This window comes from Rahnella sp. BIGb0236, from assembly GCF_004364755.1.
In the GTDB taxonomy this organism is placed as follows: Bacteria; Pseudomonadota; Gammaproteobacteria; order Enterobacterales; family Enterobacteriaceae; genus Rahnella; species Rahnella victoriana.
This window is the reverse complement of the sequence record NZ_SOAO01000010.1, coordinates 1-56557: the sequence shown is the minus strand read 5'-3', so window position 1 is coordinate 56557 and position 56557 is coordinate 1. Positions and strand designations below refer to the sequence as shown.

At 53.4% G+C, this 56557-nt stretch carries 57 protein-coding genes and 2 pseudogenes (1 of these 59 cut by a window edge); 34 read left to right on the top strand and 25 right to left on the bottom strand.

The features are described from left to right. Window positions 1-1019: the 5' portion of an APC family permease gene (locus EDF78_RS18460; protein WP_232770193.1), read on the bottom strand. The gene continues 565 nt to the left of window position 1, outside the view; only the first 1019 of its 1584 coding nucleotides appear in the window; it begins with the start codon at window positions 1017-1019; its stop codon lies beyond the left edge, outside the window. 428 nt (window positions 1020-1447) lie between these two features. On the opposite strand from EDF78_RS18460, the gene EDF78_RS18455 reads away from it, so the two are divergent. From EDF78_RS18455 to EDF78_RS18445, 3 genes are all read left to right on the top strand, one after another. Beyond that, on the top strand, window positions 1448-2908 hold the full coding sequence (locus EDF78_RS18455) for an NAD-dependent succinate-semialdehyde dehydrogenase (protein ID WP_133823624.1): 1461 nt from the start codon (window positions 1448-1450) through the stop codon (window positions 2906-2908). A 77-nt stretch (window positions 2909-2985) separates the two neighbouring features. Further along, complete coding sequence (locus tag EDF78_RS18450; protein ID WP_119823074.1) at window positions 2986-3435, top strand: ribonuclease domain-containing protein; 450 nt, start codon at window positions 2986-2988, stop codon at window positions 3433-3435. A 5-nt stretch (window positions 3436-3440) separates the two neighbouring features. Continuing rightward, complete coding sequence (locus EDF78_RS18445; RefSeq protein WP_133823623.1) at window positions 3441-3734, top strand: barstar family protein; 294 nt, start codon at window positions 3441-3443, stop codon at window positions 3732-3734. 37 nt (window positions 3735-3771) lie between these two features. On the opposite strand, the gene yjgA is transcribed toward EDF78_RS18445, so the two are convergent. After that, on the bottom strand, window positions 3772-4323 hold the full coding sequence (yjgA, locus tag EDF78_RS18440; RefSeq protein WP_015698912.1) for a ribosome biogenesis factor YjgA: 552 nt from the start codon (window positions 4321-4323) through the stop codon (window positions 3772-3774). Between the two features lie 227 nt (window positions 4324-4550). On the opposite strand from yjgA, the gene pmbA reads away from it, so the two are divergent. Together pmbA and cybC are read left to right on the top strand one after the other, a co-directional pair. Then, window positions 4551-5891, top strand: a complete 1341-nt coding sequence (pmbA, locus tag EDF78_RS18435) for a metalloprotease PmbA (RefSeq protein ID WP_095924404.1) — start codon at window positions 4551-4553, stop codon at window positions 5889-5891. A gap of 159 nt (window positions 5892-6050) precedes the next feature. Next, on the top strand, window positions 6051-6437 hold the full coding sequence (gene cybC / locus EDF78_RS18430; protein WP_133823622.1) for a cytochrome b562: 387 nt from the start codon (window positions 6051-6053) through the stop codon (window positions 6435-6437). A 273-nt stretch (window positions 6438-6710) separates the two neighbouring features. Here cybC and rnk read toward each other — a convergent pair whose 3' ends face one another. Further along, the gene (gene rnk, locus EDF78_RS18425) at window positions 6711-7121 is read right to left on the bottom strand and encodes a nucleoside diphosphate kinase regulator (protein ID WP_095924406.1); all 411 of its coding nucleotides are present in this window, start codon (window positions 7119-7121) and stop codon (window positions 6711-6713) included. Between the two features lie 399 nt (window positions 7122-7520). On the opposite strand from rnk, the gene EDF78_RS18420 reads away from it, so the two are divergent. The 10 genes from EDF78_RS18420 to EDF78_RS18375 all read left to right on the top strand — a co-directional run bounded on the left by EDF78_RS18420 (window position 7521) and on the right by EDF78_RS18375 (window position 16372). After that, complete coding sequence (locus EDF78_RS18420) at window positions 7521-7871, top strand: PRD domain-containing protein (protein ID WP_133823621.1); 351 nt, start codon at window positions 7521-7523, stop codon at window positions 7869-7871. A gap of 46 nt (window positions 7872-7917) precedes the next feature. After that, window positions 7918-8283 (top strand): SFCGS family glycine-rich protein, encoded by a 366-nt coding sequence (locus tag EDF78_RS18415; protein ID WP_013577270.1) that lies wholly within the window; start codon window positions 7918-7920, stop codon window positions 8281-8283. Continuing rightward, window positions 8283-8582 carry a DUF4312 family protein gene (locus EDF78_RS18410; protein WP_013577269.1) on the top strand — a complete coding sequence of 100 codons (300 nt, stop codon included), beginning with the start codon at window positions 8283-8285 and terminating at the stop codon, window positions 8580-8582. The genes EDF78_RS18415 and EDF78_RS18410 overlap by 1 nt, the downstream gene beginning before the upstream one ends. A gap of 32 nt (window positions 8583-8614) precedes the next feature. Continuing rightward, a complete protein-coding gene (locus EDF78_RS18405) occupies window positions 8615-9391 on the top strand; it encodes a DUF4311 domain-containing protein (protein WP_013577268.1) in 777 nt (258 codons plus the stop codon). 13 nt (window positions 9392-9404) lie between these two features. Further along, window positions 9405-10052: a DUF4310 family protein gene (locus EDF78_RS18400; RefSeq protein WP_047605604.1), complete on the top strand. Its 648-nt coding sequence runs from the start codon at window positions 9405-9407 to the stop codon at window positions 10050-10052. A gap of 69 nt (window positions 10053-10121) precedes the next feature. Continuing rightward, window positions 10122-11255 carry an amidohydrolase/deacetylase family metallohydrolase gene (locus tag EDF78_RS18395; RefSeq protein WP_133823620.1) on the top strand — a complete coding sequence of 378 codons (1134 nt, stop codon included), beginning with the start codon at window positions 10122-10124 and terminating at the stop codon, window positions 11253-11255. Next, entirely contained in the window at window positions 11245-12372 is a 1128-nt protein-coding gene (locus EDF78_RS18390) for a DgaE family pyridoxal phosphate-dependent ammonia lyase (RefSeq protein WP_133823619.1), read from the top strand. Before EDF78_RS18395 ends, EDF78_RS18390 begins: the two co-directional genes overlap by 11 nt. Next, window positions 12369-13109, top strand: a complete 741-nt coding sequence (locus tag EDF78_RS18385; RefSeq protein WP_119822415.1) for a KDGP aldolase family protein — start codon at window positions 12369-12371, stop codon at window positions 13107-13109. The genes EDF78_RS18390 and EDF78_RS18385 overlap by 4 nt, the downstream gene beginning before the upstream one ends. Window positions 13110-13231: 122 nt before the next feature. Further along, the gene (locus tag EDF78_RS18380; protein ID WP_133823618.1) at window positions 13232-14440 is read left to right on the top strand and encodes a lactonase family protein; all 1209 of its coding nucleotides are present in this window, start codon (window positions 13232-13234) and stop codon (window positions 14438-14440) included. 12 nt (window positions 14441-14452) lie between these two features. Continuing rightward, a complete protein-coding gene (locus tag EDF78_RS18375; protein ID WP_166654474.1) occupies window positions 14453-16372 on the top strand; it encodes a PRD domain-containing protein in 1920 nt (639 codons plus the stop codon). A gap of 86 nt (window positions 16373-16458) precedes the next feature. Here EDF78_RS18375 and npr read toward each other — a convergent pair whose 3' ends face one another. From npr to EDF78_RS18320, 11 genes are all read right to left on the bottom strand, one after another. Next, window positions 16459-16731 carry a PTS phosphocarrier protein NPr gene (gene npr / locus EDF78_RS18370; RefSeq protein WP_056776243.1) on the bottom strand — a complete coding sequence of 91 codons (273 nt, stop codon included), beginning with the start codon at window positions 16729-16731 and terminating at the stop codon, window positions 16459-16461. Next, a complete protein-coding gene (rapZ, locus tag EDF78_RS18365) occupies window positions 16728-17579 on the bottom strand; it encodes an RNase adapter RapZ (protein WP_095925264.1) in 852 nt (283 codons plus the stop codon). Before rapZ ends, npr begins: the two co-directional genes overlap by 4 nt. A 66-nt stretch (window positions 17580-17645) precedes the next feature. Further along, window positions 17646-18128 (bottom strand): PTS IIA-like nitrogen regulatory protein PtsN, encoded by a 483-nt coding sequence (ptsN, locus tag EDF78_RS18360; protein WP_173362074.1) that lies wholly within the window; start codon window positions 18126-18128, stop codon window positions 17646-17648. Window positions 18129-18226: 98 nt separating this feature from the next. Then, window positions 18227-18514: a ribosome hibernation promoting factor gene (gene hpf, locus EDF78_RS18355; RefSeq protein WP_013577259.1), complete on the bottom strand. Its 288-nt coding sequence runs from the start codon at window positions 18512-18514 to the stop codon at window positions 18227-18229. A gap of 23 nt (window positions 18515-18537) precedes the next feature. Further along, entirely contained in the window at window positions 18538-19971 is a 1434-nt protein-coding gene (gene rpoN / locus EDF78_RS18350) for an RNA polymerase factor sigma-54 (RefSeq protein WP_119822417.1), read from the bottom strand. A 101-nt stretch (window positions 19972-20072) separates the two neighbouring features. Then, window positions 20073-20798: an LPS export ABC transporter ATP-binding protein gene (gene lptB, locus EDF78_RS18345; RefSeq protein ID WP_095924414.1), complete on the bottom strand. Its 726-nt coding sequence runs from the start codon at window positions 20796-20798 to the stop codon at window positions 20073-20075. Window positions 20799-20804: 6 nt separating this feature from the next. Then, window positions 20805-21362, bottom strand: coding sequence for a lipopolysaccharide ABC transporter substrate-binding protein LptA (gene lptA, locus EDF78_RS18340; protein WP_095924415.1), 558 nt, complete (start codon window positions 21360-21362; stop codon window positions 20805-20807). Then, on the bottom strand, window positions 21340-21909 hold the full coding sequence (lptC, locus tag EDF78_RS18335; protein WP_133823617.1) for an LPS export ABC transporter periplasmic protein LptC: 570 nt from the start codon (window positions 21907-21909) through the stop codon (window positions 21340-21342). The genes lptA and lptC overlap by 23 nt, the downstream gene beginning before the upstream one ends. Next, window positions 21906-22472, bottom strand: a complete 567-nt coding sequence (kdsC, locus tag EDF78_RS18330; protein ID WP_095924417.1) for a 3-deoxy-manno-octulosonate-8-phosphatase KdsC — start codon at window positions 22470-22472, stop codon at window positions 21906-21908. The genes lptC and kdsC overlap by 4 nt, the downstream gene beginning before the upstream one ends. A 16-nt stretch (window positions 22473-22488) precedes the next feature. Beyond that, window positions 22489-23475, bottom strand: coding sequence for an arabinose-5-phosphate isomerase KdsD (gene kdsD, locus EDF78_RS18325; RefSeq protein WP_095924418.1), 987 nt, complete (start codon window positions 23473-23475; stop codon window positions 22489-22491). Window positions 23476-23494: 19 nt separating this feature from the next. Then, window positions 23495-24472: a calcium/sodium antiporter gene (locus EDF78_RS18320; RefSeq protein WP_095924419.1), complete on the bottom strand. Its 978-nt coding sequence runs from the start codon at window positions 24470-24472 to the stop codon at window positions 23495-23497. Between the two features lie 310 nt (window positions 24473-24782). Here EDF78_RS18320 and mlaF point away from each other — a divergent pair, with 310 nt between their 5' ends. The 7 genes from mlaF to murA all read left to right on the top strand — a co-directional run bounded on the left by mlaF (window position 24783) and on the right by murA (window position 29685). Continuing rightward, window positions 24783-25586, top strand: a complete 804-nt coding sequence (mlaF, locus tag EDF78_RS18315; RefSeq protein ID WP_095924420.1) for a phospholipid ABC transporter ATP-binding protein MlaF — start codon at window positions 24783-24785, stop codon at window positions 25584-25586. A gap of 15 nt (window positions 25587-25601) precedes the next feature. Continuing rightward, window positions 25602-26384, top strand: coding sequence for a lipid asymmetry maintenance ABC transporter permease subunit MlaE (gene mlaE / locus EDF78_RS18310; RefSeq protein ID WP_095924421.1), 783 nt, complete (start codon window positions 25602-25604; stop codon window positions 26382-26384). A gap of 3 nt (window positions 26385-26387) precedes the next feature. Beyond that, a complete protein-coding gene (gene mlaD / locus EDF78_RS18305) occupies window positions 26388-26948 on the top strand; it encodes an outer membrane lipid asymmetry maintenance protein MlaD (RefSeq protein ID WP_095924422.1) in 561 nt (186 codons plus the stop codon). A gap of 41 nt (window positions 26949-26989) precedes the next feature. After that, a complete protein-coding gene (mlaC, locus tag EDF78_RS18300) occupies window positions 26990-27625 on the top strand; it encodes a phospholipid-binding protein MlaC (protein WP_095924423.1) in 636 nt (211 codons plus the stop codon). Then, window positions 27622-27936 carry a lipid asymmetry maintenance protein MlaB gene (gene mlaB / locus EDF78_RS18295; protein WP_095924424.1) on the top strand — a complete coding sequence of 105 codons (315 nt, stop codon included), beginning with the start codon at window positions 27622-27624 and terminating at the stop codon, window positions 27934-27936. Before mlaC ends, mlaB begins: the two co-directional genes overlap by 4 nt. A 167-nt stretch (window positions 27937-28103) precedes the next feature. Continuing rightward, window positions 28104-28358: a BolA family iron metabolism protein IbaG gene (gene ibaG / locus EDF78_RS18290; RefSeq protein ID WP_013577246.1), complete on the top strand. Its 255-nt coding sequence runs from the start codon at window positions 28104-28106 to the stop codon at window positions 28356-28358. 67 nt (window positions 28359-28425) lie between these two features. Further along, window positions 28426-29685: a UDP-N-acetylglucosamine 1-carboxyvinyltransferase gene (murA, locus tag EDF78_RS18285; RefSeq protein ID WP_095924425.1), complete on the top strand. Its 1260-nt coding sequence runs from the start codon at window positions 28426-28428 to the stop codon at window positions 29683-29685. Window positions 29686-29762: 77 nt separating this feature from the next. Here murA and degS read toward each other — a convergent pair whose 3' ends face one another. The 3 genes from degS to zapG all read right to left on the bottom strand — a co-directional run bounded on the left by degS (window position 29763) and on the right by zapG (window position 32840). Continuing rightward, complete coding sequence (gene degS, locus EDF78_RS18280; RefSeq protein WP_095924426.1) at window positions 29763-30830, bottom strand: outer membrane-stress sensor serine endopeptidase DegS; 1068 nt, start codon at window positions 30828-30830, stop codon at window positions 29763-29765. Between the two features lie 87 nt (window positions 30831-30917). Next, entirely contained in the window at window positions 30918-32285 is a 1368-nt protein-coding gene (gene degQ, locus EDF78_RS18275; protein ID WP_095924427.1) for a serine endoprotease DegQ, read from the bottom strand. A gap of 153 nt (window positions 32286-32438) precedes the next feature. Then, complete coding sequence (gene zapG / locus EDF78_RS18270) at window positions 32439-32840, bottom strand: Z-ring associated protein ZapG (protein ID WP_013577242.1); 402 nt, start codon at window positions 32838-32840, stop codon at window positions 32439-32441. A 285-nt stretch (window positions 32841-33125) separates the two neighbouring features. Between zapG and zapE the strand changes: the two genes are divergently transcribed. The 10 genes from zapE to EDF78_RS18215 all read left to right on the top strand — a co-directional run bounded on the left by zapE (window position 33126) and on the right by EDF78_RS18215 (window position 42083). Continuing rightward, a complete protein-coding gene (zapE, locus tag EDF78_RS18265) occupies window positions 33126-34262 on the top strand; it encodes a cell division protein ZapE (RefSeq protein WP_095925265.1) in 1137 nt (378 codons plus the stop codon). A gap of 319 nt (window positions 34263-34581) precedes the next feature. Further along, window positions 34582-35010, top strand: a complete 429-nt coding sequence (rplM, locus tag EDF78_RS18255) for a 50S ribosomal protein L13 (protein WP_013577239.1) — start codon at window positions 34582-34584, stop codon at window positions 35008-35010. 16 nt (window positions 35011-35026) lie between these two features. Next, window positions 35027-35419, top strand: a complete 393-nt coding sequence (rpsI, locus tag EDF78_RS18250; RefSeq protein WP_013577238.1) for a 30S ribosomal protein S9 — start codon at window positions 35027-35029, stop codon at window positions 35417-35419. A gap of 333 nt (window positions 35420-35752) precedes the next feature. Further along, window positions 35753-36394 carry a stringent starvation protein SspA gene (gene sspA / locus EDF78_RS18245; RefSeq protein WP_095924428.1) on the top strand — a complete coding sequence of 214 codons (642 nt, stop codon included), beginning with the start codon at window positions 35753-35755 and terminating at the stop codon, window positions 36392-36394. A 3-nt stretch (window positions 36395-36397) separates the two neighbouring features. Next, a complete protein-coding gene (gene sspB, locus EDF78_RS18240; protein WP_013577236.1) occupies window positions 36398-36892 on the top strand; it encodes a ClpXP protease specificity-enhancing factor in 495 nt (164 codons plus the stop codon). 165 nt (window positions 36893-37057) lie between these two features. Beyond that, a complete protein-coding gene (locus EDF78_RS18235; RefSeq protein ID WP_119822420.1) occupies window positions 37058-37840 on the top strand; it encodes a transcriptional regulator NanR in 783 nt (260 codons plus the stop codon). A gap of 181 nt (window positions 37841-38021) precedes the next feature. After that, window positions 38022-38921, top strand: coding sequence for an N-acetylneuraminate lyase (gene nanA / locus EDF78_RS18230; protein WP_095924431.1), 900 nt, complete (start codon window positions 38022-38024; stop codon window positions 38919-38921). 88 nt (window positions 38922-39009) lie between these two features. Further along, entirely contained in the window at window positions 39010-40503 is a 1494-nt protein-coding gene (locus EDF78_RS18225; RefSeq protein ID WP_133823616.1) for an MFS transporter, read from the top strand. Between the two features lie 18 nt (window positions 40504-40521). Beyond that, window positions 40522-41211, top strand: coding sequence for an N-acetylmannosamine-6-phosphate 2-epimerase (locus EDF78_RS18220; RefSeq protein ID WP_133823615.1), 690 nt, complete (start codon window positions 40522-40524; stop codon window positions 41209-41211). Then, window positions 41208-42083, top strand: coding sequence for an N-acetylmannosamine kinase (locus tag EDF78_RS18215; RefSeq protein WP_119822422.1), 876 nt, complete (start codon window positions 41208-41210; stop codon window positions 42081-42083). Before EDF78_RS18220 ends, EDF78_RS18215 begins: the two co-directional genes overlap by 4 nt. A gap of 65 nt (window positions 42084-42148) precedes the next feature. On the opposite strand, the gene EDF78_RS18210 is transcribed toward EDF78_RS18215, so the two are convergent. Together EDF78_RS18210 and gltB are read right to left on the bottom strand one after the other, a co-directional pair. Beyond that, window positions 42149-43567 carry a glutamate synthase small subunit gene (locus tag EDF78_RS18210; protein ID WP_133823614.1) on the bottom strand — a complete coding sequence of 473 codons (1419 nt, stop codon included), beginning with the start codon at window positions 43565-43567 and terminating at the stop codon, window positions 42149-42151. Window positions 43568-43576: 9 nt separating this feature from the next. Beyond that, a complete protein-coding gene (gltB, locus tag EDF78_RS18205; protein WP_095924436.1) occupies window positions 43577-48034 on the bottom strand; it encodes a glutamate synthase large subunit in 4458 nt (1485 codons plus the stop codon). Window positions 48035-48906: 872 nt separating this feature from the next. Between gltB and arcB the strand changes: the two genes are divergently transcribed. Then, window positions 48907-51246 (top strand): aerobic respiration two-component sensor histidine kinase ArcB, encoded by a 2340-nt coding sequence (arcB, locus tag EDF78_RS18200; protein ID WP_095924437.1) that lies wholly within the window; start codon window positions 48907-48909, stop codon window positions 51244-51246. Window positions 51247-51530: 284 nt separating this feature from the next. Here the strand turns inward: arcB and EDF78_RS18195 are convergent, their stop codons facing one another. Further along, window positions 51531-51752 (bottom strand): hypothetical protein, encoded by a 222-nt coding sequence (locus EDF78_RS18195; RefSeq protein ID WP_123902748.1) that lies wholly within the window; start codon window positions 51750-51752, stop codon window positions 51531-51533. A 390-nt stretch (window positions 51753-52142) separates the two neighbouring features. Here EDF78_RS18195 and mtgA point away from each other — a divergent pair, with 390 nt between their 5' ends. Then, window positions 52143-52865 (top strand): monofunctional biosynthetic peptidoglycan transglycosylase, encoded by a 723-nt coding sequence (gene mtgA / locus EDF78_RS18190; RefSeq protein ID WP_095924438.1) that lies wholly within the window; start codon window positions 52143-52145, stop codon window positions 52863-52865. A 212-nt stretch (window positions 52866-53077) separates the two neighbouring features. On the opposite strand, the gene EDF78_RS18185 is transcribed toward mtgA, so the two are convergent. From EDF78_RS18185 to EDF78_RS18165, 5 genes and pseudogenes are all read right to left on the bottom strand, one after another. Then, on the bottom strand, window positions 53078-54043 hold the full coding sequence (locus EDF78_RS18185) for a tetratricopeptide repeat protein (protein ID WP_133823613.1): 966 nt from the start codon (window positions 54041-54043) through the stop codon (window positions 53078-53080). 418 nt (window positions 54044-54461) lie between these two features. Next, window positions 54462-54677 (bottom strand): annotated as a pseudogene (locus EDF78_RS26010) (RHS repeat-associated core domain-containing protein); the annotation flags it as partial. Window positions 54678-54719: 42 nt separating this feature from the next. After that, window positions 54720-55112: a DUF3887 domain-containing protein gene (locus tag EDF78_RS18175; RefSeq protein ID WP_166654473.1), complete on the bottom strand. Its 393-nt coding sequence runs from the start codon at window positions 55110-55112 to the stop codon at window positions 54720-54722. Window positions 55113-55195: 83 nt separating this feature from the next. After that, window positions 55196-55915: pseudogene (locus EDF78_RS18170) on the bottom strand (RHS repeat-associated core domain-containing protein); the annotation flags it as partial. 68 nt (window positions 55916-55983) lie between these two features. Beyond that, the gene (locus EDF78_RS18165) at window positions 55984-56511 is read right to left on the bottom strand and encodes a hypothetical protein (RefSeq protein ID WP_133823611.1); all 528 of its coding nucleotides are present in this window, start codon (window positions 56509-56511) and stop codon (window positions 55984-55986) included. Between the last annotated feature and the right edge of the window lie 46 nt (window positions 56512-56557).

Here is a 56557-nt window from a genome sequence, read left to right as displayed (position 1 = left end):
AGCCAGAGTGCGCCGCGCGGTACGCCGGATTTCGGATCGACTTTGGCGAAAATCGAGAACAGATGGCCGTTCTTCGCCCAGGCAAACAGCACGCGGGAAGCCCCGGCGAGATAGATATTCCCGGTCCCTGCCGGAGAAATGACGGCGTCGATCAGGATCAGGTTAATCAGCCACGTAATGCCCAGACTGCGCGCCAGATCGGCATACGGCGACTGGAAGATCGTTTTCAGCCCGACCCAGCCATGTGCGCTGAGGATGTCGGCGGGCACTGCGCCCATAAAGGCGAACTGCAACAGAATGTAGATCACGAAGCTGATGCCAATGGCCAGCATGATGGCGATCGGGATATTGCGCTGCGGGTTTTTCGCCTCGCTGGCGAAATCCACCGCCTGACGGAAACCGAGATACGCAAACACAATGCCAGCGCCGGTCAGCGACGAGAAGATACCGTGCACGCCGCCCGGTGCGGTGCCCGGTACGCTCAGGTTACCGCCGTGGAAATAGCCGAACAGCGTCACAATTACCATCAGCGGGACGATGAATTTGAAAGTCGTAATAATGGTATTGATGCGCCCGAAGAAACTGACGCTCCAGTAGTTCAGCAGGAAGAAACCCACCAGCAGAACGATTTGCATCACAAAGCCGAGGCCGGTCGGGCTGCCGTCGGTCTGGCCCAGCGCGGGCCACCAGTACATCGCATACTGACGCACGGCTTCCACTTCCACGCCAGCAGTACTGGTGTACGCCAGCAGCGAACTCACGCCGATAACAAAACCCACCACATTACCGTGCGTGTAATTCGGATAGCGGACAAAACCCCCGGCACGCGGAATGGCGGCGGCAAGCTCGGCGAACACCAGCCCAATCAGCAGCACCATCACTGCGCCGAGCAGCCACGCCCAGCCGGTTAATCCGCCCGCATAGCCGGAACTGGTGAGTGCCGCATAAAGCCATCCGGAACCGATCATGGAGCCGACACCAAGTAATGTCAGATCCACCAGTCCTAATTTCTTTTTCAACGTCCCCTGAGTCATAGGATCCTCTTTAGGGTTGAAGAGTTGGGAAGACGGCAGAAACCTTCACTGCCAAAAAGGGAATTTGCACCGGCGCAGGAATTGCGCGGTCGGAAGGTATTGAGCAGGAACCATGCCAGTCATGTGATTTGCATCACATTCTTTCCCTGACGGCGGAAATCACACTCTGCTTATGGTTTGCATGCTATCTGATGGCGCAAAAAGACACCGGGAAGGTCACGCCATGCACCTGCGGGGTGCAGCTGACGCCTCATGGTTATGCGGAGGTTTTGGCTAATCTCAGCAGAAAAGCCTGGTGTAACTGAATATTACAAGCACAGAACGCTAAATGTCCTGTGCCTTCGCCTTCCTTTTTAGAGTCTATACTTACTGCCATATCCCGTGTTGAACGGCATAAATCAGGAGGATCCCCTATGTCTGCCCAATTAGAAAAACTGTCCGCGCATCCTTTATTCAAGACCGGCTACTTTGCCGGGGGTAAATGGCATGAGGCCAGAGAAACGTTTGATGTGCTGAATCCGGCCACCGGCGAGGTGGTGGCTAAAGTGGCAAAAGCCGGTAAAGCAGAGACGGAAGCTGCGGTGAAGGCGGCCAGCGACGCGTTCCCTGAATGGCGCAAAACCACGGCAAAAGCCCGTTCTGAAATTCTGCATCGCTGGTATGAGCTGATGCTGGAAAACAAACAATTCCTCGGCGAGCTGATGGTGGCCGAACAGGGCAAGCCGCTGAAAGAGGCGCTGGGCGAAGTCGATTACGCCGCCAGCTATCTGCAATGGTTCAGCGAAGAAGCCAAACGCGCCAACGGCGAAATCATCCCTCCGGCCAAAGCCGGCTCGCGCATTCTGGCGACCCGCGAACCGGTCGGTGTTGTCGCGGCAATCACGCCGTGGAATTTCCCGCTGGCGATGCTGACCCGCAAACTGGGTCCGGCGCTGGCGGCAGGCTGTACCGGCCTGATCAAACCGGCCAGCAACACGCCGTTGTCGGCCTTTGCCTTGTTGCAACTGGCGCAGGACGCCGGTGTACCGGACGGCGTGATCAACGGCGTGGCCGGGGATACGGCGGCGATCAGCGACGTGATCATGGCGAGCGACGCGGTGCGCAAAGTCTCCTTTACCGGCTCGACCGCCATCGGTAAAACGCTGGTGCGTAACAGCGCCGACACCATGAAAAAAGTGTCGATGGAACTGGGCGGCAACGCGCCGTACATCGTGTTTGACGATGCCGATATTGAGGCGGCGGTGCAGGGCGCCATTACCTGTAAATTCCGCAACAGCGGACAGGTTTGCGTGTGCATAAACCGGATTTACGTGCAGGACGGCGTGTACGAGGCATTCACCTCGCGTCTGGTGGAAGAGGTGCGCAAGCTTAAAGTCGGCAACGGCATGGACGAGGGCGTGATTGTCGGGCCGCTGATCAATATTCAGGGGCTGGAGAAAGTCGAAGAACACGTCAAAGACGCGCTGGAGAAAGGCGGACGGCTGATGGAAGGCGGCCAGCGTCATAAACTCGGCGGTAACTTCTTCCAGCCGACGGTCATTATCGATGCGACGGATGACATGAAAGTGGCGCACGAAGAAACCTTCGGCCCGCTGGCAGCCTGTTTCCGTTTCAGCACGGAAGAAGAGGTGATTAAACGCGCCAATGACACGCCTTTCGGGCTGGCGGCGTATTTCTACAGCCAGAACCTGAAACGCATTTTCCGCGTCGCGGACGCCATCGAAAGCGGCATGATCGGCGTTAACGAATGTGCGATTTCCAATGAAGCCGCGCCGTTCGGCGGGGTGAAAGAATCCGGCCTGGGACGCGAAGGCTCGGTGCTGGGGCTGGAAGAGTATTTGCAGGTGAAAACGCTGCATTTAGGAAATCTTTAAGTCAGCTTTCCAGATACGGCGTTTTAAGAAACAATAAACAGGAACAGATTTATGCGGGCTAAACACAAAGGACGCCAATGACGGTATTTAACGGGCTACGGCCGCGCAAACTGATGATGGCGGTCGCCGTGATCGCGGGACTGTGTGGCATCGCAGGACAGATTGTCGCGAAAACGACACATAACCCGGGCACTATCGTGACGGGGACGGAAGAGAAAACGGTGATCAGCTATTTGCGCCAGAATCACCAATTGCCGGAAAACTACATCACCAAGAAAAAGGCGCGGGAGGCCGGATGGGATGCACGCGCCGGGAATCTGTGTGATGTCTTGCCGGGCAAAGCCATCGGCGGCGACCGTTTCTCTAACCGGGAAGGGCGGCTGCCTTCGGCCTCAAAACGGGTCTGGCGTGAAGCGGATATCAACTATCGCTGCGGACGCCGCGGCGCTGACCGCGTGCTGTTTGCCAGCGACGGGCTGATTTACGTCAGTAAAGATCATTATCAGCATTTCGTTCGGGTGGAGTAACGTCGATGAATAAAGTGAGCTTCGATTTTAATCACATCCCGGATTTACCCGCATTCTACCGCGAGTTTGCCCGTCAGTTTGCGCTGACCGACAGCTTCGGCGCGAATCTGGACGCACTCTGGGACGAGGTAACGGGCGGGATTTCACTGCCGGTTGAGATAGATTTCATGAACCTGAATGCCAACCGTAAACGACGTTTCGGCGCATTAATTTTGCTGTTTGAAGAAGCGGAAGAAGAACTGGAAGGCGCGCTGCGTCTGAACCTGCCGGAGAAACCGGCGGCGAAGGCCAAAGGCTGAAAAGAAAAAACCCGCCATCAAAGCGGGTTTTTGTTTTTTAGTCCTGACCTTCAGCCAGTTCGCGCAGATACTGGAAGATCTGGCGGTAAGATTTTGGCGGCTTGTTGGCAGCTTTCTCTTTCTGTGCGTTGCGGATCAGCGCACGCAGCTGCTGGCGGTCGGCTTCCGGATACAGTTCCAGCACCGGCGGGATCGCATCGTCACCTTCTTCCACCAGACGGTCACGCAGCATTTCCAGTTTATGGAACAGCGACACCTGCTGGTTGTGGCGGTTTTTCAGCTTATCCAGCGCAGTCTGGATTGGCTCTACATCGCGGGAACGCAGCATTTTGCCGATCAGCTGAAGCTGACGGCGGCGGCCTTCTTTCTTGATCTTCTGCGCCAAGTCGATCGCCGCGCGCAGATCGTCGTCCAGCGGCAGTTTGTCCAGCGAGTTTTTACCCAGCTCAACCATTTCTGCACCGAGATCTTTCAGCGCCTCGGCGTCACGTTTGATTTCACTTTTACTGACCCAGATGATTTCATCATCATCGTCGTTCTCGTTGGTGTCGGGAACGTCGTCGTGCCAGTCGTCAATTTTCTTTGTCATGGGCGCTTCCTCTTAACGAGGTAATCCTGTCAGTTTGATTGTGCTTTATTGCTTCGGCGGCATTATGCAGGGTTATGCCGCATACATCCATGTTCTGTTGCAACTTTGGGCATAACAACGCCGGAGTGAATGCGAAATTGTGGCGAGTCTCTGTTAGACTCAAAGGTAAGCGTTTCTGTATATCAGTGTAGAACAAACCCTTTAATCTCATAAGCGATGGCATGCCGATGAACGTAGTGAATCAAGTAGCGCAACAGCGTAAAACCCTGGAACAGGCCGTATCTCAGGCGCTGGAACTGGCGAAAGCCGGTTCAGATGCTGCCGAAGTGGCGGTCAGCAAAACCACCGGTATCGGCGTCAGTACCCGTTTTGGCGAAGTGGAAAACGTTGAATTCAACAGCGACGGCGCGCTGGGCATTACCGTTTATTATCAGAACCGTAAGGGCAGCGCCTCTTCTACCGATTTAAGCCCGGACGCCATTTCCCGCACCGTGCAGGCGGCGCTGGATATCGCCCGTTACACCTCGCCGGATCCGTTCGCGGGCGTGGCTGACAAAGAGATGCTGGCGTTCGACGCGCCGGATCTGGACCTCTTCCACCCGGAAGAACTCGATGCCGATCGCAGTATCGAACTGGCCGCCCGTGCTGAACAGGCGGCGCTGAAAGCCGATAAGCGCATCACCAACACCGAAGGCGGCAGTTTCAACAGCCATTATGGCATCCGCGTGTTCGGCAACAGCCACGGCATGTTGCAGAGCTATTGCTCGACGCGCCATTCGATTTCCGCCTCGGTTATCGCGGAACACCAGGGCGACATGGAACGCGACTACGCTTATTCCATCGCGCGTAAAATCAGCGACCTGAAAGATCCGGAATGGGTCGGCGCAGAATGTGCACGCCGCACCTTATCGCGTCTGGCTCCGCGTAAATTACCGACCATGCAGGCACCGGTGTTGTTCGCTTCCGAAGTGGCGACCGGCCTGTTCGGACATCTGGTCGGGGCGATCAGCGGCGGCAGCATCTACCGTAAATCGTCCTTCCTGCTCGACAGCCTCGGCAAGCAGATCCTGCCGGAGTGGCTGACCATCGAAGAGCATCCGCATCTGTTACAGGGGCTGGCATCCACGCCGTTCGACAGCGAAGGTGTGCGCACTGAGCGTCGCGACATCGTGAAAGACGGCATCCTGCAAAGCTGGCTGATGACCTGTTATTCCGCACGTAAACTCGGTCTGCAAACCACCGGTCACGCGGGCGGCATCCATAACTGGCGCATCGCCGGTCAGGGTGATGATTTCGCCGGTATGCTGCGTAAGCTCGATAAAGGTCTGGTCGTGACGGAACTGATGGGTCAGGGCGTCAGCGGCGTCACCGGTGACTACTCACGCGGCGCGGCCGGTTTCTGGGTCGAGAATGGCGAAATCCAGTATCCGGTCAGTGAAATCACCATCGCCGGAAACCTGAAAGACATGTGGCGCAACATGGTCGCCATCGGCAGCGATATCGAAACCCGCAGTAATATCCAGTGCGGTTCCGTGCTGTTACCGGCTATGAAAATCGCCGGCGAGTAATTCTCCTGCGAAGCAGCGGTCGCCTGATCGCTGCTTCTCACCTGCCACCCTTCTTTACAAAAAATTCATCCCGTTTTCCTCTCTCTCAGCCTATTTTTATAAAGCCTTACAAGCAATGTCGTTTTATCTAACAAATAAATAACAATAGAGAGAAAGATCATGCGTAAACAACTGATGGCGTTAGCGGTAGTCGCAATGCTGGGAAGCAGCACGGTGGTACTGGCAGCAGATTTAGAAACGGACATGGACACCATTTCTGATAATTACAGCAAGGTGCTGAAAACCAACGATCAGGCCGAACTGACCACCGGTCTGGCGAACATGAAAGCCGCAGCGGAAGACGCGAAAAAAGCCACGCCACCGAAACTGGAAGGCAAAGCCCCTGACAGCCCGGAAATGCAGGATTACCACAAAGGGCTGGATACGCTGATCGGCCAGATTGATAAAGCTTCTGCTTTAGCGAAAGCGGGTAAAGTGGATGAAGCGAAGAAAGAAGCTGAAGGGTTCAAGGCGACAAGGAATGAGAACCACAAGAAGTTTAAGTAAGCAGATGGCGGGTGTCTTGCTCCTCCCCTGCGAAGGGTAGGGAGTAAACCCCACATTATTTCATGGTGAGAAATAGCCGGAATTGATCGCTGTCCTGCTCCTCCCCCTGCGAAGGGGGAGGCGGGGAGGGGGTTTTAAAGGCAAAACCAATGTCAGTGCAAACTTCAACTTATTGATTCGTCATTAATACCCCACCCCAACCCTCCCCTTCGCAGGGGAGGGAGCCGTTCAGCGCGTTGCCTTCAACCTTCGCAGAACAAGGAGTTAACTGCCTTAACGTCTCAACTCCCCCGCCGCCTCCGGCTGAAACAACAACTCCAGCACGGTGATGTGGCTTTCCTCGCCATTGGGCATTTCCCACGTGATACTTGCGCCCACGCGCAGCCCCAGCAGGGCAGCGCCCAGCGGGGCCATCACCGACAGTTGCTCGTTGCTGTCTTTCAGCGCCGCCGGATAGACCAGCGTGCGGATGTGTTCTTCGCCGTCTTTACCTTCAGTAAAGCGAACCTTGCTGTTCATCGTCACTACGTCGGCAGGGATTTCCTCGGGCGGCAAAATCTCGGCGCGATCTAACTCGTCATTCAGTGCGTCGGCGACCGGGCTGCTGGCAAACGCCGGTTGCGCCAGCAGTGTGTCCAGGCGTTCTGCGTCAAGTTCATTGATGATCAGTGTCGGTTTACTCATAACATTCTCCATGGTTCCTTTTGCATCACCCGCTTCATGCGAGTGGGGTGCCGGTCGGCAAAAAATAACACCCCTGCGGGTAAGCGCAGGGGTGTCGGTAATTTGCATGTGTTCTTTGATACTAGGCACTCTTAAGCGGAAATGAAAGCGTTGTGAGGGAATTAATCCGCATTGCGAAAAATCCGATTACCAGTGTAATACGCTGCTACACCCTGCAATATTCAGTGATATGGCGACTTAACTTTTCGTTTTGCGAATTGGATCTGCTCAGCGCATCGTATTTCCACTTCGAACTGGAAAAAGACCCTCTACACAGGAAATCTTACCGGGGTTAGGGTAAAGACAGACGAAATACACGGCTGAAAATAGTGGGCCGGGCAAGGAGAGAGGTAACCGCGAGTGAATAACGCAAGCGCATCTGTGAATGGGACCGGGCGGATTGAATTGAAAGATGCTGCGGCGATAACAGAGCAAGTATTAAAAGATATTCAGACAATGCAAAGTGCGAAGAATATCTACACCACCGATGTTCAGTTGCAGATGTTAACGTCACACGTTAAAGCCATGGTATTACGCTCGATTACCGGTGAGCCGTTGCCTGAAGTCGAAAAAGAGTTATTTGATGAAATCTCTGCCGACTCCATGCATATGGCAGAGGACGTGGTGAGCTGGTTCGGGAATTTACCGATTGAGGAAGCGTATTTGCTCTCGGTACATTTTGAAGTGGCCAGAGACAACGAGCCGAAATAATTTTTATTGAAATTTTAATACATTAATTAATGTGGAGATGTGAATCATGGGACAAGTATTAGTTGTGATCGGCGACCGTTTAGGTAAAGGCCAGAAAGTGGCAGCAGGCGTGGAAGCGGCTGGCGGAAAAGCCATTGTTGTCCCCGGTATGGCGGCAGACATGAAACTCGGCGACGTGATGAAAGCAGAAGGCGCGACCTTTGGTATTTCTTTCTGCGGCAGTGGCGGTGCAGGTGCGATTACCGCACAAAACAAATACGGATATAAAGCGAAGTACGGGATGCGTTCAGTTGATGAAGGTGTCACGGCGATTAACGAAGGCTGTTTAGTATTAGGGTTCGGATTTATGGATAAAGAAGAACTGGGTCAGCGTCTGGTTGAAGCTTATAACAAGAAGTATGGTCAGGCGTAATGAAGCAACAATTAACCACGACAGTCCGGGTTGAAGGAAAGGGCGAAAATAAGGCTGCCGCCTTTTCTTCCGCACTGAGTCAGGTTCAGAGAACGGTTCTCCAATCGTCTGCTAATAATGTCTTGCTGCGCATTGAACCGCAGGACGTCAAGGTAATAAAGGCAGAGGAGTCGGTTAAAAGAGAAAAGTTTCTGTTCTTTTTTCTGGCCAGGGAAAGAAAGAGTTATTACGTGGCGTTAGACATTACCGTCAACCTGACTGTTATTAATACGGAACAGGTAGTTTTTGTCACGAAATAAAAACGTTAGCTATAAATGACAAGGATATACTGATGTTTTTAATTATTTTATTTAAGTCGCTTATTATCGGCGGACTGGTTGGGGTGGGCGTAGGTGCGGGTGCCGCACGTATGTTCCATGCGCCAACCGTGCAAGGAATGGGGGCTTTTCGTACGCTTGGGGAATTAAACTCCTGTGAAGGCGATCCGGCTTCGCATTTCTCATTCGGTCTGGGCTTCTTCTTTAACGCCTGGGCATCTTCCGTGGCGGCAGGTTCTTTCACTCAGGACGTTGACCACCGCATCATTCCTCACTGGGCCACCGCTGCCCTGATGTTCAAAAACCGCAATGTCACTGAAACCCTGCACGACCCGCGCAAGATGGCGATTGCGGGCGGCATCATCGGCATGATTGTGGTGGCCTTCCTCAACACCACCGCGTCTGCCGTGCCTGCGGCGTTGCAGGTCACGGCCATTAAAGTGCTGGTGCCTGCGGCGAACCTGCTGGTGAACACCGTCATGCCGGTGATTTTCTGGCTGGCGGCGATCGATGCAGGACGTCGTTCCGGTTTCTGGGCCACCATTTTTGGCGGTCTGGCGCAGATGATCATGGGGAACGCCGTGCCGGGTCTGGTGCTGGGTATCCTGATCGGTAAAGGCGTCGAAGAGAGCGGCTGGAACCACGTCACCAAAGTGATGATGGCGGCGATTATCGCGCTGTTCGTTCTCAGCGGTTTCTTCCGTGGTTTCGACGTCAAGCTGTTGCAATCCTTCATGCTGGACGTCCCGACATGGCTGAACGGCATTCACAACTCACTCAGCGGTAAGTAAGGGGAACATGACAATGGAAGAACAAGCCAAACGTGGTTTCTGGTACGCCGAGTGGTCGTTCCCGATTTTTGTCGGACTGCTGTCTTCCGGCGTTTTCGCCGGGACACACATGTATTACCTGTACGGCATCGGTGCATTTAACGAAGTGGCCTTTGTGTCGATGCTGCGTTCCGGCATGGATACCGGCGTGTACGGCGCAGTGGCGGCCTTTGGTGCCAGCTTCCTGTTTGCCCGCATCATCGAAGGTTCGCTGGTCGGTATTCTCGATATCGGCGGCGCGATCCAGACCGGTATCGGCCTGGGCGTTCCTGCAATGCTGCTGGGCGCCGGGATTATCTTCCCGGTGGCGAACTTTGCCGCCTCGCTGGTGACCGGCCTGATCCTCGGGTTAGCCGTCGGTTACATCATCATTCTGGCGCGTAAATTCACCATCAATCAGAGCAACTCCACCTACGGCGCTGACGTGATGATGGGCGCGGGTAATGCCTCCGGCCGCTTCCTCGGGCCGTTGATTATCCTCTCCGCAATGGCCGCATCGATTCCTATCGGTCTTGGCTCGCTGATTGGCGCACTGGGTTTCTATCTGTGGCAGAAGCCGATTACCGGTGGTGCCATTCTCGGTGCGATGGTGCTGGGCGCCATCTTCCCGGTTTCACTGTAAGAAGCAGTACATAAGCAGTAAACGGGCGTCAGGAACACTCCTGACGCCCGAGATTATGGAGAACGTCGTATGTATGACTTAATCATCCGCCAGGCATTACGCGCAGACGGCAGCCTGACTGATATTGCAATTCGCGACGGCAAATTCGCCACCATTGGCACGCTGGCTTCCGATGCCACCGCCCGCCAGACCCTCGATCTTCAGGGCAAGGTTTACGCCAGCGCAGGTTGGATCGACTCCCATGTTCACTGTTATCCCAAATCGCCGATTTATCATGACGATGCTGACCTGATTGGCATCGCCTGCGGTGTCACCACCGTGGCAGATGCCGGCAGCACCGGTGCCAATGATGTCGACGATTTTTATCAGCGCACCCGTGCGGCGAAAACCAACGTTTACGCGTTTCTGAATATCGCGCGTACCGGCATTGTCACGCAGAACGAACTGGCGGACATGACGCAGATCGACAAGGTCGGCGTGCGTGACGCCATCGCGCGAAATCCCGGTTTTATCATCGGTATCAAGGCGCGGATGAGCAGCAGCGTGGTCGGCCAGAACGGCATCAAACCGCTGGTGCGCGCCAAAGAAATTCAGCACGAAAACAACGACCTGCCGCTGATGGTGCATATCGGCAATAATCCGCCGAACCTCGATGAAATCGCGGATTTACTGACCTCCGGCGACATTATTACTCACTGCTATAACGGTAAACCGAACCGCATTCTTTCGCCGGAAGGCGTGCTGCGCGATGCCATCAAACGTGCGCTGAGCCGCGGCGTATTACTGGATGTCGGTCACGGCACCGCGAGTTTTAGCTTCGACGTGGCGGAACGGGCGATTAAGCAGGGCATTTTGCCGCACACCATCAGCTCCGATATTTATTGCCGCAACCGCATGAACGGGCCGGTGCACAGCCTGGCGACCGTGATGTCGAAATTCTTCAGCGTCGGCATGACCCTGCCGCAGGTGATTGACTGCGTCACCTCGCACGCCGCCGACGCGCTGCGCCTGCCTGCCAAAGGCCGTCTGGAAGTCGGTGCTGACGCCGACCTGACCCTGTTTGAACGCCGTCAGACGCCGCAGGTGTTTGTCGATTCCGAAGGACAGTCCGTGAAGGGCGAAAGTTTGCTGGTGCCTCTGGCCGCTGTGGTCGCGGGCGTCACCCTGTTAACCGAAGAAGGGAAATCTGCTCATGTCTTCTGAACACTCTTTGTATGAAAAATATGATTTAAAACAGGTTATTAACGCCTCAGGTCGCATGACGGCGCTGGGTGTGTCCACGCCGCGTGAAGAAGTGGCGGCAGTGGTGAATACCGGCCTGAATCATTACTTCGAGATGAAAGATCTGGTGAACAAAACCGGCGCTTATATCGCGAAACTGCTTAACGTCGAAAATGCCGTGGTGGTGTCCTGCGCCTCTGCCGGGATCGCGCAGTCCGTTGCGGCGGTGATCGTCAAAGATGACGCCTGGCTGCTGGAAAACCTGCACGCTGCGCCGCTGGAGATCCCGCACGATATCGTGCTGCCAAAAGGCCATAACGTGAACTTCGGCGCGCCGGTCGCCACCATGGTCACGATGGGCGGCGGCAAAGTGGTGGAAGCCGGTTACGCCAACGAATGTTCTGCCGCGCAACTCGCCGCCTGCATCACGCCGCGTACGGCCGCCATTCTGTACATCAAATCGCATCACAGCGTGCAGAAAAGCATTTTGTCGGTGGCCGAAGCCGCAGAAGTGGCGCGTGCGCATAACCTGCCGCTGATTGTTGATGCCGCCGCAGAAGAAGATCTGACCTGCTATTACGAGATGGGTGCGGATCTGGTGATTTACAGCGGCGCAAAAGCCATCGAAGGGCCGACCAGCGGTCTGGTGCTCGGCAAGAAACAGTACGTTGAATGGGTAAAACTGCAATCCGGCGGCATTGGCCGTGCGATGAAAGTCGGCAAGGAAGGCATTCTCGGCCTGACGCAGGCGATTGAAAGCTACATCACGCTGCCGAAAACCACCGGACAGGAAATGGTCGACAAGATGACGCCATTCATCGCCAGCCTGAATGAGATCAACGGCGTGACCGGTCGTGTGGTCTGGGACAGTGCCGGACGTGATATCGCCCGCACGGAAATTACTTTCGATGAAGCGGTGCTCGGCTTGAAAACCAAAGACATTGTGGATGCCATGAAGAACGGCGATATCGCGATTTATTTCCGTGGCTACCGCGCCAACGAAGGCAAGATTGAAGTCGATGTGCGCAGCGTGACCCCGCCGCAGCTCGCCATCGTCGCACAACGTTTTAAACACCTTTTCAGCGGAGACAAAGCATGAAGCTGACCCCGAATTTCTACCGTGACCGCGTGTGCCTGAACGTGCTGGCCGGTTCTAAAGACAATGCCCGTGACATTTACGCCGCCGCAGAAGGCCACGTGCTGGTCGGCGTGCTGTCGAAAAATTACGCCGATGTGACGAGCGCGGTCGCGGACATGAAGGAATACGCGGCGCTGATTGAAAACGCCTTGTCCGTCGGCTTAGGCGCGGGCGATCCGCGGCAGTCGCTGATGGTCAGCCAGATTTCTGCACAGGTTCAGCCGCAGCACGTCAATCAGGTGTTTACCGGCGTCGGCACCAGCCGTGCGCTGCTCGGGCAAAACGACAGCGTGGTCAACGGTCTGATTTCTCCGACCGGCAAAGTGGGCTTTGTGAAGATCAATACCGGGCCGCTGAGTTCTGCGGCCAGCGATGCGATTGTGCCGGTGGAAACGGCGATTGCGCTGCTGAAAGACATGGGCGGCAGCTCGGTGAAATATTTCCCGATGGGCGGCCTGAAAACCCGTGACGAATTCGCCGCCGTGGCGCGTGCCTGTGCGGAGCAGGATTTCTGGCTGGAGCCGACCGGCGGAATCGATCTGGAAAACTTTGAGCCGATTATGGAAATCGCGCTGGCGGCAGGTGTCACCAAAATCATCCCGCATATCTACAGTTCGATCATCGACAGCGCGTCGGGCAACACCCGTCCTGACGATGTGAGAACGCTGCTGGCCAGCGTTAAAAAGCTGGTGGGCTGAAGGTTCTGACCTTTCCTGCGCGGTAAGCCGTCTGCGCGGTTAAACACTCTGCATCCCTCAACCTTCGGGCGGATGCAGAGTTATCTTGTTTGTCTGACAGCCCCCAAATTTTGAGGAAATGTATGAGAAACTGGTTTCTGATTTCAGGTTTAACCTCCGCGATGCTGGCCGTGACCGCCGCGCCGCTTTATGCAGCAGAAAAAACAATGACCTCCACGACTCCGCAGTTTGCTTACGTCGGCACCTACAACCCGAACGGGGAAGGTGTCTACCGCTTTAAATTCGATCCGAAAACCGGCGCACTGAGCGATAAAACCCTCTCCAGCCAGTTGCCCAATCAGGCGCAGATGGTGCTCAGCCACGACGGCAAAACGCTGTTCATCGGCAGTGAAACTGATGATTACAACGGCGGCAAACACGGTGCCGTGGCCGCTTACCGTATTGCGCCGGAAGACGGCAGCCTGACGCTGATCAATCAGGTGGATTCGCAGGGCGCAGGGCCGGTGTATTTGTCGCTGACGCCAAAAGGCGACCATCTGCTGGTGGCGAATTATATCAGCGGCGTGGTGGCGGTTTTCCCGGTGGATGCCAGCGGAAAACTGAGTGAGGCCAGCCACAGCCAGCAGGATTCCGGTCCGGCGGGCGCAGGTAAACCGGCGGCGGCGGCAGAAGGCAGCTTTGCCATCAGCGACCATAACGGGCCGCACGCTCACATGATCGCCACCGATCCTTCCGGTAAATTCGTGTTCTCCACGGATCTCGGTCTGGACAGGATTTATCAGTGGAAACTCAACAGCGAAACCGGCGTGCTGGAAGCCAACGATCCGCCGTTTATCAACGCGTCTTCAGAAGGTGCAGGGCCGCGCCATTTTGTGTTTCATCCGAACGGCAAAGTGGTTTTCCTGATCAACGAGGAAGCCTCGACGCTGACCAGTTATCGCCTTGATGCGGCAAAAGGCACGCTGACGCAACTGCACAGCCTTTCATCGCTGCCGGCCGGTTTCAAAGGCACTAACTTTGCCGCAGGCATTGTGCTGAGCAGGGACGGCAAACATCTGTACGTGGCGAACCGTCTGCATAACAGCATCGCGCAGATCAACGTGACCGGCGAAGGCGCAATGACCTGGCACGATGACGTCTGGACGCGCGGCGACTACCCGCGCACGCTGACATTGTCACCGGATGGCAAATATATTTACGCAATGAATCAACGAAGCGATAACATCACCCGATTCAAGGTATCTGCTGAAAACGGCAAACTGACGTTCGTCGATGGCTATGTTGCGGTCGGCAGTCCGTCGCAAATGGTGATCGCGCCGTCGCCGGAATAATATGGAAAAACAATGGTGAGATTTCCCAATCAACGGCTGGCGCAATTGTTTGATGCGCTGCAAACCGAAACGTTGCCTCAGGATGAACTGGCGAAACGTCTGTCCGTCTCGACGCGGACGGTGCGTGCAGACATCACGGCGCTGAATGAAATCATCGCAGACTATGGCGCGACGTTCGTACACAGCCGTGGCAGCGGTTATCAGCTGCGGATTGACGATCACACCTTGTTCTCCTCGTTACAGCAGCCGGTGCAGCGTAAACCGAACCCGACGCCGCGCACGGCGGCTGAGCGGGTAAAGACGTTGCTGATCCGCTTTCTGACCTCGGCCTTTTCTTTGAAGCTGGAAGATCTGGCCGATGAATGGTTTGTCAGCCGGGGAACCCTGCAAAATGATATGGCCGACGTACGCGAGCATCTGGCGCGTTATCACCTGAATATCGAAACCAAACCGCGCTATGGCATGAAGCTGTTTGGCGCGGAGCTGGCGATCCGCGCCTGTCTGACCGATCTCTTGTTCCAGCTTGATGCCGAGGAGCAGGCCAATCCGCTGCTGAAAGCGGAAAGTCTTGAACCGCAGGCGCTGGTGCCGCTGACGCGCTTTATGCATCAGTTGCTGGCGCAGTCTGCCATTCAGCTGACCGATGAAGGCGAGCAGTATTTAATTCTGTATTGCGCGGTGGCGATCAAGCGTATTACCGGCGGTTATCCGCTGACGGATTTCGATGCCGAAGACGGCGATCCGGCGGTGAAGCAGGTGTCCGTGCGTCTGGCGGCGGAACTGAAAAATCTGGTGGGTAAGGAAATCCCGGCCTCCGAAGAAGCCTATCTGCGGGTCAATATCGCGGCCCGCCGGGTGCAGCAGATTTTGCCGACGGACATTAACGCCGACGATGACGAGTCGCTGGTCGATTACATTCTCTCGTATATCAATTCGCACTATAACTATGATTTGCAGGGCGATAAGCAGCTGCGCGCCGACCTGCTGACCCATATCAAGACCATGATTACGCGGGTGAAATACCAGATTAATATCCCCAATCCGCTGCTGAACAACATCAAACAGCATTACCCGATGGCGTATGACGTCACGCTGGCGGCGGTGTCGAGCTGGGGGAAATACACGCCCTACACCCTGAGCGAAAACGAGATCGGTTTTCTGGTGCTGCATATCGGCGTCGGACTGGAGCGGCATTACAACATCGGCTATCAGCGGCATCCGCAGGTGATGCTGGTGTGCGATACCGGTAATTCGACCATCCGCATGATCCAGGCGCAGATTAACCGTAAGTATCCGCAACTGGTGATGAAGCAGATTGTGACGCTGCGCGATTACGAGCAACTGGAACATATCGACGAAGATTTTATTATTTCTAACGCCCGCATCAGCGAGAAGAACAAGCCGGTAGTGGTGTTGTCGCCTTTCCCGACGGAATACCAGATGGAACAGCTCGGCAAGCTGGTGCTGGTCGACCGCACGCGGCCTTATATGCTGGAAAAATTCTTCGACGAAAAACACTTTATGATCGTCAACCAGCCGATGACGCAGGCAGAGTTGTTCCGCCATGTGTGCTCACAGCTGGAAGAAGAAGGCTACGTCGATCAGGCGTTTTACCCGTCAGTGGTCGAGCGTGAAGAGATTGTCTCCACCATGCTCGGCGAAGGGATTGCGCTGCCGCACTCGCTGGGACTGCTGGCGAAGAAAACCGTGGTGATCACCTTGCTTTCGCCGCAGGGCATTGCGTGGGGAGAAGGGGAAACCGCGCACGTGATTTTCCTGCTGGCGATCAGCAAGGCCGATTATGAAGAGGCGATGGCGATTTACGATTTGTTCGTGACGTTTGTGCGGGAACGCTCAATGAGCCGTTTGCTGAGCAGTGAGAACTTTGAAAGCTTTAAGGCCATTGCTATCGACTGTTTAAGCCGTATTTAGCCTGCGTCCCTGACGCCGCAGCGGCGTTAGAGGCGTGCGTTCACCCGAATCACTGACTGATGTCAGCTCATCGGGAGTGAGGCGTATTAGTCTTCGTCAAATCCTGAATTGATCAGATTTACCACTGCCGTCAGTGCCTGTTCTTCGTCGGGGCCGGTGGCCTCGATTTCAATCTGCTGACCTTTCGGCGAATCGAGCATCAGCAGCGCAATCACGCTGCTGGCTTCTGCTTCAATGCCTGTGCCGTTGCGCAGCATCACTTCTGATTCAAAGCTCTGCACCAGTTCAAACAACTTCATCGCCGGACGGGCATGCATGCCTAACCGGTTTTTGATTTCTACCGTTTGTTTCACCGTCATTTGCGTTTTTCCAGCGTGCGATGGCGGGACTGAACATTCTTCCCACGGGAACGGAAATAGTCGGCCAGTTGTTCTGCGATATACACCGAACGGTGTTTACCGCCGGTACAGCCAATGGCGACGGTCAGATAGCTGCGGTTGTTGGTTTCCAGCATCGGCAGCCATTGTTCGAGATAGCTTCGGGTCTGGTAGATAAAGTTGTGTACTTCGGTATGACGGTCAAGGAACGCCGCCACCGGCTTATCAAGGCCGGTCATCGGACGCAGTTTCGGATCCCAGTGCGGGTTCGGCAGGAAACGCACGTCGAAGACGTAATCCGCATCAATCGGAATGCCGTGTTTGAAACCGAAGGACTCGAACACCATCGTCAGTTCGCGCTCGCGTTTCCCCAGCAGGCGGGTACGCAGCATTTCTGCCAGCTCATGCACGGACATTTCGGAGGTGTCGATGATCAGATCCGCCGACGAACGCAGCGGTTCGAGCAGATCGGCTTCTTCATCAATGGCACTTTCGAGGGATAAATTTTTGCTGGAAAGCGGGTGCAGACGACGCGTGTCGCTGTAGCGGCGGATCAGGGTATTGCGGTCAGCATCAAGGAACAACAGCTGCGGTGAGAAGCTCTCCGGCAGTTGTGACATCGCATGCTCATAAACTTCCGGTGTTTCTGGCATGTTACGGACGTCAATGCTGACGGCCGCAGACGTATTGCGTTCAACAAGGGTCTGGGCGAGCTGCGGCAGTAACACCACCGGCAGGTTGTCCACACAGTAAAAACCCATGTCTTCGAGTGCCCTCAGGGCAACCGACTTCCCGGAACCGGAACGGCCGCTGACAATCATCAGCACCATGGTGTCACTCCCCTGGCATTCAGTGTTCAGCATTCATTTTCCCGGCACGAAAACCGGGATCAGACGCTATTCGTTTTCAGTCATTATCTGGAACAGTTCTTCGTCGCTTTGCGCTCCGCGCAGACGGCGACACACTGTTTTATCAGCCAATTTCTTAGCAACTAACGATAAGGTGTGTAAGTGGGTTTTACATTGATCTGCCGGAACCAGCAAGGCAAAAAGTAAATCTACCGGCTGATTATCGATGGCGTCAAAAGCGATCGGCTGTTCCAGCTGAATGAACACCCCGACGGCACGTAAAGTATCTTCTTCCAGCTTTCCGTGCGGGATGGCGATCCCGGCACCGATCCCGGTGCTGCCCATACGTTCACGGGTCAAAATGGCGTCGAAAATCACCTGTGGCGATAAATTTAATTGCTTAGCGGCCAGTTCGCTGATGATTTCCAGTGCGCGTTTCTTGCTGGCGCAATGAACGCCACTTTTGGTGCATTCGGCATTGAGCACCGACGTTAATTGCATTGCAGTATCGTTAATCATGTCATCTTTCACTTTTGCGCTGTTTCACCCTTAAAGCTATATCGGCTCGTTTCCCGAAGGTCACAAGCCGATGCCCGAAGGTTTGTAGCACAGGGTTGGCTACATGAATGTCAGTGCTGTTTCAGTTTGTCTTTATGTTTATTCAGCTGGCGGGCCAGTTTATCAACCAGTCCGTCAATCGCTGCGTACATATCCTGATGTTCCGAGGTGGCATGTAATTCGCCTCCATTCACATGCAAAGTCGCTTCCGCAACTTTTTGCACCTTTTCCACGCTCAACACCACATACACCTGATTAATCCTGTCGAAATACTGCTCGAGCTTGGCCAGCTTCGACGTGATGAATTCTCTCAGGGGATCCGTGATCTCAATGTGATGTCCGGTAATGTTGAGCTGCATAATGTCTTCCTTCTCTGTTGAGGTCAAACTAACTGTTTACGTTGGTTTGAGGGCGGGATGGACAAAGACTCTCGGTATTTGGCGACGGTCCGTCGTGCGACCATGATCCCCTGATCGGAAAGCAGGGTCGCTAACTTACTGTCACTGAGCGGTTTTACAGGATTCTCCGCTGCGATTAATTTCTTCACCAGCGCCCGGATGGCGGTTGACGATGCCTCGCCGCCGCTGTCTGTACTGACATGGCTGGAGAAGAAATACTTCAGTTCGAAAATGCCACGCGGGCTGTGCAGGAACTTCTGCGTCGTCACACGTGAAATTGTCGATTCGTGCATTTCTACGGCACTGGCGATATCGGCCAGCACCATAGGTTTCATAAATTCTTCACCCAGTTCAAAGAACGCCTGCTGCTGCTCAACGATGCAGCGCGTCACTTTTAACAGCGTGTCGTTACGGCTTTCCAGACTTTTGATTAACCACTTGGCTTCCTGCAGATTGCTGCGGATAAACTGGCCGTCGCTGTCGCTGCGTGCGGAATTGCCCATCGCGGCGTACTGCTGATTTATCTTCAGTCGCGGAATGCTGTCGGAATTCAGTTCGACCGTCCAGACACCTGACACTTTACGCACCAGCACATCCGGGATCACGTATTCGGATTCACCGGTATTGATCGACTGGCCCGGACGCGGATCAAGAGACTGGATCAGGAGCATCGCTCCTTTCAGTGTATCTTCTTTTAACCGGGTTGATCGCATAAGTGCACGGAAATCATGGTTCGCCAGCAAATCGAGATGTTCGCTGATGATCAGACGGGCTTCGGTGATAAACGGGGTGTCAGTAACATATTGAGAAAGCTGGATCAGCAGACAGTCGCGCAGATCACGCGCCGCCACGCCCACCGGGTCAAAGCGTTGAACGCGCTTAAGCACGGCTTCAACTTCGTCCATGGTGATGTTTTCGTCACCCACGCTTTCAAGAATATCTTCAAGGGAAACGGTGAGGTAACCGGTGTCATCCACCGCATCGACGATGGAGGTGGCAATCGCGGCATCGGTATCGGAAAACGGCGTCAGTTCCACCTGCCACATCAGGTAATCCTGCAGGGTCTGGGTGGTTTCGCCCTGGTAAATCGGCAATTCGTCATCGCTGTAATCATTGCCGGTACCGGACGGCGTGCCTGCGGTGTAAATCTCATCCCAGGTCGCATCCAGCGGCAGCTCTTCGGGCATGTCTTTTTGCTCGAGGGCTTCGCGGGTATCTAATCCTTCGTTGTCGGTGGTTTCCACCGCATCGATTTCATCATGAAGGTCGGTTTGTTCCAGCAGAGGGTTGCTCTCCAGCGCGAGTTGGATCTCCTGCTGGAGCTCGAGCGTGGACAATTGCAACAGGCGGATGGCCTGTTGTAACTGAGGAGTCATTGCCAGTTGTTGGCTGAGTCTGAGTTGCAAACCTTGCTTCATATCTTGGCTTAATTCCGTTGATGAGTGAGAACGGCAACACTTCTGTCAGAGACGGCCTGTTTCAGTTTAAGTTGAAACAGGCACGGTTCCGGCGGCACAGATCACAGACGGAATTCTTCACCAAGATAAACACGTTTAACTTGTTCATCAGCAAGAATGTCGGCTGGCGTGCCGTGGGCGATCAATTTCCCCTGACTGACGATATACGCGCGTTCACACACATCGAGTGTTTCACGCACGTTATGGTCAGTGATCAGTACGCCGAGGCCGCTGTCACGTAAATGCTCAATGATTTTTTTGATGTCGATAACTGAAATCGGGTCAACCCCGGCGAACGGTTCATCCAGCAGGATGAATTTCGGGTTCGCTGCCAGCGCACGGGCAATTTCTACACGACGGCGTTCACCCCCGGACAGTGACTGACCGAGGTTATCGCGCAAATGAGAAATATGGAACTCTTCCATCAGTTCATTGGCGCGATCGTTACGCTGTTCTTTGTTCAGATCATCACGGATCTGCAACACCGCCATCAGGTTATCAAACACGCTGAGACGACGGAAAATGGACGCTTCCTGCGGAAGGTAGCCGATACCGCGACGGGCGCGGGTATGCAGCGGAAGCAGGCTGATGTCTTCTTCATCGACGACAATACGCCCCGCATCGCGCTGAACGATACCCACCACCATGTAAAAGGTGGTGGTTTTACCGGCACCGTTTGGCCCTAATAATCCGACGATTTCACCTGAGTTGACCATCAGGCTGACATCTTCAACGACCTTGCGGCCTTTGTATGCCTTGGCCAGATTCTCTGCGATTAATTTTGCCATAAAATATCAGTTACTCTTTTTGGTCGGCTGGCCGCCTGCTGCAGGCGTTTTCTGTTGCAGCTGCGAAGGAACCAGTACGGTCGTCACACGGTTACCTTTATCACTAAAAGCTTCCATTTGCTGTTTTTGCACCAGATAGGTGATGCGGTCGCCTTTGACATTGCTGTCCAGCTGTTCAAGGTAAGCATTGCCGGTCAGGGTCACCAGATCGTTTTCCACTTCGTAGCGGACTTTCTGGGCGTGGCCTTTAACCGGTTTACCGTTGTCCTGCATCTGATAGAACGTCACCGGGTTGCCGTAACCTTCCACCACTTCTTTGCCGGAAACACCCTGCGGGCGGATCACGACAACTCTATCGGCTTTCACCTGGATCGTACCCTGATTCACCACCACGTTGCCGGTGAAGGTCGCGGTATTGGTGTTCACGTCCAGCGCCTGATTTTGCGAATCAATGGTGATCGGCTTCGTCGTGTCATCTTTCAATGCAAAGGCCGGAATGCTGACGGCTAACAATGAGCTGACGATCAGGAGATCACGGAATTTATTTTTTGCTTTGAATTTCATAAGAGGTCGTTACCTTTTCGATCAGCTCTGCTGTTTTATCACGCAGATTACCACGCATTTTCATGCCATTAGATGTAAAACCTGTGCCATAAAGCGTTACTTCATCGTCTGAGGCAACGTCCTGTGTCGTCAGGTTAACCCGTGCATTGTCCGTTTTGATTCTTTGCAGCTGTGATGTTTCAGGGGTCAGGCTGTCGGCCTGCACATGCCCGTAAAGATAGAGCATCTTATCCTGAGTCAGTTTCGCTTTATCAGAACGCAATACCCAGGTGGCGACTTTGTTCTTGTCATACATGGTGGCTACCGGATTGGTAAACCATGTCACCTGATCAGCGGTGTAATATTTTACCTGATCTGACACCAGTTTATACGTCAGGCTACCCAGCGGGTCATACACCATCGTGACGGTGTGGGCGCTCTGATAGGTCGGATCCTGATCGTTGACGGCCTGCGGGACATCATCACTGTTGTCAGACAGCGACCAGCCAATCAGTATCAGAACAATGGCCGTCAGAGCCAGAATAACCCAAAGTCTTGTTTTACTCATATCGACAGCCCTTTGGCGTCCTCCAGCTTACCCTGCGCCAGCAGAATCAAATCACACAATTCACGCACTGCGCCGCGTCCACCCGCAATTCGGGTCACATAATCTGCTTTCGGCAACAGGATAGGATGCGCATCCTGAACCGCGACAGAAAGGCCCACTTCGGCCATCACCGGCCAGTCAATCAGGTCATCACCGATGTAAGCCACTTCGCTGGCCTGTAAAGACAGTGTATCTAACAGTTCGCGGAAGGCCAAAAGCTTATCCGATTGCCCCTGATACAAGTGGCGTATGCCGAGGGTTTTGGCGCGATCTTCCAGCAATTTTGCATTGCGGCCTGTAATAATCGCGACCTCAATGTCAGATGTCAGCAGGCAGCGGATACCGTAACCGTCGCGAACGTTAAAACTTTTCAGCTCTTCTCCCTGATTTCCCATATAGATCAGGCCATCAGACATGACGCCGTCCACATCGCAAATCAGCAGGCGGACCGCTTTCGCCCGCTCAAGCACGTCTGTGCTGACCGGGCCGTAGCAGGTGTCCACCAGGGCTGCGCTATTACTCATTCAGGGCATTCCTCAATTAAACTACGCCAGCGCGCAGCATATCGTGCATATGTAACACACCCAGCAACTGGTCACCATCAGCGACCATGACGCAGGTAATGTGTTTTTCCTGCATTAAATTCAGTGCATCCACCGCCAGAAGAGAAGGGCGGACGCGGATACCGCCGGTGGTCATCACATCGGCAATCGACGCCGTGTTGATGTTAACGCCCATATCAAAGATGCGGCGTAAATCCCCGTCGGTAAAGATGCCTTCGATTTTCATCAAATCATTGCAAATCACCGTCATACCAAGGTTTTTGCGGGTGATTTCCAGAAGGGCATCCCGCAGGGAGGCGTCGCGGGTGACATGCGGGATGTCATCGCCGGTGTGCATAATATCGCTGACACGCAGCAACAGCTTGCGACCCAGTGCTCCGCCCGGATGCGACAGCGCGAAATCTTCCGGCGTAAAGCCACGGGCTTCCAGCAGCGCAACCGCCAGTGCATCGCCCATCACCAGTACCGCCGTCGTGCTGCTGGTCGGTGCCAGACCCAGCGGACAGGCTTCTTTCGGCACTTTCACGCAAAGGTGGACATCAGCGGCTTTGCCCATCGTGCTTTCCGGATTGGACGTCATGCAGATGAGCGTGATGTTCAGGCGCTTCAGGACCGGGATCAGCCCCAGAATTTCATGGGCCTCGCCGGAGTTGGAGATCAAAATCACCACATCCTGCTTCGACACCATGCCCAGATCGCCGTGGCTGGCTTCTCCCGGATGGACAAAGAAAGCCGGTGTGCCGGTGCTGGCAAAGGTGGCGGCCATTTTGCGGCCGATATGCCCGGATTTGCCCATCCCCATCACCACGACTTTGCCTGTGCAGGCAAAGATTTTTTCGCAGGCGCGGGTGAAATCACCGTTAATGTATTGATCTAACTGCTCAAGTCCTTCACGTTCTGTTTTCAGCACATCGCGACCGACGGCCTGGAAATCAAAGTCGGCGGCGAAGGTAAAGTTAGCCATAGTCAGTTCCTGACAGAGTTCAGAAGGCAATGCTGTCCGGTTGCAGGAACAGCAGCGCCATATAGGCGATAAATCCACACAGCAACAATGCACCGGCTAAATGACCGATACGGTGTTTACGCATCAGACACAGGCCGGAAAGCACCACGCTGACCGCCAGCATCACCCAGTAATCGCGATGGAATGCGTCCGGGTTGAACGAACCGGGTGCCACCAGCGCGGGTAATCCCAGCACCAGGCAGGTGTTAAAAATATTGGCACCGATGATATTGCCCAGCGCGATATCATCCTCACCTTTAATCGCCCCGGCGATAAATGTCGCCAGTTCCGGCAGGCTGGTGCCGATAGCAATGACTGTCAGACCAATCACCAGTTCACTGACGCCGAAATAGCGGGCAATCACTGTACTGTTGTCGACAATCATCCCGGACGCCAGCGGCATGATGATAAAGCCCAGCGCCAGCCACAGAAACGCCACGGTGTTGCTGCTGTCCTGCGGAAGTTCGGACATCTGCTCGTAGGTCAGCGTATCCAGTCCTTCTTTCTCGGCGGCGCGGGCGATTTTTATCACCAGCATCATAAACACGGCGGCACTGGCCAGCAGCAACACACCATCAATGCGGCTGAGTTCGCCGTCGCTGAGCAGAAAACCGCACAGCGCAGTGACCAGTAACAATAGAGGGAGTTCGCGGCGTAATATATCAGAACGAACGGAAAGTGGATGAATCAGGGCGGCACCGCCCAAAATCAGAAGAATATTAATGATATTCGAACCAATTGCGTTTCCGACGGCCAAATCCATCTGATCGTTGATGGCGGCCGTGGTGGACACCACCAGCTCCGGCAGGGAGATCCCGACGCCGACGACGGTCATGCCAATCACCAGCGGAGGAATGCCCATTGAGCGTGCCAACACTGCGGCTCCGTACACCAGACGATCGGCGGCGTAAACTAACAGTAACAAGCCGACAATCATCAGTACGATAGCGAGAAGCATGAAACATCCTTTATTGGGTATAATGCGAGGTTCGTTGCCTTTGCAGGCAGGCGATTCCTTCGTCAACATGAGCTGAAGCAACATTTTCTCTGAAAACGACGCCGTCAGCAGGTTCCTGTATGTTAGACGATGAAGGCTTTTAATTTAACATGGTAATTCGTCGATTTTGACCGTCTGTGGTGGAAAAGTAAATCGATGGCAAGTTTGGTAACGAAACCGGGGTAAGTTTTTGTAAAAATACCAAAGTTATACGACTCCCGGTGCGGGTCAGACGTATTCTTAGCGAAAGCATTCCGAAGGGATAAACTGAATGAGTCAAAGCGAATCGAATCTGGTAGAGATCAAAGGCATGAGTTTCGTGCGCGGCGATCGTCCCATTTTCGAAGAGATAAACATGACAGTGCCACGGGGCAAGGTTACCGCCATTATGGGGCCTTCGGGGATCGGCAAAACCACCTTGCTGCGCCTGATCGGCGGGCAACTTGCGCCGGACAGCGGCGAAATCTGGTTTGACGGCGATAACATTCCGACGCTGTCGCGCCGCAAACTGTACGAATCGCGCAAAAAAATGAGCATGCTGTTTCAGTCCGGTGCCTTGTTTACCGACCTGACTGTGTTCGAAAATGTGGCATTTCCGCTGCGTGAGCACAGTAAATTGCCAGAAGCGTTATTGCGCAGCACCGTGACCATGAAGCTGGAAGCGGTCGGTCTGCGCGGTGCCGGTGATCTGATGCCTGCCGAATTATCAGGCGGGATGGCGCGTCGTGTGGCGCTGGCGCGGGCTATCGCGCTGGATCCGGAGCTGATCATGTTCGATGAACCTTTCGTCGGACAGGATCCCATCACCATGGGCGTGCTGGTCAAACTTATCGACGAACTGAACCATGCGCTGGGCGTGACTTGTATTGTGGTGTCTCATGATGTGCCTGAAGTGCTGAGCATCGCGGATTACGCCTATATTGTGGCGGCGCAGCGGGTGATTGCAGAAGGAACGCCGGAGGCATTGCAAAACAATCCTGATCCGCGGGTTCGCCAGTTCCTCGACGGTATTGCCGACGGACCGGTGCCTTTCCGATTCCCGGCCGGTGATTACAAAACCGAGTTGCTCGGATGATGGAGTTATCTGCTTATGTTAACTAAGGCACTCGCCTCAGTCGGACGTCGCGGGATAAATACCTGTGCGTCTTTTGGCCGCGCCGGTCTGATGCTCTTCCGGGCATTGATCGGTAAGCCGCAATTTGCCAAACAATGGCCGCTGCTGGTTAAGCAGCTCTACAGTGTTGGCGTGCTTTCCCTGTTAATCATCCTGGTGTCCGGTTTGTTTATCGGCATGGTGCTTGGCTTGCAGGGCTATCTGATTTTAACCACCTACAGTGCGGAAGCCAGTCTGGGCATGATGGTGGCGCTCTCTTTACTGCGCGAACTCGGTCCGGTGGTCACGGCACTGTTGTTTGCCGGTCGCGCGGGATCTGCGCTGACCGCTGAACTGGGGCTGATGAAAGCCACCGAGCAAATCTCAAGTCTGGAAATGATGGCAATCGATCCGCTGCGCCGCGTTGTGGCACCGCGTTTCTGGGCCGGTCTGATTTCCATGCCTCTGCTGACGGCGATTTTTGTCGCCGTCGGGATCTGGGGCGGTTCGCTGGTGGGCGTGGACTGGAAAGGGATCGACAGCGGTTTCTTCTGGTCTGCGATGCAAACTGCCGTAGACTGGCGGACTGACCTGCTTAACTGTCTGATAAAAAGCCTTGTTTTCGCTATCACTGTGACCTGGATTGCGTTGTTCAATGGCTATGATGCGATACCGACGTCCGAAGGGATCAGCCGGGCAACGACACGTACTGTGGTGCATTCGTCACTGGCGGTGCTGGGATTGGATTTTGTGCTGACAGCACTGATGTTTGGAAATTAAACCATGCAAACGAAAAAGAGTGAGATCTGGGTAGGCGCGTTTTTAATCATCGCATTGATCGCGGTGTTATTCCTGTGTCTGAAAGTGGCGGATATCCGTTCCATCGGTTCTGATCCGACTTACCGTATTTCTGCCGACTTCGATAATATCGGCGGCCTGAAAAGTGGTTCTCCGGTGAAAGTCGGCGGCGTAGTGATCGGCCGCGTCAGCAGCATCACGCTGGATAAAAACTATTCCCCACGCGTAGAAATGGACATCGACCAGAAGTATAACCAGATCCCGAGCACCAGTACGCTGGCGATCCGTACCTCGGGTTTATTGGGCGAACAGTTCCTGGCCCTGAACATTGGATTTGAAGACCCTGACATGGGAACGACTATCCTTAAAGAGGGTGGCGTCATTCAGGACACCAAATCAGCGCTGGTTCTTGAAGACCTGATTGGTCAGTTCCTTTACAAGAGTGGCGACGGCAAAGCTGACCCGGATGCGACTGCGGCGCCTGCTGCGCCGGAAGGGAATACCGCGCCTGACGCGAATACGGCACCCCAACCGGCTGCCCATTAAGAATTTGCTATCACGGATTCTCCAAAAAAGAGGAAATGAGTATGTTTAAACGTTTAATGATCGCTGCCCTGCTGGTGGTTATGGCTCCGCTGGCGAATGCCGCGGTGGATAAAACCAATCCTTACAGCGTGATGAATGAAGCGGCGAACAAAACCTTCACCCGCCTCAAAACCGAACAGCCGAAGATTAAGCAGGATCCTAATTATCTGCGTCAGATCGTCCGCGAAGAACTGCTGCCGTACGTGCAAATCAAATACGCCGGTGCGCTGGTGTTAGGTCGCTATTACCAGCAGGCAACGCCGGCACAGCGCGACGCCTATTTCGCCGCGTTCTCTGACTATCTGCAACAGGCTTACGGTCAGGCGCTGGCGATGTACAACGGCCAGAGCTATACCGTACAACCGGAGCAGTCTTATGCCGGTAAAGACATCATTGCGATCCGTGTGACCATTACCGATCCGAATGGCCGTCCGCCGGTTCGTCTGGATTTCCAGTGGCGTAAAAACAGCCGCACCGGTGAGTGGCAGGCGTATGACATGATTGCCGAAGGCGTCAGCATGATTTCCACCAAGCAGAACGAATGGGCGGATATCCTGCGTCAGAAAGGCATTGATGGTCTGACTGCCCGTCTGAAACAAGCGGCGGCTCAGCCGATCACGCTGGATAAACAACAATGAGTGAAGCCCTGCGCTGGGAATCGCAGCCGCCGCGACTGAGGTTGCACGGTGAACTGGATCGCGAAACGCTGGTGGCATTCTGGGATGTGCGTAAAACGCTGATGGCTGGCGTGACCTGTCTGGATGTGTCCGGGCTGGCGCGGGTGGATTCTTCCGGGCTGGCGCTGCTGGTGCATTTGCGCGAAGAAGCCAGCCAGCAGGGAACGTCGCTGACCATCGCGGGGATCACCGACCGTCTGCGTACACTGATTGCATTGTATAACCTTCAGGACATCATTCCGTCTGACACCACGGCCTGCGCTGTTGAGTAAATATGTCAGCAGTTCCCGTGAGTTAGGCCGCGGGAGACGGATCACCGCCTGAATGTCCCCAAAGCCCCTGTGCGAAACTCTTCGTCAGGGGCTTTTTCGTGGTTTAAGAATTGCGCCGATCCCTATAAGATATCGGGCTGTTATGATTCTCAGAAGAATAGATCCCTATGGAAACAAGTGAAATTAAAGACGTGCTGATGAATGCATTGGCACTGGACGAAGCCCACATTACTGGCGATGGCAGTCATTTTCAGGCCATAGTCGTTGGTGCGATGTTTGATGGCATGAGCCGCGTGAAAAAACAGCAGACCGTTTACGCCCCGCTGATGGAATACATCGCCGACAATCGAATCCACGCCCTGTCTATCAAGGCTTATACCCCGGAAGAATGGGCGCGTGACCGTAAACTGAGCGGTTTATAAGACTGCCGGCGTCCCGGCAGCTTCCTCGTATCTGACCTGTCGTTTTAATGAATAGAGAGCAGTCATAATGGATAAATTTCGTGTACAGGGTGGGACTCGCCTGAGCGGTGAAGTCACTATCTCTGGTGCAAAAAATGCAGCACTTCCTATTTTGTTTGCCGCACTGCTTGCTGAAGAACCGGTTGAACTCCAGAACGTTCCTCACCTGAAAGATATCGATACCACCATCAAACTCCTGAGCCAGCTGGGCACCAAAATCGAACGCAACGGTTCTGTGTTCGTGGACGCCAGCGCGGTTAACGAGTTTTGTGCACCGTATGATCTGGTGAAAACCATGCGTGCTTCCATCTGGGCACTTGGCCCGCTGGTGGCGCGTTTTGGCCGTGGTGAAGTGTCCCTGCCGGGCGGTTGCGCCATTGGCGCGCGTCCTGTCGACCTGCACATTACCGGTCTGGAACAACTGGGCGCGACCATCGTGCTGGAAGAAGGCTATGTGAAAGCGTCTGTCGATGGCCGTCTGAAAGGCGCGCACATCGTGATGGATAAAGTCAGCGTTGGCGCGACCGTCACCATCATGAGTGCCGCGACACTGGCCGAAGGCACCACCATCATTGAAAACGCCGCGCGTGAGCCGGAAATTGTCGATACCGCGAATTTCCTGAACACGCTGGGTGCGAAAATCACCGGCGCAGGCACCGACAAAATCACCATCGAAGGCGTTGCGCGTCTGGGCGGCGGTGTTTACCGCGTGGTGCCGGACCGTATCGAAACCGGGACTTTCCTGGTGGCGGCGGCGATCTCCGGTGGCAAAATCACCTGTCGCGAAGCCCGTCCTGATACGCTGGATGCCGTGCTGGCAAAACTGCGTGAAGCCGGTGCGGATATCGAAGTGGGCGAAGACTGGATCAGTCTCGACATGCACGGTAACCGCGCGAAAGCCGTCACCTTCCGCACTGCACCACATCCGGGGTTCCCGACCGATATGCAGGCGCAGTTCAGCTTGCTGAACCTGGTGGCGGAAGGGACCGGTGTGATCACCGAAACCATCTTCGAAAACCGTTTCATGCACATTCCTGAACTGATCCGTATGGGCGCACATGCTGAAATCGAAGGCAGCACCCTGATTTGTCACGGCGTTGAAAAACTGTCTGGCGCTCAGGTCATGGCGACGGATTTACGTGCGTCTGCGAGTCTGGTTCTGGCGGGGTGTATTGCGGAAGGTGTGACCGTGGTTGACCGTATTTATCACATCGATCGTGGTTACGAGCGTATCGAAGATAAACTGCGTCAGCTGGGTGCGAAAATCGAGCGCTTCAAAGGCGAGTGATAAACTCAGCCTGATGCCATAAAAAAAGCCGGAAGGGGAAACCTTTCCGGCTTTTTCGTTTCTGGAATCTGCGGCGGTCAGTGCGAAGGGTATTCCTGCACGGTCACCTGCAAGGTCAGCTTCTGGCCGTTGCGCATAATCTCCACCGGGATCACCGTGCCCGGCCGTACCTCTGCCACCTGATCCATGGTTTCGATTGCCGAAATCGCCGGTTTATTGTTGACGTTAACAATCACGTCCCGGACCTGCATACCGGCATTGGCCGCCGGGCCGTTTGGCGTGACTTCGTTAACCACAATCCCCTGAATATGATCCAGCCCGCTGTTTGGCCCGTGCAGAGGCGATACCTCGCGCCCGCCGATGCCGATATAACCCCTGATCACGCGGCCATCACGAATCAGCTTGCCCATGACTTTTGTCGCCAGCGCGGTCGGGATGGCGAAACCAATGCCTTCCGGCGTGGCACCATCGTTGCTCTGGTCAAAGGACAGGGTATTAATCCCCATCAGCTCACCCAATGAGTTCACCAGCGCACCACCGGAGTTGCCCTGGTTAATCGAGGCATCGGTTTGCAGGAAGTTCTGGCGACCTGACGGGCTGAGGCCGATACGGCCTGTCGCGCTGATAATGCCCTGCGTGACGGTCTGACCGAGGTTATACGGGTTACCAATCGCCATCACGACATCACCGACATGCGGCGTGCGGTGTGGATTAATCGGGATCACCGGCAAATTTCCGGCATTGATTTTCAGCACGGCTAAGTCTGTCAGGCTGTCTGAGCCGACCAGCAGGGCTTCGAATACGCGTCCATCCTGCAATGCCACGATGATCTGATCGGCATTATTGATCACGTGTTTATTGGTCAGGATGTAACCGTTGTCGTTCATGATCACACCGGAACCCAGTGTGCGGATGGCCAGTTCGTTTTGCGAACTGTTGCCCATGTTGCGGTTATAAACGTTCACCACCGCCGGTGCGGCATGGCGGACGCCTGAGTTATAGCTGACGGGTTCTTCGCTGTTCTGCACAAAATTACGGTCAAACAACGGTTCTGTGATGTTTTTACGCAACATAGGCACCGCCGCCAGCAAAATGCCGGCAACAATCAGGCCGATAACAGCAGATCTCAATAGCTTAACAAACATGGGTGTATGGGGTGCGAGATGAAAAGTGAGGGAAGAATAGCATGAGTTAATCGGACGCAGCAGCACCTGCGTCCGATTTTCAACGCTTTACGGCATGAATAAATAGATATTTTGGCCTTTACGCTGAATGCTCAGGGCAATCAGGTCCGGTTTGCTTTCCAGAATTTTGCGGAAAGCCGCCAGATTTTCGAGAGGCTCGCGGTTAACGCCGATGATGACATCGTCTTTCTCAAGGCCAATCTGCTCAGCCGGTGAGCCTTTTTTCACGTCATCGACATGTACGCCTTTGGCGTTTTTATCCGCCGGATCGCTGAGCGTCACGCCCTGCAGCGCCGGATTCAGCTTCTCGATGCTGACTTCCACTGCCGGACTTTTATCCAGCGTGACATTGACGGTCATCGGTTTGCCGTCGCGCAGCAGACCAATCTGCATGGTGACGCCCGGACCGGCCGTGCCGACTTTCGCGCGTAATTCGGCAAAGCTGCTCAGCGTTTTGCCCTGAAGGGTAATCAGCACGTCGCCGGATTTGATACCTGCTTTGGCGGCGGCGGAATCCGGTAACACTTCATTGACGAACGCGCCACGCTGGCTGTCGAGCTTAAATGCCTGCGCCAGTTCCGGTGTCATTTCACTGCCTCTGATCCCCAGCAGGCCGCGTTTCACCTCACCGAACTCAATCAGCTGGTGGCTGAGGTTTTTCGCCATGTTCACCGGGATAGCGAAACCGATACCGACACTGCCACCTTGTGAAGAGATAATGGCGGTATTGATACCGATCAGTTCACCTTTCAGATCGAGCAACGCGCCGCCGGAGTTACCGCGGTTAATTGACGCATCGGTCTGAATAAAGTTTTCCAGCCCTTCAAGATTCAGGCCGCTGCGACCAAGTGCTGAGACAATGCCGGACGTCACGGTCTGACCGAGTCCGAACGGATTACCGACGGCAACCGCAAAATCCCCCACGCGCAGGTTATCGGAATCGGCCATCGCAATTTGTGTCAGGTTTTTGGCATCAATCAGCTGGATCACGGCGATATCAGACTGATCGTCTTTGCCGATCAGCTTGGCTTTATATTCACGACCGTCATTGAGCTGGACGTTAATTTTATCCGCGTTGTTCACCACGTGATTGTTGGTGAGCACGTAGCCTTTGGCGGCATCAATAATCACACCGGAACCCAGACCTTCAAAAGGTTGCGGGCCGGGATTCGGTTCCGGATCTTGCTGGCCGAAGAAGAACTTGTATTCCGGTGGCACATCCGCACTTGGCGGCTGGGTGCCGGACACCTGTACGCCCACCACCGCCGGTAAGACTTTTTCCAGCATCGGAGCCAGGCTGGGTAAAGGTTGTCCCTGAACTTCCGTAGGCAAAGCAGCATTCGCCATAGGCGCAGAAGCGAAAGTTAATCCAAGGCTAACAGCTAACACACTGAGCAAAAATGACTTTTTCTTCATCACGATAACTCTCTCGCTTTCTGTAATGGACGTCAGTTATGGACAATAGAACGGTGATTCACAGCACGGGAAGGATCCGGAGAACGGCACATGCACGGAACATGTGCCGCATATTGACCGGCATGAGGATGTCATACCGGTCAGGCGCGTCAGTTATTTACGGACAGGACGCTCGCCGCGCAGCAGACCAGACGCACCGTCAGAGTAATCGCGTGGCATCTGCACCGGCACCTGATCGTTATCGGCTTCAGAACCGGTCAGACGGTAGTTGAACGGATTATCCTGCTCTGGCATATCAGGCAGCAAATTGTTGGAGCTTTTCGCCATGTGTTGATAAAGCTGGCGGTAATCGGTCGCCATATTATCGAGTAACTCTGCGCTGCGGGCAAAATGGCCCACCAGCTCCTGACGGTATTCGTCGAGTTCGGCTTTACTTTTCTCCAGCTCGTTTTTCATGACTTGTTGATCACGTAATTTACGATTACCAAAGCGCATCGCTACCGCACCAATCGCGATACCGACCACTAATCCAATGAGTGCATACTCCCAGGTCATAATGACTCCTATTTTGACTTCGTTGTCCCGCAGGGCTTTTTCACGTAACTTTTATGACTTAACTTTTTTACACAATGGTTTTAACGTAATTGTCACACGCATGCGTCATGCAATAGCTCCACTATAACCGTTAACCTTGTCAGAGTGGAATCCTGCCGGGAAAATCACTGCGGTCTGTTGGTTTTTTCACACACAGACAGCCGGGAAATGCGGCGAATCCACAGCAAAAAAGCGGCTAAACGACGTGAAAAACATAAAATTTTTTTCTCAGGGACGTTAACGAAGATGCAATCTCAATCACCCCTTTTCCTGTATCAGAACGCTGTTGATGCCGGTGAGTTCCAGGCGGATGCCGTTCAGAAACAGGCAGTCGCTCAGCTTGATGCCATCTATCAGGCGCTGTCCGCCCGGCCTGCCGCATCGCCACCGGCCGCCAGCCGTGGCTTGCTGGGACGCTTATTTGCCAAAAGCCCGCCGAAAACCACGACGCGGCCCGTACAGGGCTTATATATGTGGGGCGGAGTGGGGCGGGGCAAAACCTGGCTGATGGATCTGTTCTTCCACAGCCTGCCCGGCGAACGTAAGCTTCGTCTGCATTTCCACCGCTTTATGTTGCGCGTCCATGAAGAGCTGACGCAGCTTCAGGGGCAGGAAGATCCGCTGGAAGTGATCGCTGACCGCTTCAAGGCAGAAACCGACGTGCTGTGTTTCGATGAGTTTTTTGTTTCGGATATTACCGATGCGATGCTGCTGGCCACATTATTGCAGGCGCTGTTTGCCCGTGGCATCACGCTGATTGCCACCTCAAACATTCCACCGGACTTGCTGTACCGTAACGGTCTGCAACGTGCGCGTTTCCTGCCCGCGATTGATCTGATCAAAGAATATTGCGATGTGCTGAATGTGGATGCCGGGATTGATTACCGTCTGCGTACACTGACACAAGCCAATTTATGGCTGACGCCGGCCGGTCCGGAAACGGCGGATGCGATGCATGCCATGCTGGGGAAACTGACCGGCAATCACAGCGGCGCGGACGCAGGCGGCAAACCGCTGCTGGAAGTGAACCACCGTCCATTGCAGGCGATTGCCGCCGTGGATGGCGTGCTGGCGGTAGAATTCCATACCTTATGCGAAGAGGCGCGCAGCCAGCTCGACTACATTGCGCTGTCAAAAATCTATCACAGCGTGTTGCTGCATAATGTGCCGGTGATGGGCGCAGACAGTGAGAATGCTGCACGCCGTTTTCTGGCGCTGGTGGATGAATTCTATGAGCGCCATGTCAAACTGGTGATTTCCGCTGCCGCGCCGATGTTTGACATCTATCAGGGCGAACGGCTGAAATTCGAATACCAGCGTTGCCTGTCGCGTTTACAGGAGATGCAGAGCGAAGAATACCTCAAGCGCCCGCATCTGCCATGATGATGGGTTGGTTATTCTTTGTTCGTTTTGTGGTATAAAAAGAGTCAGTAAAGCCTGCCTGTCGAACCCTCAGACGATGTTGAGGGAAATCTTCCTTTTTGTCGAAAAAGGGTTCGATCTTTGCAGGAGACTTCTCTATAATCTTGCGACCCCACGTTACTACAAAGTTTTTTTCCCGAAACTTTATAAGTGCCAGCATTGGCTATTCGAAGGGGTAGGTTTGCTGGACGATGGTCGTGTGAACCTCAAATACTTATTTTATAAACAAGTAAGCGTTCGGGTGTTCGCCAACGTGTAACTTTAATTGGGTAAGCTTTTAATGAAAACTTTTACAGCTAAACCGGAAACCGTACAACGTGACTGGTTCGTAGTTGACGCTACCGGCAAGACCTTAGGTCGCCTGGCCACTGAACTGGCTCGCCGTCTGCGTGGCAAACATAAAGCGGAATACACTCCGCACGTTGATACTGGTGATTACATCATCGTTCTGAACGCAGAAAAAGTTGCTGTAACCGGCAACAAGCGTAACGACAAGATTTATTACCATCACACCGGCCACATCGGTGGTATCAAGCAAGCGACCTTTGAAGAGATGATCGCTCGCCGTCCTGAACGCGTGATCGAGCTCGCGGTTAAAGGCATGTTGCCAAAGGGCCCGTTGGGTCGTGCAATGTACCGTAAAATGAAAGTTTACGCGGGTAACGAGCACACTCATGCGGCGCAACAACCGCAAGTTCTTGACATTTAATTCGGGATTATAGGCAATGGCTGAAAATCAATACTACGGCACTGGTCGCCGCAAAAGCTCCGCCGCTCGTGTTTTCATCAAACCGGGTAGTGGTAACATCGTAATTAACCAGCGTAGCCTGGAACAGTACTTTGGTCGTGAAACTGCCCGCATGGTAGTTCGTCAACCACTGGAACTGGTCGACATGGTTGAGAAATTCGACCTGTACATCACTGTTAAAGGTGGTGGTATCTCCGGTCAAGCTGGTGCTATCCGTCACGGTATTACCCGTGCACTGATGGAATATGACGAAAATCTTCGTGGCGAACTGCGTAAAGCTGGCTTCGTTACTCGTGATGCTCGTCAGGTTGAACGTAAGAAAGTCGGTCTGCGTAAAGCACGTCGTCGTCCTCAGTTCTCCAAACGTTAATTTTCTGCTGCTTTGCAGCACAGTGCTTCGGCACGGAAATCAGCGTCAAAAACCCGGTGTTTCACCGGGTTTTTTTATACCTGTTTTTCAGTAATCGCAGGGGAAATGATCTCCTGACACACAATTCCCCATGAAATCGTCTCACCGTCGCCCACAGCCTGCGTAAAATCTGGTAAACTATCACACACTTTTGTGCCTGTTCGCCGAGCAGTTGACGTTGCCGCGCTTCCTGGCTGGGTTCGCCTTGCCGATGGTTGTCTATGAAACTACGGGACAAAAACTGCAGGCTGGCGATAACTCGCTGTAATATTCTAGATAAACTTGGAGGTTTTCATGGCTGTCGCTGCCAACAAACGTTCGGTAATGACGCTGTTTTCCGGCCCGACCGACATTTTTAGCCATCAGGTACGTATCGTACTGGCGGAAAAAGGTGTCAGTGTCGAGATCGAGCAGGTTGAGATGGATCACCTGCCGCAGGATCTTATTGACCTCAACCCTTACCGCACTGTACCGACGCTGGTTGATCGTGAGCTGACCCTGTTCGAATCCCGTATCATCATGGAATATCTTGATGAGCGTTTCCCGCATCCACCGCTGATGCCGGTTTATCCGGTTGCCCGTGGTGAGAGCCGTCTGATGATGCACCGCATCGAAAATGACTGGTATTCGTTGATGCGCCAAATCGAACAAGGTTCTGCGACCGAAGCCGATGCTGCGCGTAAACAACTGCGTGAAGAGCTGCTGGCGATTGCGCCAATCTTCTCTTACATGCCTTACTTCAAAAGCGAAGAGTTCAGCCTGGTCGATTGCTACCTGGCTCCGCTGCTGTGGCGTTTGCCGGAGTTGGGCATTGAGCTGGCGGGTGCCGGTTCTAAAGAGCTGAAAGGCTACATGACCCGCGTCTTCGAACGTGATGCCTTCCTGGCTTCCCTGACCGAAGCAGAGCGCGAAATGCGTTTGCATACCCGAGGTTAAGGTATGGAGATGACCGACATGTCTCCGCGTCGCCCCTATCTGTTGCGGGCTTTTTATGACTGGTTGCTCGACAACCAGTTAACCCCGCATCTGGTGGTTGACGTGACGATGCCTGGCGTGATGGTGCCGATGGAGTTTGCGCGTGACGGACAAATCGTTCTGAACGTTGCGCCGCGTGCTGTCGGCAATCTCGAACTGGGTAACGATGACGTACGCTTTAACGCCCGTTTTGGCGGCGTGCCGCGTAACGTATTTGTACCGATCGCTGCCGTTCTGGCGATTTATGCCCGTGAAAACGGTGCCGGTACCATGTTTGAACCTGAACCTGCTTATGAAGCTGAAGGGGCCTTTGATGGCGACCTGAGCGCGGATGAGCCGACAGAGCCGACCATGTCAGTCATTGATGGCGATTTGCCAGATGTGGCTGAAGAAGATCCGGATGATGAGCCGCCGACTCCGCCACGCGGTGGTCGCCCGGCATTGCGTGTTGTGAAATAACAGTCTGCCTCAGACCGGCTTCGCCTCTAAACCCTGCGTAATACTACGCGGGGTTTTTTATGCCCGCATTCCGCCTGCCTCTCCTTTCGCCAGTGCAGATGTGCTGTGTTATCATTCAAAAATTCCTTCGTATCCCATTCATTAAACAGGGTCTGATCCTGAGTTATGAGCACATTCGACGAACAACCGGCAGACATCAACGACACCTTCGGGCATGCAATGCGCCGCCGTCCTCTGGCGCGCAAGAAGCTTTCAGAAATGGTGGAAGAAGAGCTGGAGCAGATGATCCGCAGGCGCGAATTCGCCGAAGGGGAGCAACTGCCGTCAGAACGTGAGCTGATGACATTTTTCAACGTTGGCCGCCCTTCCGTACGCGAAGCACTGGCGGCGCTCAAACGTAAAGGGCTGGTGCAGATCAGTAACGGGGAGCGCGCCCGCGTCTCCCGTCCGTCGGCAGAAACCATCATCAGTGAGTTGTCCGGTGTGGCGACAGACTTTCTCGCGCGGCCTGAAGGGATTGCCCATTTCGAGCAACTGCGGATGTTTTTCGAATCCAGCCTGGTGCGCTACGCCGCCGAATTCGCCACCGACGAGCAGATTGAACGTCTTGGGAAAGCGCTGGAAATGAACAGCCAGTCACTGGACGACAACGATCTGTTCATCCGCTCTGACATCGAATTTCACCGCGAACTGGCAGAAATCCCGGCCAACCCGATCTTCATGGTCGTGCATGTGGCCCTGCTGGACTGGCTGATTGCCGCGCGTCCTTCCGTGCCACAGGAAGAGTTGCACGCCCACAATAACGTCAGTTATCAGCAGCACATCGAAATCTTCAACGCTATCCGGGCGCGTGATCCGGATGCCGCCGATGCGGCGCTGAAAGCGCATCTGAAAAGCGTGTTCGCGGCGTATTACGCGGCAAAGCCTGATCGTGGTGCGAAGCTGTAACCCGTCCTGAACTGCGATCTTCCCCGCATTCTTTTTGATCGTCTCTGATCACCCATAACTATTTCATATGGTGCAGATCACATCCTGAACCTTCAGGTGTATTGTGTTTGTTTTTTGGTCTGGTATAACAGGTATAAAGGTATATCGAATTGCCTGAAAACCCAACAACCAAGAGGCGTTTATGACACAGAATCTGCGGGGCGTGATGCCGGCATTGCTCACTCCTTTCAATCAGCAACAACAAGTGGATACCGACAGCCTGCGCCGTCTGGTGCGTTTCAATATTGAACAGGGGATTGATGGCCTGTACGTCGGCGGTTCTACCGGCGAAGCCTTCCTTCAAAGTCCGCAGGAGCGCGAACAGGTGCTGGAAATCGTGGCGGAAGAAGCGAAAGGGAAGGTGACGTTAATCGCGCATGTCGGCGCAATCAGCACCCGTGAAAGTCAGACACTCGCCGCGGCGGCAAACCGTTACGGGTTTGATGCCGTCTCTGCGGTGACGCCGTTCTACTACCCTTTCAGCTTTAATGAACATTGCGATCACTACCGTGCCGTCACGGATGCCGCCGAAGGCTTACCGATGGTGGTTTACAACATTCCGGCACTCAGCGGCGTGAAACTGACGCTGGATCAGATCGACACCCTGATCAAACTGCCCGGCGTGGGCGCGTTGAAACAAACGTCCGGCGACCTGTATGAGATGGAAAAAATCCGCCGCGCGCATCCCGATCTGGTGCTCTACAACGGGTACGACGAAATCTTTGCCTCCGGCCTGCTGGCAGGCGCCGATGGCGGGATCGGCAGTACCTATAACGTCATGGGATGGCGATACATGGCAATTAAAACTGCCGTGCAGGAAGGAGACGTTCAGCGTGCGATGCATCTGCAAAGCGAGTGCAACAAGGTCATCGATCTGCTGATCAAAACGGGTGTCTTCCGCGGGCTGAAAACGATTTTGCATTACATGGATATCGTCGCCGTACCGCTTTGCCGCAAACCTTTTGCGCCGGTGGATGAGCAATACCTGCCTGAGCTTAAAGCACTGGCCGCGCAATTACAGACAGAACGCAGCGCGTTCTGAATCCGGATGCCGGATTGCCCGGCATCAACAATACTCTATCAGTCCTAACCAAGGGCGGATCCCTACTCATCCGCCCCGGGGGTGATTTATGCGTAACAATGCCCGACAGATCTCATGGTTTCGCCATTTGACTAAACCGCAATGGAAAGCATTTTCGGCCGCCTGGATTGGCTACCTTTTAGATGGTTTTGATTTTGTCCTGATCGCCTTAGTACTGACAGAAATTAAAAGCGAGTTCGACCTGACAGGTGTTCAGGCCGCGAGTCTGATTTCTGCGGCGTTTATCTCCCGCTGGTTTGGCGGCTTGCTGCTCGGCGCCATGGGCGACCGGTATGGCAGAAAGCTGGCGATGATCACCAGTATCGTGCTGTTTTCCGTGGGGACGCTGGCCTGCGGTTTTGCCCCCGGTTTCACGGTGATGTTCTTCGCCCGTCTGATTATCGGCATAGGCATGGCGGGGGAGTACGGCTCGAGTGCGACTTACGTCATTGAAAGCTGGCCAAAGCATTTACGTAACAAGGCCAGCGGATTTTTGATTTCCGGCTTCTCGGTGGGTGCCGTGATTGCCGCTCAGGTTTACAGCGTGGTGGTACCGGTCTGGGGCTGGCGCGCACTGTTTTTCATCGGCATCTTACCGATTATTTTCGCCCTGTGGCTGCGTAAAAATATCCCGGAAGCAGAAGACTGGCAGGCGAAATTTGCCCATAAGAAACCGGTCAAAACCATGGTGGATGTTCTTTATCGCGGCAAACATCGCGTCATCAACGTTGGCATGACCGTCGTGGCCGCCACCGCGCTCTATTTCTGTTTTGCCGGAGATGTGGGCAGCGCCGCCGTGATTGCCATTCTGGGGCTGGTATGTGCGGCGATATTCATCAGTTTTATGGTGCAGGGCAGCGGTAAACGCTGGCCGACCGGCGTCACGCTGATGGTCGTTGTCTTCTTTGCTTTCCTCTACTCGTGGCCTATTCAGGCGTTATTACCGACGTACTTAAAAACGGAACTGGCCTATTCCCCGACACTGGTGGCGCATGTGTTGTTCTTCAGCGGATTTGGTGCGGCGGTCGGCTGCTGCGTGGGCGGTTTCCTCGGCGACTGGCTGGGCACGCGCAAAGCGTACGTGTGCAGTTTACTGGCCTCGCAACTGCTGATTATTCCGGTCTTTGCGATCGGCGGCGGAAATATCTGGGTATTGGGATTACTGTTATTCCTGCAACAAATGTTGGGACAGGGCATCTCCGGCATTCTGCCTAAACTGATTGGCGGTTATTTCGATACCGAACAACGTGCGGCAGGGCTGGGCTTTACCTACAACGTCGGCGCGCTGGGCGGGGCACTGGCTCCGGTCATCGGGGTGGCGATTGCCCAGCGTCTGGATCTCGGTACCGCGCTGGCATCCCTGTCCTTCGGGTTGACGTTCGTGGTGATCTTGCTGATCGGTCTGGATATGCCGTCCCGTATTCAGCGTTGGGTACATCCTGACGCCTTGCGCACGCACGATACGATTGATGGCAAACCTTTCAGCGGTGCATTGAAGAAAGCGAAGCCGGAAAATCCGAAAAATGGATTGATCAGAAACTGAATGTAGCAGGGAGTGTTTATGTCATTGCTTGAAAAACTGGATGCGAATATTGCACAAGCGGGCGGACTGATTGTGTCCTGCCAGCCGGTACCCGGCAGCCCGCTGGATAAGCCTGAGATTGTGGCCGCCATGGCGCTGGCTGCGGAGCAGGCCGGTGCCGTGGCGCTGCGCATCGAAGGCATTGAGAATCTCAGGGCGACGCATGCGCGGGTGTCGGTGCCGGTCATCGGCATTATTAAACGTGACCTTAAGGATTCTCCGGTGCGTATCACGCCGTATCTGCAGGATGTGGACGCGCTGGCGCAGGCGGGTGCCAGTATTATTGCTTTCGATGGCACGGACCGGGAACGGCCGGTGCCGGTGGCGGAACTGCTGGCGCGTATCCACCAGCATCATTTGCTGGCCATGGCGGATTGTTCCTCGTTGCAGGACGGGCTGGATTGTCAGCGGCTGGGGGCGGACATTATCGGCACAACGTTATCAGGCTATATCAGCGGGCCGGTGCCGGAAGAACCTGATGTTGCCTTAGTGAAAGTACTCAGTGCTGAAGGATGCCGGGTCATTGCCGAAGGACGCTATAACTCGCCGCACCTGGCGGCGCAGGCGATGCAGCAGGGTGCCTGGGCGGTCACGGTCGGTTCGGCCATTACCCGTCTGGAGCATGTTTGTCAGTGGTTCCGGGATGAGATCGTGAAGGTCGCCAAATGACGACGCTGGTCATCGATATCGGCGGCACCAAACTGGCGGCGGCGCTGGCAGACAGCGCCTCAAATCTCACCGGCCGCCGTGAAATCCCGACACCCGCCAGCCGCACGCCACAAGCCTTGCAGGCGGCGCTGGCAACACTCGTCGCGCCGCTGGTCTCTCAGGCGCAACGGGTGGCGGTGGCCTCAACCGGCATAATTAAACAGGGCGTTCTGACGGCACTAAATCCGGATAATCTCGGAGGCCTTAGCCATTTTCCATTGGTGGATGTCCTGTCCCGTTTGACGAACCTGCCGTGCATGGCGGTCAATGACGCTCAGGCGGCTGCCTGGGCGGAGTATCACGCACTTTCAGCTGATACGACGGACATGGTGTTTCTCACCGTCTCGACCGGTGTAGGCGGCGGAATGGTCACCGGTGGCAAACTGCTGACCGGCACCGAAGGGCTGGCGGGGCATTTCGGCCATACGCTGGCCGATCCGCACGGTCCGCGCTGCGGTTGTGGCCGGACGGGGTGCGTTGAGGCGATGGCCTCCGGGCGCGGCATTGCCCGCGCCGCAAACGGTGATTTAGCCGGTTGCACGGCGAAACAGATTTTTGCTCATGCGGCGGCGGGGCATCCGCAAGCGGAGGAATTGATCCAGCGTTCAGCCCGTGTGCTGGCACGGTTGATTGCGGATATCAAAGTCGCGACCGATTGTCAGTGCGTGGTATTGGGCGGAAGTGTGGGTCTGGCCGACGGATATTTAGCGCGGGTGAAAGCATGGCTTGAGGAAGAGCCGGAGATTTGTCGCGTGCCGCTTTTCAGGGCGAAACATCAGCATGACGCAGGCTTGCTGGGTGCCGCGTTGCTGGCGCAGAACAGAATGTTGTGACGGTTGCGAAGCATAAAAAAAAGGGTCTGCCATGGCTGGCGGACCCTTTTTTATGAGGCGACGGATCAGACTTCGAGGTAGTTCATGATGCCTTCTGCCGCTTTACGGCCTTCGGCAATTGCGGTCACCACCAGATCGGAACCGCGAACCGCATCGCCACCGGCGAAGATTTTCGGGTTGCTGGTCTGGAAGGCGTTGTCGCTGCCTTCAGGGGCAACGATACGTCCCTGGGTGTCCAGCTCAACGTCATGGGCTGCCAGCCATTCCATTTTGTGAGGGCGGAAACCAAACGCCATCACCACGGCATCGGCTTCCATCACATGTTCGGAACCGGCCACAATTTCGGCACGACGACGCCCGTGAGCATCCGGCGCGCCGAGTTCAGTACGCGCCATACGCACGCCACATACGCGGCCTGAATCGTTCAGTTCGATGCTCAGCGGTTGCAGGTTGAATTTGAAATCCACACCTTCTTCGCGCGCATTCTTCACTTCACGACGCGAGCCCGGCATGTTTTCCTCATCACGACGGTACGCACAGGTCACGTGAGTCGCGCCCTGACGGATTGACGTACGCACGCAGTCCATCGCGGTATCACCACCGCCCAGCACCACGACACGTTTCTTGTCCATCGTCACGTAAGGCTCTTCCTGACTGTCATCGTAACCCATCAGCTGCTTGGTGTTGGCGATCAGGAACGGCAGGGCATCGTACACGCCCGGTGCATCTTCGTTCGCCAGACCACCGCGCATGGACTGATAAGTGCCGACGCCGAGGAACACAGAATCGTATTCCGCCAGCAGCGCATCAATGGTGATGTCTTTGCCAACTTCAGTGTTGAGCTGGAATTCGATACCCATCTCCGTGAAGATTTCGCGACGTTTGGTCATCACCGATTTTTCCAGCTTGAAGGCCGGGATACCGAAAGTCAGCAGGCCGCCGATTTCCGGATGGCGATCGTAAACCACCGCTTTCACACCGTTACGGGTCAGCACATCGGCACACGCCAGACCTGCCGGACCGGCACCGATGATCGCCACACGTTTGCCGGTTGGCTGCACGTGAGACATATCCGGACGCCAGCCCATTTCGATAGCTTTATCGTTGATATAGCGTTCGATGTTACCGATGGTCACTGCGCCGAACTCATCGTTCAGGGTACAGGAACCTTCGCACAGGCGATCCTGCGGGCAAACGCGCCCGCAGACTTCCGGCAGACTGTTGGTCTGGTGCGCGAGGTCGGCGGCTTCCATGATGCGACCTTCGTTCGCCAGCTTCAGCCAGTTCGGAATGTAGTTATGAACCGGACATTTCCATTCGCAGTAAGGGTTACCACAGGACAGACAGCGGTCTGCCTGCGATGCAGCCTGAGTTGCTGAGAACGGCTCGTAAATTTCCACAAACTCAATTTTACGGATCTTCAGCGCTTTTTTCGGCGGATCAACACGCTGTAAGTCGACAAATTGATAAACGTTTTGACTCATCTTAACCTCTTACTGCGCTTGTACCCGCAGCTCAGCTGCGGAACGACTACGGTGACCCAACAATGCTTTGACATCACTGGACTTCGGTTTTACCAGGGCAAATTTAGGCGCCCATTCCGGCCAGTTCGCCAAAATCTCTTCACCACGGGTCGATGCGGTCAACTGTACGTGTTCGATGATCAAACCGCGCAGATGCTCTTCATGGATCGCCAGATCGGCCACTTCCAGGACTTCAACCAGTTCCGGGTTAACACGTTTGCGGAATTCACCGTCTTCATCAAGAACGTAAGCGAAGCCGCCGGTCATGCCTGCGCCGAAGTTGACGCCGGTACGGCCCAGCACACACACAATGCCGCCGGTCATGTATTCACAACCGTTATCGCCGATACCTTCAACAACGGTGATGGCACCGGAGTTACGCACCGCGAAACGTTCACCCGCACGGCCCGCCGCAAACAACTTGCCGCCGGTTGCGCCATACAGACAGGTGTTGCCGATGATGCTGGCTTCGTGGCTGCGGAACGCTGAACCGATTGGCGGACGGATGGCAATACGGCCACCGGCCATGCCTTTGCCGACGTAGTCGTTCGCGTCGCCGGTCAGCATCAGATCAACGCCACCTGCGTTCCAGACGCCGAAGCTCTGGCCTGCGGTGCCGTTGAAGTTAATCCGTACCGGATCCGCTGCCATACCCTGATCACCGTGTTTTTCGGCAATCGCACCGGACAACATGGCACCCACGGAACGGTCCGTGTTGCGGATATCAAAGTAGAACGCTTTGCTCTGCTTAGAATCGATGTGCGGCGCGGCCTGTTCCAGAATGTCTTTGTTCAGCTGACCCTTGTCGAACGCCGGGTTGCTTTCGGTGCAGTACACCGCTTTGCCTTCATGCGGCGTGGCGGTTGCCAGCATCGCAGAAAGATCCAGATTGTTTTGCTTGGCGGTGAAACCGTCCAGCTCGGTCAGCAGATCGGTGCGACCAATCAGATCCACCAGCTGGCTGACGCCCAGCTCGGCCATGATTTCACGGGTTTCCTGCGTGATGAACCTGAAGTAATTCACTACGCGTTCCGGCAGGCCGTGATAATGGTTGCGACGCAGTTTGTCATCCTGAGTTGCCACGCCCGTTGCGCAGTTGTTCAGGTGGCAAATACGCAGGTATTTACAACCCAGCGCCACCATCGGGCCGGTACCGAAGCCGAAGCTTTCTGCGCCCAGAATCGCCGCCTTGATGATGTCGAGGCCAGTTTTCAGGCCGCCATCCACCTGCAAGCGGATCTTGTGACGCAGGCCGTTGGCCACCAGTGCCTGTTGGGTTTCCACCAGTCCCAGTTCCCACGGACAACCGGCGTATTTCACCGAAGACAGCGGGCTTGCGCCGGTGCCGCCGTCGTAGCCAGCGATAGTGATGAGATCTGCATAAGCTTTTGCCACGCCGACCGCGATCGTGCCGACGCCCGGTTCAGACACCAGTTTCACCGAAATCATCGCTTTCGGGTTGACCTGTTTCAGGTCGAAAATCAGCTGCGCCAGATCCTCGATAGAATAAATATCGTGGTGCGGCGGTGGAGAAATCAGGGTCACGCCCGGCACGGAGTAACGCAGTTTCGCGATATACGGCGTCACTTTGTCACCCGGCAACTGGCCGCCTTCGCCTGGTTTTGCACCCTGCGCCACTTTGATCTGAATAACGTCGGCATTCACCAGATACGCCGGTGTGACACCGAAACGACCGGAAGCCACCTGCTTGATACGGGAGACTTTATTGGTGCCGTAACGCGCCGGATCTTCGCCGCCTTCGCCGGAGTTCGAACGTCCGCCGATGCTGTTCATCGCTTCGGCCAGCGACTCATGCGCTTCCGGGCTTAACGCACCGATAGACATCGCGGCGGTATCGAAGCGGGTATACAGCCCTTCCGCCGGTTCAACCTGATCAACAGGGATCGGCTGGCCTTTTGGTGTCACTTTCAGCAGGTCACGCAGTGTGGCGACCGGACGCTCATTAACCAGTCGGGCGTACTTTTTATAATCGTCGTAATCACCGCTGTTCACTGCCGCTTGCAGGGTGGTGACCACGTCCGGGTTATAGGAGTGATATTCGCCGCCGTGGACAAATTTCAGCAGACCGCCCTGATCCAGCGTCTTGCGTTTCAGCCACGCGCGTTTGGACAGGTTCAGCAAATCCTGTTCGAAATCGCTGTAACCGGCACCGCCGATGCGGCTGACCACGCCGTTGAAGCAGGTGTTGCACAGATCCTTCGCCAGACCGACCGCTTCAAACAGTTTGGAACAACGGTAAGAGGCGACGGTTGAAATGCCCATTTTGGACATGATCTTGTACAGGCCTTTATTGATGCCGTTACGGTAGTTCAGCATCACTTCACGGTATTTCTTCTCGATAACCTGAGAGTCGACCAGTTTTGCCAGCGTTTCGTAGGCCAGATACGGGTAAACCGCAGTGGCACCGAAACCAATCAGCACGGCGAAATGGTGCGGGTCACGGGCGCTGGCGGTTTCAACAATGATGTTGGCATCGCAGCGCAGGCTTTTTTCCACCAGACGTAATTGCAGTGCGCCGACGGCCATTGGCGCAGGCAGCGGCAGACGGTTCGGGGCAATATTGCGGTCAGACAGCACCAGCAGAACCGCGCCGTTCCGCACTTTCTGTTCGCCTTCGTCACAGAGTTTCTGGACGAACTGCTCCATATTTTGTTCGGTCGGATCGTAGGTCAGATCCAGCGTTTCAGCGCGATAGTGTTTGCTGTCGAGCGTGGTGAGCTGTTTAAAGTCAGACCACAGCAGGATTGGCGATTTGAAGCTCAGACGGTGAGCCTGACCTTCTGCTTCACAGAACACGTTCATCTCGCGGCCAATGCTGGTCGCCAGAGACATTACGTGGGCTTCACGCAGCGGATCGATTGGCGGGTTGGTGACCTGCGCAAACTGCTGACGGAAGTAGTCATACACGATACGCGGACGGCTGGAGAGCACGGCAAATGGGGTATCGTCGCCCATGGAACCGACGGCTTCCTGACCGTTTTCACCCAGTACGCGGATGATCTGATCGAGTTCTTCGCTGCTGTAGCCGAACTGTTTCTGGAAGGTTTCCAGCAAGGTGTCTTCCAGCTCGCGGCTGCCGACCTGGTCTTCCGGCAGGTCTTCGAACGGCACCAGACGCTGAACGTTTTTCTCCATCCATTGCTTATAAGGATGGCGGCCTTTCAGGTCGTTGTCGGTTTCCGCGGAGTGGTGGATCTTGCCGCTGCGGGTGTCGATCACCATCAGTTCACCCGGTCCGACGCGGCCTTTTTCGACCACTTCGTCCGGCTGATAATCCCAGATCCCGACTTCGGAGGCACAGGTGATCAGCTTATCTTTGGTGATGACATAACGCGCAGGGCGCAGACCGTTACGGTCGAGGTTACAGGCGGCGTAACGACCGTCTGACATCACGATACCGGCCGGGCCATCCCACGGCTCCATGTGCATGGAGTTAAAGTCGAAGAACGCGCGCAGGTCATCGTCCATGTCCGGGTTTTGCTGCCAGGCTGGCGGCACCAGCAAACGCATGGCGCGCAGCAAATCCATCCCGCCCGCCAGAAACAGTTCCAGCATGTTATCCAGCGAGCTGGAGTCCGAACCGGTTTCGTTGACGAAAGGCGACGCGTCCTGCAAATCGGGGATCAGCGGCGTTTTGAATTTATACGCACGGGCACGCGCCCACTGGCGGTTACCGGTGATGGTGTTGATTTCACCGTTGTGCGCCAGATAGCGGAAAGGCTGAGCCAGTTGCCAGCGCGGCACGGTGTTGGTCGAGAAACGCTGGTGGAACAGGCAGATGGCCGATTCCAGACGCAGGTCGGCCAGATCTAAATAGAAGCGTGGCAGATCCGCAGGCATACACAGGCCTTTGTAGATCGTGACCACGTTGGAGAAACTGCACACATAGAAGTCTTTATCCTGAATGCGTTTCTCAATGCGGCGGCGCGCCATATACAGGCGACGCTCCATGTCACGCGGACGCCAGCCGGCAGGCGCGTTGACAAAAATTTGTTCGATACGAGGCAGGGAGGAAAGCGCGATTTCACCGAGTACGTCCGGATTGGTCGGAACGTCACGCCAGCCCACCACGGACAGCGTCTCGTTTTGCAATTCTTCTTCTACAATGCGGCGGCTCGCCTCAGCTTCTTTTTCATCTTTGCTGAGGAACAGCATGCCCACGGCGTAGTTTTTCGCCAGACGCCAGCCACGTTCTTCGGCAATCATGCGGAAGAAGCGGTCAGGTTTCTGTAAATGAAGGCCACAGCCGTCGCCGGTCTTGCCGTCAGCAAGGATCGCGCCACGGTGTTGCATGCGGGCCAGTGCGTGAATTGCAGTACGCACGACCTTATGGCTAGGTTCGCCTTCTATATGGGCGATCAGGCCGAAACCACAGTTGTCCCTCTCTTGGGATTTATCGTACAACATAACGTGAACCTCCCCAGGCTCTGCGAGACTCTCACACCAACCGCGAGCGGTCTTATAGACGGAGGTTTGTCCGCAATTTCGCGCACTCTTGCGGTGCGTTGATTGCCCGGGCATCTCCGTCAAAGGCCTCTCGTGATGGTTCTCACAAGTGGTGGTTGACTTGTTTTAATGAGGGAGTCTTCAATTACTGCATAAATATGACGAGTTGCTCACCCGTCGAGATTGCTTCCAGCGGACTCCCAACTTAGCGAGAAAGCACAGACAGGTCAAATGGCGATTTAAGTTATATTAAAAGTGATATAAAGGACTTTAATTATTTGAAATATATATGAATTATGGCGTTTTTATTGGCATATTTTCGATGGGGTCATGCGCATAAAGTGTGAGCTGACTCACTATGGGGAAAGCGTAAGATCTCCGCACCGTGCTGGCAGGGGCGTAATTACCAGTATTTTATACTGGAAAACACTGTGCACATGCGGTTTGTCACTGTTTTTAACCTGACCGTAATAATGTGTCAGACTGGTGTTTGTAATAAGAATTATTCATACAGGCACGAATGACTTTATTTGCAGTAATAATGAATAGTTATGCCTGCGCGAAATGCGCCGAGAGGGAAGGTATTCGGAGGATAAAAGGAAAAAATGTTAGCCGGACGGCAGTTGGCAACGCGGTCAGCCTGATAAAGCCGGCCGATATTAATAATATCCCCGCCGATAATAGTCAATAACTCTGCCCTTATTTCCTGCATTGCACCATGACAAGCCCCTGCAAGGTGCATCTCACAAACTTCATGGGCAATCTCTACCCCGCCATCACGCCGGGGAGGTTTTGCGGTATGATTCAGATGACTTCGTTTTAAGGGAACCGTTATGAAGCAAATCCGGGTTTTAGCGCAGTATTATGTCGATCTGATGGTCAAGCTGGGGCTGGTGAGATTCTCGCTGCTGCTGGCGTCTGCGCTGGTGGTGCTGGCGATGATTGTCCAGATGGCGGTCACCATGCTCCTGCGCGGGCAGGTGGAAAGTATCGACGTCGTTCGTTCTATCTTCTTTGGTTTGCTGATCACACCCTGGGCGGTTTACTTCCTGTCAGTGGTGGTGGAGCAGTTAGAAGAGTCACGCCAGCGTTTAGCCCGTCTGGTCGATAAACTGGAAGAAATGCGCCACCGCGATCTCGAACTGAATCAGCAACTCAAAGACAACATTACCCAGCTGAATCAGGAAATCGCCGACCGAGTGAAAGCGGAAGAAGCGCGTCTGGCGGTGGTCGATAAGCTGAAACTCGAAATGCAGCACCGCGAGCAGGCGCAGATCGAACTGAGTCAGCAATCTGCATTATTACGCTCTTTCCTCGATGCCTCACCGGACCTGGTGTATTACCGAAACGAAGACAAAGAATTCTCCGGTTGTAACCGGGCGATGGAACTGCTGACCGGCAAAAGCGAAAAGCAGCTGATCGGCCTGACCCCGGACGATGTCTACACTCCGGACATCGCCGAGAAAGTGGTGGAAACCGACGAGAAGGTGTTCCGTCACAACGTGTCCCTGACCTACGAACAATGGCTGGTTTATCCCGACGGGCGTAAAGCCTGCTTCGAATTGCGTAAAGTGCCGTTCTACGACCGTATCGGTAAACGACACGGACTGATGGGCTTCGGACGCGATATTACCGAGCGTAAGCGTTATCAGGACGCGTTAGAGAACGCCAGCCGTGAGAAGACCACGTTTATTTCTACGATCAGCCACGAGCTGCGTACGCCGCTTAACGGCATTGTCGGCCTGAGCCGCATTCTGCTCGATACCGAGCTGGACAAAGAACAGCACAGCTATCTGAAAACGATCCACGTCAGCGCCATCACCCTCGGCAATATCTTCAACGACATTATTGAAATGGATAAAATTGAGCGCCGTAAAGTGCAGCTCGATAACCAGCCTGTCGATTTCACCGAATTCCTGACCGACCTTGAAAACCTCTCCGGCCTGCTGGCGCAGCCGAAAGGGCTGAAATTTATCATGGAGCCGGATCTGCCGTTGCCACGCAGCATTACGACAGACGGCACGCGCCTGCGGCAGATTTTATGGAACCTGATCGGCAACGCCGTCAAATTCACCCGCGAAGGGGAAATTGTGCTGAGCGTGCATTATGAGCCGAACGATATGCTGCGGTTTGTGGTGCGCGACTCTGGTCTCGGCATTCCGCAGGATGAGCAGGACAAAATCTTTGCCATGTATTATCAGGTGAAAGATCAGAACGGCGGCAAACCGGCGACCGGTACGGGCATCGGGCTGGCGGTGTCAAAACGTCTGGCGCAGGCGATGGGCGGCGATATTTCCGTTAGCAGCGTGCCGGGTCAGGGTTCCTGCTTTACGCTTACCGTACGGGCGCCAACGCTGGATGCGCCGGCTGCACTGACTGATGACGACGATGATATGCCGTTACCGGCGCTGCACGTGCTGCTGGTGGAAGATATCGAGCTGAACGTCATTGTGGCGCGTTCGGTGCTGGAGAAGTTGGGTAACAGCGTGGAGGTGGCAATGAACGGCCATGATGCGCTGGAGATGTTTGATCCCGACGAATTCGATCTGGTCCTGCTGGATATCCAGTTGCCGGACATGACCGGGCTGGATATCGCCCGTAAGCTGCGCACCGATTACGCCGGACAGCATCTGCCGCCATTGATTGCCCTTACTGCCAACGTGCTGAAAGACAAAAAAGAGTATCTCGATGCCGGAATGGACGATGTGCTGAGCAAGCCGCTGTCTGTTTCTGCGCTGACCGCGATGATCCAACAATTCTGGGATCATCAGCCAGACGTTCGTGAACCGGAACTGGAGCCCGTAGTGATGAAAGACAGTGAATCGTTGCTTGATACCGCCATGCTTGAGCAGTACATCGACCTGGTTGGCGCGAAACTGATTTATCAGAGTGCAGATATGTTTGAAAAAATGATGCCGGGCTATCTGGCCGTTCTCGATTCCAACATGACGGCGCGCGATCAGAAAGGCATTGCCGAAGAAGGTCACAAAATCAAAGGGGCAGCGGGTTCGGTTGGCCTGAAACATTTGCAGCAACTGGCCCAGCAGATCCAGACGCCGACATTGCCAGCCTGGTGGGATAACGTGCAGGAATGGATTGATGAGCTGAAGGCAGAATGGCGCAATGACATTCAGGTGTTACGCGACTGGACGGCAAACGCTGAAAAAAAATAACCCCAGCCGAGGCCGGGGTGCGCGAATACTGCGCCAACACCAGGGAAAGAGGTAACCCACGATAGTTTTTAGGGTTCGGTTTTCGCAGGTCTTGGAATTCAGTCTTAAAGTCTAATACATCCTGTAGCAATCAACATAACAAATATAAGCAGAACTGTTACAACATTCATTAAAAACTGTGATGTAGATTAGTCTTTGTCTATACAAAACATCAAGCCTTTATCGCAGGATTTTTGACAGAATACAAATGAAGCATGCTGATGTTGTATTGGTCACATGCAATTTTACTTATGGAAGTGAACAATCACAGGCTGTTTTACCGCTGATTTTGCGACATATCCGGCTATGAAACCGGTTGTATAAAACCCAAAATCACTGGCAAGTCTCTGTAATGCATCGTATAAGTCTTTTTTTTGACGACGGGAGAATACCGGAGCCAAAAAAGAGGTGAATTTTATTTCAAATGAAAAAATTTCACTTAGGGTGGTGTGTTTTTTGTCCGACAAAAAGACGTACACCCTGCTGATTTTTTACGGTTTACAGGTAGCAGATTTGACTTAGTCAGGTCGCTCATTGCGGAATAACCGGCGAGAATTTATTCATTTCCGCAGTAACGAAGCATAAGCGTGGTTAATGTATTTTTTGTTGATTTGTTCACAAGGATTTTACTTTTTTGGCGAAAAAAGCATCTTATTGAAAAAAATGATAATTTTAGGCTGAGTGTTGGAACCCGTTGATGGAAATGATCAAATCAGAATTTTCTTTCCCAAATGTAAGTAAAAGTTTCATCATTATTGCCTGATTGTTAGCAATCTTGCGAAGCATTTCGCTAGCCTGATTTTACAGGTTCTTCATGAGAATGATTAGATGGTCAGATGTGTTGTGGAAAGGGGCAAATGAATAAAATTACCCGAAAAGGGCTGCTGCGTACGCCGCTGTTATGGATCAAACGCGCATTAATACTGTTACTCTGCTTATGGGTAGGAGGCATTCTTCTTTTTTCTTTTTTACCCGTGCCTTTCTCTGCGGTGATGGTGGAACGCCAGGTTTCAGCATGGCTGACCGGCGATTTTGGCTACGTGGCTCATTCAGACTGGGTGCCGATGAGTGAGATTTCCTCACCGATGGCGCTGGCGGTAATGGCGGCAGAAGATCAGAAATTCCCTGAGCACTGGGGATTTGACGTTGCAGCCATTCAGTCTGTATTGGATAAAGACGGCGGAAAAATGCGCGGAGCGTCAACGCTGTCTCAGCAAACGGCTAAAAACCTGTTCCTGTGGGACGGGCGCAGTTGGGTGAGAAAAGGGCTGGAAGCCGGGCTGACCGTGGGGATTGAAACCGTCTGGACGAAACGTCGCATCCTGACGGTATACCTGAACATCGTAGAATTTGGTGACGGCGTGTTTGGCGTCGAGCAGGCTGCGCAGCATTTCTTTCATAAACCAGCCAGCCGCCTGACTGCGTCTCAGGCCGCGTTACTGGCCGCAGTGTTGCCGAATCCGCATCTGTTCAAAGTGAACGCCCCCTCGGCGTACGTGTTGCGTCGGCAGCAATGGATCCTGCGTCAGATGAGCCAGCTCGGCGGCGAATCCTTCCTGCGCGAGCATAAACTGCATTAGAGCGGGGGATGTTTACAGTAAAAAAAAGGACAGCCTGAGGGCTGTCCAATCGTTTAAGGTCACCTGACCGATCCAAAAGCTGGAGTAAAAAGGGTCATGCGGAAGATGAACCTTTTACATAGACTTTTACTTTATTGCCCGTGCATACTGTTTAGTCAGTTCCGCCCAGCGGGTTAAACAACGCCAGCAATGTGAAACGTTAATAACCCTTTTTATGGGTATTTGCATTCATCATTGGATTTATTCGTATCGTTTTCATCTATTGGTGCTGGATATTTTTTAATATATGTCATTGCGATGGATTTAGCTTTTTTAATTTCGTCTTCAGCGAGGTTTTTTATAACTACAGCTTGCATCTGTTTAGCCTTTTTTGAGCCGTTTTCTGCCGCTACTGCATACCAGGCGTAAGACTGCAGATAGTTCTTTGGAAACCCGGAGTTCTCTCCCATATATATAGCTCCTAAATTTTCCTGAGCAACTACATATCCCTGACAGGCAGATGATTCCAAAATTTTCATTGCTTCGTTTATATTCAATGGAATATCTCCAAGCCCTTGTCCATAAAATAATGCAAGTGAGTTTTTTGCCCTCATGGAACCTAAGGCCAAAGCTTTCTTTAGCCATATTTCTGCCTGAGAATAATCTTTTGGCACACCAAGACCATAAAAATAAAATTGCCCTATATTGAATATGGCAATAGTATCTCCACTTTCTGATGCTTTCATAAACCACTGTCGGGAATTATTATAATCCACAGGGACTCCCGTCCCCAATAAGTACAACATTCCAAGATTGACTTGTGCCTTTACTACACCTTGCGTGGCTGACTTTTGATACCATTCACTTGCTTTCTTTAAATCCTGAGTAACTCCTCTTCCATATCGATAAGCCACACCTATATTATACTGAGCCGGTGCATATCCTTGCTGTGCTGATTTGTTATACCAATATGCAGCCTGCTTGTAATCTTTTTGCGTTTCATATAAAAAACCGAGTTCAGATTGTGCAACCATATCCCCTTTTTCTGCTGCATTTTGGAGAGTGATTTTATTATCCCCTCTCAATTTTTCAGAGTTAACGTCATTGGAGGATTGAAACCCTCCCCATGATAAAAGTAATAATGTCACACCTAATGATATTATTAGGCTAAAAAATATGATGATTATCTTTTTATTCATTTTCATATCCATATTTATATTATTGTTTTTGACTATAGGAGGATAGCGCATCGATTAAATAATCAGATACTTTCCCTTGAAAGCTAGTGGATCCTTTATTTATAAAACCTTTCGCACACGTTAGCATTAGATTTTTAGGGTCTCTTTCACCTTCAGTTATTGCCGTTTCCGCAGTATTTTCGATACATGCAGCCCCTTTTTCTGCAAGAGGAATTACTCCCATTCCAATACCTGCCATCCCAATAATTGGTGCTCCAATCGCTATTCCCTGCACATACTCTCCAAGGGGGCTATATACATTATGCATTTTCTCAGCATTATGTATTACTTGTTCGGCATCTTCTTGTGGTAAGTAAGATGCAGCTGTCTCAATACTTCGGCAATAATCTCCAAACCCGCTGCCAAATCCATCTATGCTTTCTAATCCCAGCGGATCCACTTTTGAAACAGGATTCAACGGATAAGCATAAACATTCCATCCCCCAACAACCCAATCGGGTCCTGCGTGATATACCTGCCCAGCGTCGGGTCGTAATAGCGGTGGCGGTTGTAGCCCTGATTCTTCATCCTAATGCTGCCCCTGCATGCGGATGGGCTGGTACATGCGCAGCGGGTTGCTGCCGTCCACCTGATTGTCCCCTGTAAACCTGGTTAGTCACTTATATCAAAGGTGAGTTTAATTGGAGTTTACTCCAACATCTAATCTCAGGGAGTCCTTTGTTTTGGTTACTGGACTTATATAACCACCCATATCAACTAAAAAACTCAACATTTTGAAACCATTGCCATCGCCTTTATTTTGATAACCAAATTCCTCGGCAAGAGTATATTTTTCATACTCTGATATATACGTAATTTTCACATAAGCATCATCATTGGACAGGCTATATAATACCTTTGATTTTTTGTAAAGCCCTAGACTTTCAATTTTGTCTTGCATAATTAGATTGAACTTATCTTCTGACATGGCTTTTTTAAAACCATCAGATGTTTGATTGTACATCTCTTTGAAATCATGGTTGTTATATTGATTTTGAAATATATCTATTTTTTCTTGTACTTCATCCATGCTACTGCCTTTACTATCGCAACCAGATAGCACTAAACATAAGATGGTTAACATTACGTATTTTAGCACCGGACTAGTATTTTTCATTTATATATCCATTCAATGAGGCAATGTGAGGATTGATTACATGTGATTTTACCAACAAATGCGCCAACGCCTGGGCCGACACCTATTGACTCAGAATTATTTCCTGAACTATCTTGTGTCGCTGTTACTGTTAACTTACCTAAATAACCACCTCCAGCAGTATAACCTTCCGACGTAGTTTCTCCTGATGACACCCCACTTGCAGACATTGTTCCTGTTATAGCACCCCCAGCGGCCAGGCCAATTCCTTCAGCATTACAAATCGTATGATATCCACAAATATCATAATCAATGGATGGTGCGGAACTCCCACCCAAAGAAGCACCATAAGAATCACTTGCTCCAGTAAATGCGCTTAGGGCATATCCAATATCTACAGAAATAGAGCGCATCATTGGTTTAATTGGTGGTTGTGAATCAATAGGTTTAATTCCAGGAGTGCCTAAATTCGCGAAGTTTCCCCAACTGGTTAATCCCAGCGGGTTAACCCAATACATTGGATTGTTCATAGCATAATCGTATGGATTCCATCCCCCTAACACCCCAATCGGGTCCTGCGTGATATACCTGCCCAGCGTCGGGTCGTAATAGCGGTGGCGGTTGTAGTGCAGCCCTGACACCTCATCATAATGCTGACCCTGCATGCGGGTGGGCTGGTACATGCGCAGCGGGTTGCTACCGTCCACCTGATTGCCCCACGGGTCAAACTCTGCCGCCAAATATTATTGCTATATTTCATTGTGATGCGTGAGTACCAAACATTGTAAAATATAGATAAGAATAATTAATTGGCTTTTATGTCTACCCTCATAGAGTTTTCTGTTTTAGTTACTGGAACTATTTTCCCACCAGTGTCGACTGTATATTGCAACAACCTGAGGCCGTTGCCATTCTTTTCATCTTTAAATGTAATATTTTCAGCTAGTGTGTATTTTTCATACACGGAAATATATGTTACATTCACAATCACCCCATCCTTTTCTTTGCTAAACAAAATCTTAGAGCTCGTGAACTTTCCCAGGTAATTAAACTTTTCCCTCATAAATTTAACAAACCCTTTTTTGGTTGCTACTTTTTTAAATCCTTCAGAAGCTTGGTCATAAATTAATTCAAACTCCTCGGAATTATATTGATGCTGGATAATGTTTACTTTTTTTTCGACATCACTTAGTTTTTGGGATTTTTTTTCACACCCGTTAATGCTTAACGCAAGCAGAAAAATGATAGTGACATTAATGATAAATTTTTTACTTTTCATTTGATCTCTAATTAAACATACAGGCTGTTGATTGATGGCAAGTAATTGTTCCAACGAATGCCCCTTCGCCGGGACCCAATCCTATGGACGCGGATTTTTT

What these genes read in the sequence shown, in the direction of transcription:
- gltB (WP_095924436.1), bottom strand. Translation starts at nt 48,034, where the DNA reads ATGTTGTACGATAAATCCCAAGAGAGGGACAACTGTGGTTTCGGCCTG.
- EDF78_RS18445 (WP_133823623.1), top strand. Translation starts at nt 3,441, where the DNA reads ATGAATAAAGTGAGCTTCGATTTTAATCACATCCCGGATTTACCCGCA.
- cybC (WP_133823622.1), top strand. Translation starts at nt 6,051, where the DNA reads ATGCGTAAACAACTGATGGCGTTAGCGGTAGTCGCAATGCTGGGAAGC.
- lptC (WP_133823617.1), bottom strand. Translation starts at nt 21,909, where the DNA reads ATGAGTAAAACAAGACTTTGGGTTATTCTGGCTCTGACGGCCATTGTT.
- arcB (WP_095924437.1), top strand. Translation starts at nt 48,907, where the DNA reads ATGAAGCAAATCCGGGTTTTAGCGCAGTATTATGTCGATCTGATGGTC.
- EDF78_RS18220 (WP_133823615.1), top strand. Translation starts at nt 40,522, where the DNA reads ATGTCATTGCTTGAAAAACTGGATGCGAATATTGCACAAGCGGGCGGA.
- EDF78_RS18185 (WP_133823613.1), bottom strand. Translation starts at nt 54,043, where the DNA reads ATGAATAAAAAGATAATCATCATATTTTTTAGCCTAATAATATCATTA.
- ibaG (WP_013577246.1), top strand. Translation starts at nt 28,104, where the DNA reads ATGGAAACAAGTGAAATTAAAGACGTGCTGATGAATGCATTGGCACTG.
- lptA (WP_095924415.1), bottom strand. Translation starts at nt 21,362, where the DNA reads ATGAAATTCAAAGCAAAAAATAAATTCCGTGATCTCCTGATCGTCAGC.
- zapE (WP_095925265.1), top strand. Translation starts at nt 33,126, where the DNA reads ATGCAATCTCAATCACCCCTTTTCCTGTATCAGAACGCTGTTGATGCC.
- sspB (WP_013577236.1), top strand. Translation starts at nt 36,398, where the DNA reads ATGGAGATGACCGACATGTCTCCGCGTCGCCCCTATCTGTTGCGGGCT.
- EDF78_RS18380 (WP_133823618.1), top strand. Translation starts at nt 13,232, where the DNA reads ATGAGAAACTGGTTTCTGATTTCAGGTTTAACCTCCGCGATGCTGGCC.
- EDF78_RS18210 (WP_133823614.1), bottom strand. Translation starts at nt 43,567, where the DNA reads ATGAGTCAAAACGTTTATCAATTTGTCGACTTACAGCGTGTTGATCCG.
- degQ (WP_095924427.1), bottom strand. Translation starts at nt 32,285, where the DNA reads ATGAAGAAAAAGTCATTTTTGCTCAGTGTGTTAGCTGTTAGCCTTGGA.
- EDF78_RS18375 (WP_166654474.1), top strand. Translation starts at nt 14,453, where the DNA reads ATGGTGAGATTTCCCAATCAACGGCTGGCGCAATTGTTTGATGCGCTG.
- EDF78_RS18395 (WP_133823620.1), top strand. Translation starts at nt 10,122, where the DNA reads ATGTATGACTTAATCATCCGCCAGGCATTACGCGCAGACGGCAGCCTG.
- EDF78_RS18400 (WP_047605604.1), top strand. Translation starts at nt 9,405, where the DNA reads ATGGAAGAACAAGCCAAACGTGGTTTCTGGTACGCCGAGTGGTCGTTC.
- nanA (WP_095924431.1), top strand. Translation starts at nt 38,022, where the DNA reads ATGACACAGAATCTGCGGGGCGTGATGCCGGCATTGCTCACTCCTTTC.
- npr (WP_056776243.1), bottom strand. Translation starts at nt 16,731, where the DNA reads ATGACGGTGAAACAAACGGTAGAAATCAAAAACCGGTTAGGCATGCAT.
- EDF78_RS18415 (WP_013577270.1), top strand. Translation starts at nt 7,918, where the DNA reads ATGGGACAAGTATTAGTTGTGATCGGCGACCGTTTAGGTAAAGGCCAG.
- mlaC (WP_095924423.1), top strand. Translation starts at nt 26,990, where the DNA reads ATGTTTAAACGTTTAATGATCGCTGCCCTGCTGGTGGTTATGGCTCCG.
- mtgA (WP_095924438.1), top strand. Translation starts at nt 52,143, where the DNA reads ATGAATAAAATTACCCGAAAAGGGCTGCTGCGTACGCCGCTGTTATGG.
- EDF78_RS18410 (WP_013577269.1), top strand. Translation starts at nt 8,283, where the DNA reads ATGAAGCAACAATTAACCACGACAGTCCGGGTTGAAGGAAAGGGCGAA.
- EDF78_RS18320 (WP_095924419.1), bottom strand. Translation starts at nt 24,472, where the DNA reads ATGCTTCTCGCTATCGTACTGATGATTGTCGGCTTGTTACTGTTAGTT.
- rpoN (WP_119822417.1), bottom strand. Translation starts at nt 19,971, where the DNA reads ATGAAGCAAGGTTTGCAACTCAGACTCAGCCAACAACTGGCAATGACT.
- mlaB (WP_095924424.1), top strand. Translation starts at nt 27,622, where the DNA reads ATGAGTGAAGCCCTGCGCTGGGAATCGCAGCCGCCGCGACTGAGGTTG.
- lptB (WP_095924414.1), bottom strand. Translation starts at nt 20,798, where the DNA reads ATGGCAAAATTAATCGCAGAGAATCTGGCCAAGGCATACAAAGGCCGC.
- rplM (WP_013577239.1), top strand. Translation starts at nt 34,582, where the DNA reads ATGAAAACTTTTACAGCTAAACCGGAAACCGTACAACGTGACTGGTTC.
- degS (WP_095924426.1), bottom strand. Translation starts at nt 30,830, where the DNA reads ATGTTTGTTAAGCTATTGAGATCTGCTGTTATCGGCCTGATTGTTGCC.
- EDF78_RS18215 (WP_119822422.1), top strand. Translation starts at nt 41,208, where the DNA reads ATGACGACGCTGGTCATCGATATCGGCGGCACCAAACTGGCGGCGGCG.
- kdsD (WP_095924418.1), bottom strand. Translation starts at nt 23,475, where the DNA reads ATGGCTAACTTTACCTTCGCCGCCGACTTTGATTTCCAGGCCGTCGGT.
- zapG (WP_013577242.1), bottom strand. Translation starts at nt 32,840, where the DNA reads ATGACCTGGGAGTATGCACTCATTGGATTAGTGGTCGGTATCGCGATT.
- mlaF (WP_095924420.1), top strand. Translation starts at nt 24,783, where the DNA reads ATGAGTCAAAGCGAATCGAATCTGGTAGAGATCAAAGGCATGAGTTTC.
- mlaD (WP_095924422.1), top strand. Translation starts at nt 26,388, where the DNA reads ATGCAAACGAAAAAGAGTGAGATCTGGGTAGGCGCGTTTTTAATCATC.
- EDF78_RS18450 (WP_119823074.1), top strand. Translation starts at nt 2,986, where the DNA reads ATGACGGTATTTAACGGGCTACGGCCGCGCAAACTGATGATGGCGGTC.
- EDF78_RS18235 (WP_119822420.1), top strand. Translation starts at nt 37,058, where the DNA reads ATGAGCACATTCGACGAACAACCGGCAGACATCAACGACACCTTCGGG.
- rapZ (WP_095925264.1), bottom strand. Translation starts at nt 17,579, where the DNA reads ATGGTGCTGATGATTGTCAGCGGCCGTTCCGGTTCCGGGAAGTCGGTT.
- pmbA (WP_095924404.1), top strand. Translation starts at nt 4,551, where the DNA reads ATGAACGTAGTGAATCAAGTAGCGCAACAGCGTAAAACCCTGGAACAG.
- EDF78_RS18385 (WP_119822415.1), top strand. Translation starts at nt 12,369, where the DNA reads ATGAAGCTGACCCCGAATTTCTACCGTGACCGCGTGTGCCTGAACGTG.
- rnk (WP_095924406.1), bottom strand. Translation starts at nt 7,121, where the DNA reads ATGAGTAAACCGACACTGATCATCAATGAACTTGACGCAGAACGCCTG.
- kdsC (WP_095924417.1), bottom strand. Translation starts at nt 22,472, where the DNA reads ATGAGTAATAGCGCAGCCCTGGTGGACACCTGCTACGGCCCGGTCAGC.
- mlaE (WP_095924421.1), top strand. Translation starts at nt 25,602, where the DNA reads ATGTTAACTAAGGCACTCGCCTCAGTCGGACGTCGCGGGATAAATACC.
- EDF78_RS18225 (WP_133823616.1), top strand. Translation starts at nt 39,010, where the DNA reads ATGCGTAACAATGCCCGACAGATCTCATGGTTTCGCCATTTGACTAAA.
- rpsI (WP_013577238.1), top strand. Translation starts at nt 35,027, where the DNA reads ATGGCTGAAAATCAATACTACGGCACTGGTCGCCGCAAAAGCTCCGCC.
- murA (WP_095924425.1), top strand. Translation starts at nt 28,426, where the DNA reads ATGGATAAATTTCGTGTACAGGGTGGGACTCGCCTGAGCGGTGAAGTC.
- hpf (WP_013577259.1), bottom strand. Translation starts at nt 18,514, where the DNA reads ATGCAGCTCAACATTACCGGACATCACATTGAGATCACGGATCCCCTG.
- EDF78_RS18390 (WP_133823619.1), top strand. Translation starts at nt 11,245, where the DNA reads ATGTCTTCTGAACACTCTTTGTATGAAAAATATGATTTAAAACAGGTT.
- EDF78_RS18455 (WP_133823624.1), top strand. Translation starts at nt 1,448, where the DNA reads ATGTCTGCCCAATTAGAAAAACTGTCCGCGCATCCTTTATTCAAGACC.
- sspA (WP_095924428.1), top strand. Translation starts at nt 35,753, where the DNA reads ATGGCTGTCGCTGCCAACAAACGTTCGGTAATGACGCTGTTTTCCGGC.
- EDF78_RS18405 (WP_013577268.1), top strand. Translation starts at nt 8,615, where the DNA reads ATGTTTTTAATTATTTTATTTAAGTCGCTTATTATCGGCGGACTGGTT.
- EDF78_RS18175 (WP_166654473.1), bottom strand. Translation starts at nt 55,112, where the DNA reads ATGGATGAAGTACAAGAAAAAATAGATATATTTCAAAATCAATATAAC.
- yjgA (WP_015698912.1), bottom strand. Translation starts at nt 4,323, where the DNA reads ATGACAAAGAAAATTGACGACTGGCACGACGACGTTCCCGACACCAAC.